44 protein-coding genes (1 of these 44 running past the window's edge) are annotated in these 57,671 nt (G+C 37.8%); 15 read left to right on the top strand and 29 right to left on the bottom strand.

All coding sequences use genetic code 11. The annotated features are described in order from the left end of the window. From OQE68_RS12635 to OQE68_RS12625, 3 genes are all read right to left on the bottom strand, one after another. Positions 1-292: the start of a type 2 periplasmic-binding domain-containing protein gene (locus tag OQE68_RS12635; protein ID WP_180569079.1), read on the bottom strand. The gene continues 467 nt to the left of window position 1, outside the view; 292 of the gene's 759 nt are visible here — the first part of the coding sequence; it begins with the start codon at positions 290-292; its stop codon lies off the left edge, out of view. A gap of 19 nt (positions 293-311) precedes the next feature. After that, positions 312-2,012: a hybrid sensor histidine kinase/response regulator gene (locus tag OQE68_RS12630; protein WP_180569078.1), complete on the bottom strand. Its 1,701-nt coding sequence runs from the start codon at positions 2,010-2,012 to the stop codon at positions 312-314. 186 nt (positions 2,013-2,198) lie between these two features. Next, on the bottom strand, positions 2,199-3,089 hold the full coding sequence (locus OQE68_RS12625) for a LysR substrate-binding domain-containing protein (protein ID WP_180569077.1): 891 nt from the start codon (positions 3,087-3,089) through the stop codon (positions 2,199-2,201). A 142-nt stretch (positions 3,090-3,231) separates the two neighbouring features. On the opposite strand from OQE68_RS12625, the gene OQE68_RS12620 reads away from it, so the two are divergent. Beyond that, on the top strand, positions 3,232-3,465 hold the full coding sequence (locus OQE68_RS12620; protein ID WP_180569076.1) for a hypothetical protein: 234 nt from the start codon (positions 3,232-3,234) through the stop codon (positions 3,463-3,465). A gap of 214 nt (positions 3,466-3,679) precedes the next feature. On the opposite strand, the gene polA is transcribed toward OQE68_RS12620, so the two are convergent. Continuing rightward, positions 3,680-6,412: a DNA polymerase I gene (polA, locus tag OQE68_RS12615; protein WP_180569075.1), complete on the bottom strand. Its 2,733-nt coding sequence runs from the start codon at positions 6,410-6,412 to the stop codon at positions 3,680-3,682. 267 nt (positions 6,413-6,679) lie between these two features. Here polA and OQE68_RS12610 point away from each other — a divergent pair, with 267 nt between their 5' ends. Then, positions 6,680-6,979, top strand: coding sequence for a DUF2782 domain-containing protein (locus OQE68_RS12610; RefSeq protein WP_180569074.1), 300 nt, complete (start codon positions 6,680-6,682; stop codon positions 6,977-6,979). Between the two features lie 16 nt (positions 6,980-6,995). Further along, on the top strand, positions 6,996-7,976 hold the full coding sequence (locus tag OQE68_RS12605) for a homoserine kinase (protein ID WP_180569073.1): 981 nt from the start codon (positions 6,996-6,998) through the stop codon (positions 7,974-7,976). A gap of 350 nt (positions 7,977-8,326) precedes the next feature. Here OQE68_RS12605 and OQE68_RS12600 read toward each other — a convergent pair whose 3' ends face one another. The 6 genes from OQE68_RS12600 to OQE68_RS12575 form a co-directional block, all read right to left on the bottom strand. Next, on the bottom strand, positions 8,327-8,554 hold the full coding sequence (locus OQE68_RS12600; protein WP_180569072.1) for a hypothetical protein: 228 nt from the start codon (positions 8,552-8,554) through the stop codon (positions 8,327-8,329). A 46-nt stretch (positions 8,555-8,600) separates the two neighbouring features. Continuing rightward, the gene (locus OQE68_RS12595) at positions 8,601-9,782 is read right to left on the bottom strand and encodes a TIGR02281 family clan AA aspartic protease (protein ID WP_180569071.1); all 1,182 of its coding nucleotides are present in this window, start codon (positions 9,780-9,782) and stop codon (positions 8,601-8,603) included. 284 nt (positions 9,783-10,066) lie between these two features. After that, a complete protein-coding gene (locus OQE68_RS12590; protein WP_180569070.1) occupies positions 10,067-11,056 on the bottom strand; it encodes an isopenicillin N synthase family dioxygenase in 990 nt (329 codons plus the stop codon). 40 nt (positions 11,057-11,096) lie between these two features. Then, a complete protein-coding gene (locus OQE68_RS12585; RefSeq protein WP_255490898.1) occupies positions 11,097-12,548 on the bottom strand; it encodes an NAD(P)/FAD-dependent oxidoreductase in 1,452 nt (483 codons plus the stop codon). 106 nt (positions 12,549-12,654) lie between these two features. Beyond that, a complete protein-coding gene (locus tag OQE68_RS12580) occupies positions 12,655-14,172 on the bottom strand; it encodes an aldehyde dehydrogenase (protein WP_180569069.1) in 1,518 nt (505 codons plus the stop codon). Continuing rightward, positions 14,165-15,160, bottom strand: coding sequence for a dihydrodipicolinate synthase family protein (locus OQE68_RS12575; RefSeq protein WP_180569068.1), 996 nt, complete (start codon positions 15,158-15,160; stop codon positions 14,165-14,167). Before OQE68_RS12575 ends, OQE68_RS12580 begins: the two co-directional genes overlap by 8 nt. A 350-nt stretch (positions 15,161-15,510) precedes the next feature. On the opposite strand from OQE68_RS12575, the gene OQE68_RS12570 reads away from it, so the two are divergent. Further along, a complete protein-coding gene (locus OQE68_RS12570; protein ID WP_180569067.1) occupies positions 15,511-15,867 on the top strand; it encodes a hypothetical protein in 357 nt (118 codons plus the stop codon). 80 nt (positions 15,868-15,947) lie between these two features. Here OQE68_RS12570 and OQE68_RS12565 read toward each other — a convergent pair whose 3' ends face one another. Next, a complete protein-coding gene (locus OQE68_RS12565) occupies positions 15,948-16,901 on the bottom strand; it encodes a LysR family transcriptional regulator (RefSeq protein WP_180569066.1) in 954 nt (317 codons plus the stop codon). A gap of 150 nt (positions 16,902-17,051) precedes the next feature. Between OQE68_RS12565 and OQE68_RS12560 the strand changes: the two genes are divergently transcribed. Both OQE68_RS12560 and OQE68_RS12555 read left to right on the top strand, forming a co-directional pair. Next, on the top strand, positions 17,052-18,296 hold the full coding sequence (locus tag OQE68_RS12560) for an aromatic ring-hydroxylating oxygenase subunit alpha (protein WP_180569065.1): 1,245 nt from the start codon (positions 17,052-17,054) through the stop codon (positions 18,294-18,296). Positions 18,297-18,381: 85 nt separating this feature from the next. Further along, positions 18,382-18,621: a hypothetical protein gene (locus OQE68_RS12555; RefSeq protein ID WP_180569064.1), complete on the top strand. Its 240-nt coding sequence runs from the start codon at positions 18,382-18,384 to the stop codon at positions 18,619-18,621. A 150-nt stretch (positions 18,622-18,771) separates the two neighbouring features. On the opposite strand, the gene OQE68_RS12550 is transcribed toward OQE68_RS12555, so the two are convergent. From OQE68_RS12550 to OQE68_RS12530, 5 genes are all read right to left on the bottom strand, one after another. Further along, a complete protein-coding gene (locus tag OQE68_RS12550) occupies positions 18,772-19,593 on the bottom strand; it encodes a hypothetical protein (RefSeq protein WP_180569063.1) in 822 nt (273 codons plus the stop codon). Between the two features lie 451 nt (positions 19,594-20,044). Further along, positions 20,045-24,343: an AAA domain-containing protein gene (locus OQE68_RS12545; RefSeq protein ID WP_180569062.1), complete on the bottom strand. Its 4,299-nt coding sequence runs from the start codon at positions 24,341-24,343 to the stop codon at positions 20,045-20,047. Between the two features lie 150 nt (positions 24,344-24,493). Next, entirely contained in the window at positions 24,494-25,159 is a 666-nt protein-coding gene (locus OQE68_RS12540; RefSeq protein WP_180569061.1) for an OmpA/MotB family protein, read from the bottom strand. Beyond that, entirely contained in the window at positions 25,156-26,007 is an 852-nt protein-coding gene (locus OQE68_RS12535; protein WP_180569060.1) for a MotA/TolQ/ExbB proton channel family protein, read from the bottom strand. Before OQE68_RS12535 ends, OQE68_RS12540 begins: the two co-directional genes overlap by 4 nt. A gap of 31 nt (positions 26,008-26,038) precedes the next feature. Beyond that, entirely contained in the window at positions 26,039-27,169 is a 1,131-nt protein-coding gene (locus OQE68_RS12530) for a hypothetical protein (RefSeq protein ID WP_180569059.1), read from the bottom strand. A 272-nt stretch (positions 27,170-27,441) separates the two neighbouring features. Between OQE68_RS12530 and OQE68_RS12525 the strand changes: the two genes are divergently transcribed. Then, a complete protein-coding gene (locus OQE68_RS12525) occupies positions 27,442-28,389 on the top strand; it encodes an OmpA family protein (RefSeq protein WP_180569058.1) in 948 nt (315 codons plus the stop codon). Positions 28,390-28,429: 40 nt separating this feature from the next. On the opposite strand, the gene OQE68_RS12520 is transcribed toward OQE68_RS12525, so the two are convergent. Continuing rightward, positions 28,430-28,576 carry a hypothetical protein gene (locus tag OQE68_RS12520; RefSeq protein ID WP_180569057.1) on the bottom strand — a complete coding sequence of 49 codons (147 nt, stop codon included), beginning with the start codon at positions 28,574-28,576 and terminating at the stop codon, positions 28,430-28,432. A gap of 150 nt (positions 28,577-28,726) precedes the next feature. Here OQE68_RS12520 and OQE68_RS12515 point away from each other — a divergent pair, with 150 nt between their 5' ends. Continuing rightward, positions 28,727-29,209, top strand: a complete 483-nt coding sequence (locus OQE68_RS12515; protein ID WP_180569056.1) for a prolyl-tRNA synthetase associated domain-containing protein — start codon at positions 28,727-28,729, stop codon at positions 29,207-29,209. 5 nt (positions 29,210-29,214) lie between these two features. On the opposite strand, the gene OQE68_RS12510 is transcribed toward OQE68_RS12515, so the two are convergent. After that, a complete protein-coding gene (locus tag OQE68_RS12510) occupies positions 29,215-31,680 on the bottom strand; it encodes a cation:proton antiporter (RefSeq protein WP_180569055.1) in 2,466 nt (821 codons plus the stop codon). 180 nt (positions 31,681-31,860) lie between these two features. Between OQE68_RS12510 and OQE68_RS12505 the strand changes: the two genes are divergently transcribed. Together OQE68_RS12505 and murI are read left to right on the top strand one after the other, a co-directional pair. Further along, positions 31,861-32,832, top strand: coding sequence for a hypothetical protein (locus OQE68_RS12505; RefSeq protein WP_180569054.1), 972 nt, complete (start codon positions 31,861-31,863; stop codon positions 32,830-32,832). 183 nt (positions 32,833-33,015) lie between these two features. Beyond that, positions 33,016-33,870: a glutamate racemase gene (gene murI, locus OQE68_RS12500; RefSeq protein ID WP_180569053.1), complete on the top strand. Its 855-nt coding sequence runs from the start codon at positions 33,016-33,018 to the stop codon at positions 33,868-33,870. Positions 33,871-33,896: 26 nt separating this feature from the next. Here murI and OQE68_RS12495 read toward each other — a convergent pair whose 3' ends face one another. Beyond that, positions 33,897-35,780, bottom strand: coding sequence for a methyl-accepting chemotaxis protein (locus OQE68_RS12495; protein WP_180569052.1), 1,884 nt, complete (start codon positions 35,778-35,780; stop codon positions 33,897-33,899). Positions 35,781-36,181: 401 nt separating this feature from the next. On the opposite strand from OQE68_RS12495, the gene OQE68_RS12490 reads away from it, so the two are divergent. After that, the gene (locus OQE68_RS12490; RefSeq protein ID WP_180569051.1) at positions 36,182-37,681 is read left to right on the top strand and encodes an aldehyde dehydrogenase; all 1,500 of its coding nucleotides are present in this window, start codon (positions 36,182-36,184) and stop codon (positions 37,679-37,681) included. A gap of 59 nt (positions 37,682-37,740) precedes the next feature. On the opposite strand, the gene OQE68_RS12485 is transcribed toward OQE68_RS12490, so the two are convergent. Both OQE68_RS12485 and OQE68_RS12480 read right to left on the bottom strand, forming a co-directional pair. Further along, positions 37,741-40,431, bottom strand: a complete 2,691-nt coding sequence (locus tag OQE68_RS12485) for a methyl-accepting chemotaxis protein (protein WP_266195667.1) — start codon at positions 40,429-40,431, stop codon at positions 37,741-37,743. A 346-nt stretch (positions 40,432-40,777) separates the two neighbouring features. Next, complete coding sequence (locus OQE68_RS12480; protein WP_180569049.1) at positions 40,778-41,371, bottom strand: hypothetical protein; 594 nt, start codon at positions 41,369-41,371, stop codon at positions 40,778-40,780. Positions 41,372-42,095: 724 nt separating this feature from the next. Here OQE68_RS12480 and OQE68_RS12475 point away from each other — a divergent pair. Continuing rightward, the gene (locus OQE68_RS12475; RefSeq protein ID WP_180569048.1) at positions 42,096-43,367 is read left to right on the top strand and encodes a coiled-coil domain-containing protein; all 1,272 of its coding nucleotides are present in this window, start codon (positions 42,096-42,098) and stop codon (positions 43,365-43,367) included. Positions 43,368-43,453: 86 nt separating this feature from the next. On the opposite strand, the gene OQE68_RS12470 is transcribed toward OQE68_RS12475, so the two are convergent. The 4 genes from OQE68_RS12470 to OQE68_RS12455 all read right to left on the bottom strand — a co-directional run bounded on the left by OQE68_RS12470 (position 43,454) and on the right by OQE68_RS12455 (position 48,370). Further along, the gene (locus OQE68_RS12470) at positions 43,454-44,005 is read right to left on the bottom strand and encodes an HNH endonuclease (RefSeq protein WP_180569047.1); all 552 of its coding nucleotides are present in this window, start codon (positions 44,003-44,005) and stop codon (positions 43,454-43,456) included. Positions 44,006-44,472: 467 nt separating this feature from the next. Beyond that, entirely contained in the window at positions 44,473-45,156 is a 684-nt protein-coding gene (locus OQE68_RS12465) for a response regulator transcription factor (RefSeq protein ID WP_180569046.1), read from the bottom strand. Between the two features lie 19 nt (positions 45,157-45,175). After that, positions 45,176-46,837, bottom strand: a complete 1,662-nt coding sequence (locus tag OQE68_RS12460; protein WP_180569045.1) for a sensor histidine kinase — start codon at positions 46,835-46,837, stop codon at positions 45,176-45,178. Between the two features lie 192 nt (positions 46,838-47,029). Next, positions 47,030-48,370 (bottom strand): vWA domain-containing protein, encoded by a 1,341-nt coding sequence (locus OQE68_RS12455; protein WP_180569044.1) that lies wholly within the window; start codon positions 48,368-48,370, stop codon positions 47,030-47,032. A gap of 278 nt (positions 48,371-48,648) precedes the next feature. Here OQE68_RS12455 and OQE68_RS12450 point away from each other — a divergent pair, with 278 nt between their 5' ends. After that, the gene (locus tag OQE68_RS12450; RefSeq protein ID WP_180569043.1) at positions 48,649-49,053 is read left to right on the top strand and encodes a MerC domain-containing protein; all 405 of its coding nucleotides are present in this window, start codon (positions 48,649-48,651) and stop codon (positions 49,051-49,053) included. After that, a complete protein-coding gene (locus OQE68_RS12445; RefSeq protein ID WP_180569042.1) occupies positions 49,038-50,048 on the top strand; it encodes a CobW family GTP-binding protein in 1,011 nt (336 codons plus the stop codon). Before OQE68_RS12450 ends, OQE68_RS12445 begins: the two co-directional genes overlap by 16 nt. A 113-nt stretch (positions 50,049-50,161) precedes the next feature. Here the strand turns inward: OQE68_RS12445 and OQE68_RS12440 are convergent, their stop codons facing one another. The 4 genes from OQE68_RS12440 to OQE68_RS12425 form a co-directional block, all read right to left on the bottom strand. Continuing rightward, positions 50,162-51,037, bottom strand: coding sequence for a queuosine precursor transporter (locus OQE68_RS12440; protein WP_180569041.1), 876 nt, complete (start codon positions 51,035-51,037; stop codon positions 50,162-50,164). 5 nt (positions 51,038-51,042) lie between these two features. Beyond that, positions 51,043-51,693, bottom strand: a complete 651-nt coding sequence (locus OQE68_RS12435) for a helix-turn-helix domain-containing protein (RefSeq protein ID WP_180569040.1) — start codon at positions 51,691-51,693, stop codon at positions 51,043-51,045. A 168-nt stretch (positions 51,694-51,861) separates the two neighbouring features. Next, positions 51,862-52,656, bottom strand: coding sequence for a class I SAM-dependent methyltransferase (locus OQE68_RS12430; protein ID WP_180569039.1), 795 nt, complete (start codon positions 52,654-52,656; stop codon positions 51,862-51,864). 159 nt (positions 52,657-52,815) lie between these two features. Then, positions 52,816-54,423, bottom strand: coding sequence for a methyl-accepting chemotaxis protein (locus tag OQE68_RS12425; RefSeq protein WP_180569038.1), 1,608 nt, complete (start codon positions 54,421-54,423; stop codon positions 52,816-52,818). 440 nt (positions 54,424-54,863) lie between these two features. On the opposite strand from OQE68_RS12425, the gene OQE68_RS12420 reads away from it, so the two are divergent. Then, entirely contained in the window at positions 54,864-57,644 is a 2,781-nt protein-coding gene (locus OQE68_RS12420; protein WP_180569037.1) for a M16 family metallopeptidase, read from the top strand. The last annotated feature ends 27 nt before the right edge of the window (positions 57,645-57,671 follow it).

The following is a 57,671-nucleotide window of genomic DNA, read 5'->3' as shown; positions in this document are numbered from 1 at the left end:
TCTTCTTTTTATCATTAAACCATGCTGGATTAGCCCAAATAACTACCCACGGCCCATTATTTTCAATTTTTTTATTAAGTCTTTTTCTAGGTAAAATTTGCAATTCAAATTGATATCGACCATTCGAATCATTGTTAAGAAATTTTTCAAGCTCAAAACTTAACCCTTTATTTTTTTCATTAATAAACGGCGGGTGGTTGTGATAAGTATATAAATAAATTTTTTCATGGTTAGCTAAAATTACTGATGAGTGAATAATAAATAGTAACCCTGATAGATACTTTATCATCATATACCTCATTTAACATTTATTATGCCAGCAATGAATGAAGCACAGAATAAAGCTTATCTTTATTAATTGGCTTGGTTAAATAGCCCGTACAGCCTGCATCGGTACATTTTTTATCATCACCATCTAATGCATAAGCAGTCATTGCTATTATAGGCGTTTCTATTAAACTCTCATTACTTTCCCATGCTCGTATTCTACGAACAGCTTCATAGCCATTCAGCAAAGGCATTTGCATATCCATAAAGACGATATTCCATTTATCCGCCTTAAACTTTTCTAATGCCTCCTTACCATTTACTGCGGTCTCTACGCTATAAAATTTCTTTGATAAAATTGACTTAGCTATCATTCTACTGGCAGGATCATCTTCAACCAGTAAAACAGATTTCCATTTTTTTTCATTTTTAAAGCATCTTTGCTCAACCACTTTATTAGAATTTAATACCAAACCACTCCGATTAACCAAAAAATCTTTAATATTATCACTGTCAGCATTGACAAGCTCACAAGAGATAGTGAAGTAAAATTGACTACCTTTATTTATTTCACTTTCAAACCATATTTCTCCCGATAACATTTCAACTAATTTTTTAGTAATTGTTAAACCTAAACCAGAGCCTTGATAGTTTCTTGTGGTTGAGTCTTCAACTTGGGTAAAACTATCAAACACCATACTTTGCTTGTTTTTTTCTATACCTATACCAGTATCACTAATATTAAATAGTAATAGTGCTTTGTTTTTTCCTGATTTTTCTGTTGTTACATGCAGATCAACTCTCCCTTCTTTTGTAAACTTAATTGCATTTCCCATAAGGTTAATCAATATTTGGTTTAATTTATTGGAATCACTTTTAATTATATCTGGCACTTGCCGGGCTATAGAGTAGTTTAAACAAATCCCCTTGTCTTTTGCTTGCGATGCTAATAACTTATAAGTAGAGTCAATGAGTTGATGCAAACTAAAAATGCTATTATTAACGTCAAGTTTATTCGCTTCTATTTTTGACAAATCTAAAACATTATTAATTAAGTTAAGCAACCTCTCTCCACCACTTGTAAGAATATCTATCAGTTCTTTTTGTTCCTGATTTATATCGGTTTCTTCTAGTATTTGGACTGTACCTAAAATTGCATTCATAGGTGTTCTAAGTTCATGGCTCATATTGGCAAGAAACTCTGATTTCGCTTTATTGGCACTATCAGCTTGCACTTTGGCACTAATAAGGTCTTTCTCGTATGATCTTCTTATTTTTATTTCATTAACTAGCTGTTTATTTAACGCTTCTAAGTCACGAGTTCTTTCAAGGACGCTATACTCTAGCGAGTCTCTTGCTTGCTTGGCTGCAAGCGCACTGTTCAAGCGGGCTTCTAGAATAAGTCTATTAATAGGCTTACTAATATAGTTCACCACACCTAGCTTATAGCACTTTGCTAGTACTTCATCATTGTCTTCTGCTGTCAATACAATTATAACTATTTTATGAAACTCTTCTTTCTTATTTAGTTGCAGCAGTAAATCAACTCCATTTAACCCTGGCATATTTAAATCTAATATAATCAAATCAAATGTCTCTTCTTTAAGCCTGGGAAATAAGTTATTTGGGTTAATGATAAAGCCGCACCGGTAGCCAAACTCTTTGATGAGATGCTTAAGTTGTTGACATGTTTTTATATCATCATCAACAACAAGAATATTAGGAGCAGTTATATCAAATGCCATTTAATTAGCTACTTGGTTATCCTTGACCACTTTATGTGTATTAAAAAGTGTAGCAAGCATGCTGTTAGTTTACTTTATTTTTTGTAGCAGCTACTAACAACAAAACTAACTTTATTTAGATTTTATTTCTGTTAATACATATCAAGCCATACAGTTTTCATAAAAAATTATTATAGCTTAGGCTTGTCAATCTCTTTCGAATGCCATTACTTGCTTTAACCAGCTTGTAAATTTCTGTACCCGTTTATAACGAGGAGAGCTTTCGTCGTACAATAACCAGACTCCTGCATACTCTACGGTATAATTAAATAGCTGAACAAGTTCTTGTTGCTTGATTAATTGCTTAGCAACTATATTACTCATCAACGCTATACCTTTTCCCGTAAGAACCGTATGTATTGCTATGCCTACGCCTTTGACTCGTATGATTTGCAATTTAGAATAGTCAACTGTAACACCTGCCGTCTCAAACCAGCTTTTCCACCCTTCTGAAAATAATGGAGTACTTTCGATTAATAAATAATTCAATAAGTCTTCTGGCTTATTAATATTTTTTGCAACACTTGGTGAGGCAACTACAATACCTTCGCTGGCCGCTAAAAATTCATTGACCAAACCTGGATAATTACCTTTACCATAACGGATAGCAACATCTGCTTCATCACGCTTTAAATCTAAAAGATCTAAGGTAGGTATCATATGGATTCTGATTTCTGGATAAGCTTCAGTAAATAACCACAACTTTGGCATTAACCAATGTGAAGCAAATGCGGGGCTAAGGGTAACCTTAAGCTCACCAGCCAACTCTTCTTGCTGAACTCGATTAATACCTTCACGGATCAAACCTAACCCTTTCTCAACATATTGAAATAAGCTTTCACCCGCCTCCGTTAGCTGCATTGTCCGGCCAACTCGAATGAACAACCTCACCCCCAATACTTGTTCTAAAGTGCGAACTTGCTGACTCACAGCTGATTGAGTAATAGCCAGCGCATCTGCCGCTTTTGAATAGCTTGATAGCTTTGCCGCCGTTACAAAAACACGCATAGCACTTAAGTGCTGTAAAGGATCTGTCATTTTATGGCTTTGCTCAGTATTTACTATTAGATCAACTAATAGTAAATCAAAATTTATCGTTCGTAGTTAACAATTAAAGTCGCTAAATTGCTGTTGTGTAGAGAGGCATAAGTCTAATTGATAAAATAACAGAGCAGTAGTGATGGCGTATCTATTAATAATACTGATAGTTTATGGTTGTATTTGGTTTATTTACAAGAGATGTTGCACTAAAGCTAAGTCAGCTAACGCACAAACTCTCCCCTCAAACCTCAACCAACAACTTATTTATGACCTAGGGCTAAGTGATGTCCGCCCTGTTGTTGAGAAAACTAACAAACAACAGCAAAAAGACTATGCGGCTGAAAAAAATCAAAGAAATATTAAGGGGCTATAAAAAAATTACCCCAGCTACTTGGGGGGGAGATAACGTAGCCGGGGCAGATTATTATCTCCGCTAACTTGGGGGCTTAACGGAGTAAATGCCAACACTAAAACACATAAGGAGTAGTTAAAGTGACCATCGCGATCACTCGTAATATATGACAACCCCAAATTCAGGAAAGTTCCAGCAGCTTAAAATTTTTTTCAATAAATTTAGAAAAACTAAGTTAGTGGGCTTGGTCCCAGTTATCGCCCACTCCCGCATCCACTATCAATGGCACTGACAAGTCAGCCGCTGCCACCATCCGTAGCTTCAAGCCAGCAACCACTTCATCCACCTGTGCTTCTGCTACCTCTAAGATCAGTTCGTCATGCACTTGCATAATCATGTTTGCATCTAACTGACTTTCAGTTAACCATTGGTCAACACTCATCATCGCTCGCTTAATGATATCGGCAGCTGTTCCCTGCATCGGCGCATTGATTGCGGTCCGCTCTGCAGCTTTTTTCCGCATTTGGTTACGGGAACGTATCTCTGGTAAATGCAAACGTCGGCCAAATAAGGTTTCTACATAACCATTTTCGGCAGCAGAGTGACGAATATCATCCATATAGGTAAGCACCCCTGGATAGCGTTCGAAATATAAGTCGATATATTCTTGGGCAGACTTACGAGACACGCCAAGCTGCTTAGCTAAGCCAAAGGCAGACATACCATAAATCAAACCAAAGTTAATCGCTTTTGCACTCCGCCGCTGACTATCAGTGACTTCATCAATCGGTACTCCAAACACTTCAGCAGCCGTTGCACGATGGACATCTTTACCTTGGGAAAAGGCACTCAATAACCCTTCATCATTGGACAGATGCGCCATAATCCGCAACTCAATTTGAGAATAGTCTGCAGCAATGAGTTTATAGCCTGGTGAAGCAACAAATGCCTGGCGAATACGCCGACCTTCTGCTGTTCGAATTGGAATATTTTGTAAATTGGGATCAGAAGATGACAATCTACCTGTTGCTGTAACCGCTTGATGATATGAAGTATGTACCCGACCTGTTTCTGGGTTGATCATTTCAGGTAGTTTATCGGTATAAGTTGACTTAAGTTTACTTAAGCTGCGGTATTCCAAAATCAGTTTTGGCAGAGGGTAATCTAAAGCCAGCTCTTGTAGTACAGGTTCTGCTGTAGAAGGTTGACCTTTTGGCGTTTTTTTAATTACAGGCAGCTCAAGCTTGTTGAATAATATTTCACCCAGCTGTTTGGCTGAGCCTAAATTAAACTCTTCACCTGCTAAATCGAAGGCTTCTTTTTCCAGTTCATCAATCCGTTTAGCCAGCTCAACACTTTGTTTTTGTAACAAGCCGGGATTAATTAGCGCTCCATTACGTTCCATTTTAGAAAGCACGCTGATTAAGGGTAATTCAATTTCCTTAAACACTTTCACCAGTGTTGGGTGCTCTGCTAGTTTAGGCTCCAACGCTTGGTGTAATCGCAGGGTAATATCTGCATCTTCTGCCGCATATTCCGCCGCTTGCTCAATAGCTACCTGATCAAACGTGATTTGCTTAGCCCCTTTACCAGCAATATCTTCAAAATGAATCGTTTTATGACCCAGGTATTTGAGCGCTAAACTATCCATATCATGTCGGGTTGCTGTGGAATCCAGTACATAAGATTCCAACATGGTATCAAAAGCAATTCCTTTCAATTCAATATCGTAACGCGCCAGCACACTTTGATCATACTTCAGATTCTGTCCAACTTTTTTCTGGTCAACGCTTTCCAATAAAGGCTGCAACTGCGCTAATACCTGATCTCTGTCTAGCTGCTCAGGTGCTCCCACATAGTTATGTGCTAATGGCACATAGGCGGCTTTGCCTGTTTCTATAGCAAAAGACACCCCCACTATTTCTGCCTTCATATAGTCCAGGCTAGTGGTTTCGGTATCAAAGGCAAACAGCGCAGCTTGCGCTAATTGCTTTGTCCAGTTATCAAGTTGCTGCTGGGTTAAAATAGTTTCATAGGTAACATCTAACGCTTGCTCCACATCATCAACGGTTTCACCAGCAGACAGTAACTCTTCAATCCAACCTTTAAACTCTAATTTCTTAAACCAGTCCAACAATGCAGTTTTATCAGGCTCAACCAACTTTATATCCGCAGGGCCCATTTCCAGCGCAACATCCGTTTTAATGGTGGCTAGCTGTTTTGAAAGCAGTGCTTGTGCCTTATGTTCTTCAAGCTTTTTTGGCATGGTCTTAGAACCACGAAATCCAAGAGCAGGTACTTCCTCTAAGCGCTCATAGACAGATTCCAGACTACCTAAACCTTGCAATAAGGCTAAAGCCGTCTTTTCACCCACTCCAGGTACACCAGGTATGTTGTCTACTTTGTCACCCATTAATGCGAGAAAATCGATGATAAGCTCTGGGGGTATACCAAACTTTGTCTTTACCCCTTCTACATCCATAAAAGCATCACCATCTTTCATGGTGTTAACCAGCGTAATATGCTGATTAACTAACTGAGCCATATCTTTATCACCAGTTGAAATAATTGTATCAATCCCGGTTTCTGTTGCCTGTCTAGCTAAGGTGCCAATTACATCATCTGCCTCAACACCTTCAATAACAAACATAGGTAAGCCCATTGCTTTAATAATGGCGTGTATAGGCTCAACCTGCTCCCTTAATTCATCAGGCATTGGTGGTCGATGGGCTTTGTATTCACTGTAAATGGTGTTGCGAAAAGTAGGGCCTTTGGCATCAAAGATGACTCCAATAGGGCTTTCAGGGAAGTCTTTGATTAAGCGCCGCATCATACTTATCACCCCACGAATAGCACCAGTTGGCTGACCATCCGAGGCGCTTAAGGCTGGCATTGCGTGAAAGGCTCTAAACAAGTAAGAAGAACCATCCACAAGAATTAACGGGGGCTGCTTTTGTTGTTTCGTCATAGGCCAGTACATTTACAGTTAAAATAAATATCAACAGGTCCTTATTGTATCAGTTATGGTGCAACCCTGACCTGTCAATTATCAATAGCTAACAAAAAATGACTGAAAACTGCTGTGCTAACAATGAAATTTAAGGTACCGTTTAGCGGCTTTTATTGTCACTATTAATATATACCGAAAGGTTTATATCTTAGCTTGTGACAATTGATAGCAATTGCGGGCAGCATAAAATTTAGGATTGGAGACTAGGCAAACCAGGAGACTTTTATGAAACAGCTCATATGTTCAGCAGCTCTGATCACTGTATTGTTTGGTGGCTGGCAGGCAACACATGCCGAAGATGTCATCACTGAAGACCCTGCAGTGGTAATTAAAGAGAGCAAAAAAGGTAAAGGTGTCACTGTTGAAACATATCGCCTAAAAAATGGTTTTGTATACGCCTACAAGGTAACTCCAAAAGGTGGCAAACCTTATTTTCTGGTAGCAGCAGATAATGAAGGTAACTTCATTCGAACTGACAAACCTCACCAAATGCTGGTTCCATCCTGGAAGATTTTTGAGTGGTAATTTTTGAGTCGTATTTATGTCGGTTTATACCCATTTAACCTTTGATGAGATAGCGCAACTATTAACCAAGTATGATATCGGCACCCTCAAGTACTTTGAGGGTATTGCTGCTGGGGTGGAAAACACCAACTACTTTATTGATGTAGTTGCAACTGATAGCCAAACTACTCGATACGTACTCACTTTGTTTGAGTTTTTACCCGTTGAGATCATTCCCTTCTTCACTACCATTACCGATCACCTGGCAACCCAGCAGTTACCGGTTCCCCTGGCGATCAGAGATTTGCAAGGGGTATCATTACACTGGTTAAAAAACAAACCCTGTTTGATCCAACGTTGCCTGGCAGGTAAACAAGTTGATACACCCAATAGCAGCCATTGTGCTGCAGTGGGTGAAATGCTGGGCAAAATGCATCAAGCAGGCCTACAAACAACCATTAGCCAAACCAATCAACGCGGATTGAGCTGGTTGGTTGAACAAGCCGATAGACTACAAAGTTTAGTGTCTACCGAAAATGCAGCTCTACTAAAACAACAGGCAGATTTTTTTACGGCTTTTTTCCAGCAGCATAGCCACTTGCCACAAGGAATCATTCACGGTGACCTATTCCATGATAATGTGTTATTCACTAACACCAATATCAGTGGTGTCATCGACTTTTATAATGCCTGTACTGACTATTTGTTATACGATTTAGCCGTTACAGCAAACGACTGGTGTCGTTTGCCAGGGCAAACTCTTGATCCCCAAAAAGTAAAGGCATTAGTTGATGGGTATAACCACATAAGACCTTTCAACGAAGATGATAAAAACGCCTGGCCGGTAATGTTGCAGTTTGCAGCCTTTCGTTTCTGGGTTTCTCGCATCATTACTTTTGAACACCCAGAGGAACATTTACCTCAAAACGAAGATGCCGTTGTTAAACCCAAAGACCCAAATGAGTTTAAACAACTAATGTTGCATCATAAAAATAACCCTGGTCTGTATACACTATAACCTCTACTTTCTCCAATCCTATACCCTCGCCTTATTACGGAAGTGGTATAATTCACAACACATCAATGTAAATATTATATGTTTATTAGGGCGTTTTAATGGCCCTAATTTATTTTAAAAATGCATGGGTTATTATCACTTAGAAAAGCTATATAACTTAGAGTCACTACCTAGCCATGGCTTTACTATCTCATGCTTCCCAGTAAAAATTAAAGGGGCTTCTGCTGGATGGACAAGGGCAGTAGCCATATTTGATGAATAACTACTTATTTTTGCTCCCGTAACTGTTTTTGAGCTACTTCCATTATTAGCAATACCTCACAAGGTGAATACTGGCCCAATAGTGAAATTTAACGGTAGTTAGTCCATTCAGCAATAGGATCAAACTGCTGCTTTCTTTTAAAATTGAGTCTTTTTAAACCGACTAAACATTCCCCTTGCATTTTTGCAGCCTTAACTTTTTTAACTGTTAAGGCAGTATCACTATAGCGTTTGGCAATTTTTTGGTAGGAGTAATCACTTGCCAGAGCCTGACTCGATAATATTAAAGTTAATAGTAAAACTGCTTTTTTAACCATACTTCTTCTTAATGGCACCTTTAATAACTGGGTTAAGCAACTAAGCCTATTTTAAATCCAAAAACAACAGGCTATTTTCCTGGTCCATATTAAAGCGAAAATTTCGCAGAAAGTTCATCCCTAACAAACCTTGTGAGACTTCCATTGAAGGTAAGTCCATGACTGCAAACTCAATATCATTGACGGCTCTGCCCGCGATTTCAAACCGTTTAAAACGATACACCGGTACTACTAATTGACCATTAGCCGTACTCATCATGGTATTATGTAAAAATTCAGCTTCACTATTATTTCCTAACTGTTTAAAAAACCGAGTCGATACAACTGACAGGGTAGCGCCCGTATCAATTAGTAATTCCACTTGATGACTGTTATCAATAACACCAGAGACTATATAATGACCATTATTTTGTCTAAGGGCGATACCTTCTTTGGCTCTTATTTTAGTGGCTATTTTATGCTTCAACTGTCGTGCCACATTCCCCCATTTTACATCAGCAAGCAAGTAATCAAGTAGTGCCAAAGAACGAGGAAAGTCATTCAACTGGTAATGTATTTCAGCTTGCTTAAATAAATAGCCATAATTATTTGAATCTAAGAGGGCAAGTTCTTCATAAAACTTGAGTAATAGTGGCCAGTGTTCACCTTCACTACTCTCACTAACTACTTTTTTATGGTAAGCCTGCACTAGGGTATGAATTTTTGCTTTGATATTCTCTATTTGATCAAAGTCGTATACATACTGCTCTAATTGATAGTATGCTTTGATAGCAGCGGGTAAATTACCTAATGCTCGATAGCTTTCGGCCAGAATATAAACTACCTGGTAGTCACCTGCATTGAACTGTAAGTAACTATTAATTAGTTTGATTAGCTGTTGATATTGACCTTGCTCAAACCCTTGTTGTAATTTTTCAATAAAAGCAGCACGGGCAAAGTTTTTATGTTCATCATCCAGTTGGGTAAGTTTTCGGTAGTGGTCTACGATTTTTGTTGTATTCCAGTCAGCCAGCTGTTCTTTAAATGATTGCATTGGTGCAGTTAATTTAGATTCAACTAGCGACTGACTATTAATGGCTGCAACAGGCACAGTTGTTGTTGTCAGTGTCTGTTCCGACATACTGTCATTGAGCAAGACAAGCCTGATGTCAGGCCAATATTGATGGCCGTACCAACCACTTACCAACCCAACAGAAAACACACTCAAGACAAAAATCGCTTTTTTCACAACAGCTTGTTACTCAATCTTACCAATATCACTTCAGGTTAATATAACAAAACTGTCAGGTATTCTGTATCAATAGTTTTGTATGTTTAAAGAAGAATACGAAAGCCTATAGATATACTCACAGCGAAGGATTATTTAGGCAAGGCCACCGAACGCTGAGTCCCAGTAGCACTTATATGTCAATTAAAGTAGCTACCGCAAGTCATACAGCAGCAGACTTGCCCCCAGGAGTTTAGGTATACTAAATGACTGGGGTGAAGTGTGAAGGTAACAAAGCATAAAAATCATTCGCGAAGAGTAGTTTGTAAGTGGGTATAACTATCGACAAACCGCTTATACTTATGCTGCCCACAGGTATAAGACTGATATTGGCTAGGTGTATCGTCTCTACGACAAGTCGGTACTACCTTAACTTTGGCGTCATAATCAAGGTCAATAAAGAAGGGTAAAGAATAGCGCTCTTTACCACTGGTGTTAATTACCCGATGCAGCGTTGAAATATAACGGTCATTAGTAAATGTTTGCACTAAATCGCCAATGTTTACAATCAGGGTGCCATCTACAGGTGGCGCACTGACCCAATCGCCATTTCTATTCTGCACTTGTAGCCCACCATTGGCATCCTGCGACAGAATCGTTAAAAAACCGTAATCCGTATGTGCACCTATGCCAAATTCTTCTTTGGTGATTTCTCCTTGTTGGGGAGGATAATGCAACAACCGTTGGATAGTGATCGGTTTGGTTTGTAATTTGGCAAAATAATCGGCGGGTAAACCTAAACTTAAGCCAATCGCGCGGATTAACTGTCGGGCCAAACCCAACATAGCATGATGATACTGCTCAAAAATAGTTTTAAAGTGCACTGGTTGTTGTGGCATTAGATTAGGGCCAAAAAAAGGGCTTATTTCTGCTGTATCCTGCCCGAAATCAAAACACTCTTTAAAATCTCTAGTATTTTCCGGGTCAACATTTTCAGCATACATAGGAATATAACCCCGTAATGTTTGACCAGAATGGATAATATTCAACTTATTTTTTTCTTCGAACGGAAGTAAAAAAAATGCTTCAGTCAGCTCATAGGCCTCTTTAATTAACTGCTCATCAACACCATGGTTTTTAATATATAAAAATCCAATATGCTCACAGATATAGCCTATTTCCTGCACTACTTTCATTGGGTTACTGTTATCAAGTAATGGGGCAATATCAACTATCGGAATTTCATTAAAAGAAGTTGTTTTACTTTGTAAACTATCTTCAACTGTTACACTCATAAACTTAGCACCTTCATTTTAGGCTATCACAAAGCAGATATTACACTTCACATCCAGCACGCCATTCTTTCCAACGTAAGGCTGCATTTGCCCCTAAAGACATAAAAGGCTCAGGTGGTAAACGGCTAGGCGCATCATAAGCCATAAATTCTTTTAAAATGGGGGAATCCAGATTGGTAGCCAATTCCACAGCCATCATTCCCGATAAAGTTCCTTTCACTGTGCCTAAACCATTTTGACATGCCGCCGCATATACCCGCTCTTCCAACTCACCAAATGCTGGCACAGAATTCAACGACAAGCATAAGCGGCCACCCCAACGATATTCCATTGTTACATCAGCCAACATGGGAAAACGTGCTTTAAACGCCTGGTCATGATTTTTTGCCACATTTATCAGCTCTGCTTCAGAGACTTCCATCGATTGATTTAAAGTAAAATGATTGCGTATCGTCAGCCGCTCACCACTGCCATTCCAATTAGACGTACGCCGCACTGTAGTACCCATCGGATCAGCAGGTAATAGTCCCCAATTGGCAGTCCCCCCAAGCCGCTGAACCTCATTCTGGTTTAATGCTCGGGTCATGGAGGCATAAGTAAAAATATGCATCAATTGTTGCTTAAAATAACCAAACGACTGGATATGTCCATTTACCGCTAGAATCACCCGTTTGGCTTTTACCCTGCCTTTAGGGGTTTTTAGGGTGTGTTCAAGCCCCAACTGCATTTCAATGACTGGGCTATTTTCATAAATACTAACGTCCTTTCTCAACCCTTGCGCAATTAAACGAATAAATGCCGCCGGTTGAATCATTGCAGTGCCAGGAGTAAACAAGCCTTTAGTGTAATAATCAGATCCGGTTAACGCCTTCATTTCTGCTTGATCTAACAGCCGATATTGTTCATCCAACGCCTTAATATGTTTCAAATAACAATCAATATGTTTTTCTCCTCGGGCAGAAGCAGCGCCTGTCACTTTGCCAGATAAGTCAAACACCTCTTGTGGTATTGCAAAGTCGTGAGCCATTTGCCTAGCAAAATCAATAGCAACCCGGTTTAAGCGAATTTGTTTTTTATCTTGCTCGCGCCCTCCTGCATAACTTTTTGAATTCAGCTCGTGAGGCAGATCAATCATAAAACCACTGTTACGTCCCGCTGGGCCTTCAGCAAGATGGCCGGCCTCTAACATGACAACTTTGTCGTTAGGAACCAATTGACTCAAACGACGTGCTGCAGCCATTCCGGTAAATCCACCACCCACAATTACCCAGTCTGCTAAAACAGTACCTGTCAGTGTCGGATAGGATTGCACGGGGCTAAGAATGCGATTCCAAGCAGCAGGCCCAGTGTCTTTTGGTATCCGGTTAACATGAACGACTTTTTTCATAATCCAGGCCCAACCATCAATCCATACTCTTCGCGAATGATTTTTATGGTTTGTTGTCGTCGCTGACCACCATGGATGGTGGGAATGCAGTTTAAGCAGGAGCATTTAACTGCCTTCACCCTAATCATTTATAAAACATAAACTCATAGGGCTTCATCGCTCGACGGCCGCCCCTAAAAACCATTCGCTTTGACTATATTATTTCCCAGGTTTAATCCACACAGGCCTCATCAACAGGATCACTGATATCTAACCAAATAGTTTTTAGCTCGGTATATTGGTCATGGGCATGAATAGAATTATCTCGTCCACCAAAACCAGACTGTTTATAACCACCAAACGGTGTGGTGATATCACCTTCACCAAAGCAATTAACCGTTACAGTACCAGCCCGAACAGCTTGTGCTGCACGTAAGGCACGTTTAGCATTAGCTGTAAAAACAGAGGCCGCTAAACCATAATCGGTGTTATTGGCCACTTGAATCGCTTCGTCATAACTGCCTACGGTTATAACCGATAAAACCGGGCCAAATATTTCCTCCTGAGCTAAGCGATCTTGTGAATCCACCCCATCAAAAATAGTGGGCTGAACATAAATACCATCCGTAGTTTCACCGCCCAGAATCACTTGTTTGCCAGAGTCTTTTCCGTAATGTAAATAGCTGGCCACTTTTTTAAAATGGTTTTGGTCTACTAATGCACCCAAGTGATTAGCGGGGTCTAATGGATCGCCGGTACGCCATTCACGGGCATGAGCTTTAACTCTTTCCAGTAATTCCTCTTTAATTTTTTTATGCACTATCAGTCGTGAACCTGCGGAGCAGTTCTCTCCCATATTCCAAAATGCTGCATTCACTACCTGAGCTGCGACTCGATCTAAATCTTCAGCATCTTCCAGAACAATACAGGGGTTTTTCCCGCCACATTCCAATACGACTTTTTTCAGGTTAGAGTCAGCAGCATAACGTAAGAAGCATCGGCCAGTTGCCGTAGAGCCGGTAAAACTCACCATATCCACATCCCGATGCATACCTATTGGTTCACCAACGTCTTTGCCAGTGCCAGTCACTATATTTAACACACCTCGGGGTAATCCTGCTTCCATGGCTAATTCGGCAATGCGTAAAGCCGTGAGTGATGTCTGCTCCGCTGGCTTGATTACCATTGAGCAACCTGCCGCTAATGCCGGCCCCATTTTCCAAGCCAGCATTAATAAGGGAAAGTTCCATGGTAATACTGCACCAACTACACCAATGGGCTCCCGAACAATTATTGAAATCGCATCATTTCCAACAGGTGCCGTTTGATCGTAAATTTTATCAATGGCTTCTGCATGCCATTTAATCGTGTGAATTAACTCTGGAATATCAATGGTTTCGCAATCTTTAATTGGCTTGCCAGAGTCAAGCGCTTCCAACACGGCCAACTCACGTCGATTACGGGCAATTAATTTACATAAACGAATTAATACATCTTTACGTTCACTGGGATGAAGACAGCGCCAGCGACCATCATCAAACGATTCACGGGCTTTTTCAACAGCAAAATCAACATCTTCCTTGTCACAGGCAGCAATGTCTGCCAGTTTTTTTCCAGTGGCAGGATTAATAGTGGCTAAGGTGTTACCCGATTTTGCCGGACGAAATCGACCGTCAATAAAACTCATAGAAGGTGGGTTTAAATCAGCTGCAATAGCAAGATATTCATCATGAGTGAGTAAATCAGACATAGCTTATATTTTCCTTTTCCGTGGTATTCGTTGTTCTTGGAGCTTGCTTATTGGAGGTAACTTCAACCACCGAGCCTGGCTGCTGAGGCGCTTCTATAATGCAGGCAATAGTCGTTTTAACTGTGCGAATCACTTGCTCTAATGCACGTTTTTCATCTTTGTTCAGACCATAAAGTGGTTTTCTGGTAATACCCGCTTTAAGCCCTTCAAGGGTTACTCCATATTTAACACTCTGAATAAACTTGCCACCCTGCTCTAATATTCGCATTAATGGCATCATTGCTGACATAATGCGACGGCCTTTCTTGAAGTCACCTTCTACGACACAAGCCTGATATAACGCGGAATGCTCACCAGGTAAAAAATTAGAGCCAGCACAAACCCAGCTACTAGCCCCCCAGGCAAAAAATTCCAAGGCCTGGTCATCCATACCACAGGAAAGCTGAATATGTGGGTAATCACGAGCTAATAAATGCAATCGATTTGGGTCACCAGAGCTTTCTTTAATGGCACAAAAATTTGACGAACGACCCACTCGATCTAAAAATTCCTCCCCCATCATCACCCCCATTCGACCAGGGTAGTTGTACAGCATAATGGGTAGATTAGCGGCCCGATCAACAGCCAACGCATGTCTGGCCAATTCACGTTCAGTGGGCAAAGAATACGGCGGTGTTGCTACTAATAAAGCATCAGCCCCCTGTTTAACTGCAGCCTCTGCCAATAAAATGGAATCGTCTGGGTTAAGTGAGCCGGTACCAAATACGACGGGTATTCGTCCTCCAACACATTCCATTGCTATTTCCAACAAGCGCACCCGTTCTGCATTACTTTCAACGTAATACTCACCGGTAGTGCCACCTACAATAATGCCATTAACATTAGTATTGACTAAGTGTTCAACCATCGCCGAAAAGGCGTCATAATCGATTGAATAGTCATCACTAAATGGTGTGATAACTGGCGTATAAATCCCTTCGAATTGCATTTAACCCCCTTACACTTAATATAATTCTTCTCCAGGACATCATTGTAGCTGACAACCTTTATAACTGAATGACAGACTAGCGAAGAAGCAGAAAAAACCACAGCAACATTTATTTCGGAAAAAACATAACGTTGGGTTATCAAAAGTGGTTGCTATCAATTAGGGAAAGCTAATGAATATAGGGCGGGGAAGCAGTAATAAATAGTCTATCGCTAGGTTATAAAAATTGGTTTTAATCTGGGAATTAGTGTCGTATTTATGCTTTATATAGTCGCACCCAAGTATTACTCATTAAAATTATTAGCTAAAGATAGCGACTCCAGGGATACTTTTTATAGGACAAAAAGTAAATGAAAATATTAGCTAAAGCAGCTGTTTTCGCTGCAATAGTAACCAGCACAAGCGCCTTTTCTTCTACCTATGTTCAGTTAGGCAAGGAAGCAAGTGATGCAATTTACCATTTATCAAAATACTGTGCCGTAGAATTAGGGGAGCTAAAGCAAGCGTACCCTAGTGCTTGGATTGGTTCAGCTGGCAAATGGTATAACCAGAATAGTAATTATGGATATAATTTTGAGGTGCTTTATGCCCCTAATTATTTTTCAACTGAGCAGTTGGCAACTCTCTCTCTAAGTGCCAGATATATACCAAACCCACCAGCTGACGCATCAAACTATGAATACAGCTGCACAGTAAATTACAATTAAGAACAAGTGTTTCTAATCAACAGGGGCAGACTGTCCTGCCCCTACTTAACTTAGCAAATATTTGGTGCAGCTCTAAAAATTCAACTTAATGAAGACAGCAACCAATCTCTAAACTGGCTAAATTCATCATTATCTTCTTTGTCTTCCGTATAAGTTAAATAATGGAGTTTTTCCTTAAATATCACTTCTTGCTCAATTGGCCTGACTAATAGCCCCTGATCAACTAACGGCCCAACTAAATGATGCCACCCCAATGACACACCTTGGTGGCTTAATACCATTTGAATTAGCATATTATAGTCGTTGGCATTAAATAAATGCTTACCTGAGCGAGGGCGTTTATTTAACTGCACGTCATGAAATGCAAACCACACGGACCAATCCACATGCTCAGCGATCTGGGCTCGACCATAAGGGCTCAGATTTAACAATACTGTATCACGTAGTCCAGTTAATGTATTAATATCTGGATTTTCCGCTAAAAATTGCGGGGTGCATACCGGGTAAATGATATCGTGAAATAGTGGAATCGATCGATAACCTTCACGGGGATCAGTTACTTTATTAATAAAAACATCAGGATAAACTCCAGGTTCCATTTTTAAAAAATTTTCTGTGGTTACCACATTAATATCAATTTCTGGGTTAGCGGCAAAAAAATCAGGCAATCGACGGGATAGCCATAAGGCAGAAAATGCAGGAGAACAACAAATAGTAAGCACTTTTTTACTTGAGTGTGCAGACTTAATTCTGTCTGCTGCCTGGGCAATATTTACAAACGACAAATACGCCGCATCATAAAAAATTGTACCCGCTTCAGTGAGTTCCACTGCACGGCCTGCTCGTTTAAATAAGTCGACTCCTAGGGCTGCCTCTAACTCACGAATCTGGCGGCTAATTGCTGCCTGGGTAACACATAATGCTTCTGCTGCACGGGTAAAGTTTTGGTACTTAGCGGCTGCAACAAAAGATTTGACTGCTCTCAGCGAGGGCATTTTCAGCAGTATTTTGTCGGGTTCTACATGTTTAACCATAACTTCTTGTTGTTAATATCTTTAATAAAAAGTCGTTTTGCTTCAACTACTAGCATCTCTAGACTGCAAGGATAGCTAGATACCAGCATAAATAGCTAGCCAAGGGCCTTAAACGCATACAACACACGCTGCATTAGGAGTATCAAGCACATGACTAGTAAATCAACAACACTGTCTCTGATCAACCAAAGAGAGCCCCGCCATGGGCTAAGCCGTGAGTTGTATCTTAGTTCTACGGTATATCAAGATGACTTAGAGCAAATTTGGCATCAAGAGTGGATTTTTGCTGGTCATACCTTTGAAATTGAAAAACCTGGCGAATACATCACCTTACAGGTAGGCAATTATCCAATTGTTGTTGTCAGGGACAGCAGCGGTGATATTCATGCCTTTCATAATGCTTGTCGACACCGAGGATCAAGGGTTTGCTCAAAGACTAAAGGAAAAGTGGCTAAGCTCGTCTGCCCCTACCACAGCTGGACCTTTGATCTGGATGGAAAATTATTGTTTGCAGGTAATATGGGGGAGCAATTTAATAAAAACAACTATGGTTTACTGCCTGCCCACTGCGAAATAATTAATACTTATATTTATGTATGTGTTGCTGAGCACGCCCCAGATTTCAGCCAGTTTCGAGAGGCGGTTTCATCCTTTTTGTCACCTCATCAGTTGGATAACTGCAAAATAGCCTATGAGTCTAACTTGGTTGAAAAAGGCAATTGGAAGTTGGTTTTTGAAAATAACCGCGAGTGCTACCACTGTGACGCCAACCACCCTGAATTATTAAACTCATTTGTTGAAAACCTCAGTGTTGCAGGTGTTGGAGGTGAAGAAGACCCAGAGCTGAAAGCCCATTGGGAGCGCTGTGAAGCGGCTGGATTCCCTAGCCATATGGTAATGGATCAACAGGGCCAATACCGAATAACCCGCATCCCGCTTTTTAATAACGCCACCAGCTATACCATGAATGGTAAAGCTGCTGTTAACAAACGCTTGGATAATTCTACTGAGCCTAATATTGGCGCACTGCTGTATTTTAACTACCCATCCACCTGGAACCATGTTCTTGGTGACCATGCTCTAAGCTTTCGGGTTTTACCCTTAAGTCCAGGTGAAACTCTGGTAACCACCAAATGGTTAGTCCATAAAGATGCACAAGAAGGGATAGATTATGACCTGGATAATTTAACCAAAGTTTGGCTTGCTACCAATGATCAAGACCGCCAGTTAGTAGAAGAAACTTATCGTGGAGTAAACTCACCGGCTTATATTCCAGGGCCTTTTTCTGATATTGCTGAAAATGGAGTTTGCCAGTTTGTTGATTGGTACTGTGATACCATGAAAAACAAATTAACAAACTATAAGGTGAAGCCATCAAGTGACGAGTTCCAGTAGCACTTTTTATATCCATTAAAGTCGCTACCGCAAGTCTTACAGTAGTAGACTTGCCCCCATGAGTCTATATTAATAGGTGATTGGGGTGATTAGGAACGATGATAACAAACCTAAAATCATTCGCGAAGGGTATATTCAAGGTCATTTAACAGGTGAAACTGAATATGAAGTTATAGCACAAGAGGTACAAGTAGAATTTCCAGACTTAGTTAAGCAAGATAATCAAGGCTATTTACAGATTGATTATCTTGGTTTGATTCCAGTTCTACTTGAGTCTATTAAAGGGTTAAAATCCCGAATTGAAGTTTTAGAGTCAAACCAATAAAAACGCTTGCTCAGTAAATCCATCGATATCCTCTTGGTAATTATGTGGCTAATATATTTTTATCTATATGTTTACCGAGAGATTAGGTTTTCATATAATTTAAAATAATGTTAACTTATATTTAAAGCCAAAGGCATGAGTTCTAGATGTTTATAAAAATTCACATGCTTTGATATATTCAGCCTCTTCCTTGCTAAGTAGCTCTTTTTTAAATTTCGTATTTTCATCAAAGTCATATTGCTCTTTTATAAAAAACCAAGCAGGGCTTTTTATAAGTTCTGGTAGGACTTTAATGAAAAACTGGTGTACATTTTTTAGATTTGGAGTAATCAACAATCGGCGAGTGTACGATTGCAATGGTTTTGGTGAAATATATAATTTTTCTTCAAGCCCTAAGCTCCTGATGTAGTATTGAATTGTTGACCTTGGCAAGGTAATAAAATCAACCCTATTATTCAATAAAACATTTAAAATTATTTTTTCATTACGAAAATCTTTTCTAAACATTAAGTTATCTTCAACAAGATCATCGATAACCGTGTAACGATGTCCAATAATAGCCCCTACTAACAATCCAATGAGTGCCTGTTTGTTTGAATAAGTAACTTTGTTTGTTGTTAATGAAATAATATCCTGCTGATCATCAATGATTGTTTGACTCCAGAGATAACGATCCATATTGTTATCATTAAAAAATAATGGACTAACCCAGGGGACCACACCCGCCTTTCCTTTAGAAAGATAGTAATCTATTCTTCTTCTGGGTATAAAATGCACAGTAAACTCTATTTTATTTTTATACTTAATATTAATATAACAAAAAAATTTGTAAGTCAGCCCATGATTGTTTTCTGAGTTAACGACAAACGGAGGGTTTCTGTAATACGTCCAAACATCAACAGACTGCGTGCTGTATACACTCATTGATAAAGAGAAAAGAGCAATAAAGCCAATTCTTTTTAGATAGATCACTCAAACCTCATGTTTGTATTCTTTTAAAAAAATAGTATATTTTCAATATATAAAAATTTTTAAACAAACAATCAATATGCACTCAAAATAAAACGTTAAACTCATCAGGTAAATTTAGACAACAAGCAACTACCTGAATCAATATACTCCTTAGGTCAATATAAAGTCACAGCATGTTTATAACCTTCATTGCAAGTAGTATAGACAAATTCCTAAGATAGTTTAGTCTTTTCTATCTAATTAATGAGTCAAAAATAATCTAAGCAATCAAATAATAAAGTTCATCCTATGAATATAAAAATCAGGATAAAACTTAAAGCGAAATTTTTTATTACAAAAAATAATATAGAAATTTAAAAAAAGTGAAAGATGTGTAGGTTTTGTGAAAAGCATCATCATGATTCCCTACACTTCACAAAGTAAGTATAGGGTAAACAAAAGGCACAAATATTTAAGATCGTCTCCGAACAGGCACCTCTGCCAGTATTTTCTTTTCAATTTGCTGATAAGCGCCGGATCGTTCATCCGCTATTTCATGAATAAAAGTAAATACTGGATCTACACGTGGAACCGCTCTCTGTAGCTGAAAGTAGTAATCAACCACATCATCTACTGAGTTGTCACTCATCTTAAAAGAACTTAAATCAACTACAGCAATAGATTTATCAGTTAAACTAGATTTTGTATCATTTTTTGGAACCAGCATAAGATCAACTTTTTGTTTTGGATTACCAATAACAATATTAAAATATGGTTCATAAGTATCTACTGCAGGTATAGATCGACAACTCCATAAATGTGAAAGAATAGCAATGATCGCGTGCCCACTCGTGCTATCTGCCCAAATATAGTCGTTATTAGAGCGAACTTTAGTACTCCTTTTATTTTGAGAGCGATAGGTGTTCCACAGATAATTGGTTATTGTTGTCGAACCATGATTTAGTGTTTCAAAGTTCCTATGTAAATAATGATAAGCTCTGACCTTGGGTCTACTCATCAATACATTGAGTTCTCCTTTCCGTTTGTCCGGATCATCCCCTTGCCGGAAAGAAGCTAGATTGGAACTGCTAATATCCCAATAATAAAATATATAGTCCCTTTCTTTACCCTGCAGCGCAGCACCTGCCCCATCTAATACATCACGTCCTCTGTCTAGTTTTGCAAGTAACTTGGATTTATTATCTTTAATATATGGTTCATTTTTCAATAGAAAATAGCAAATTGCCACATCAGTTTCTACATTTATTATTCGTTTAGTTTCCTTTTCTATTTTCTTTATTGTTTTTACAATATAGCTAAAGAATCGATCAACCATTTCGACTTCGATTCCTTTATATTTCCAGTTAGTCGTTTTTTTATTGCTGGTAGCTATTTTCTCACCATAGTCCACAACAACTGATGGCGCTGAGCTGGGAAGTTGCCACTGCATTATTTTTAAATCATTATTGTAAACATACTCATTGGAATAAGCGATTATTGAGGGAGGGCATCGATAATGCTCATCTAATAGCACACCGCCTTGCTTGATCGATTTAACTAATTCAAAAAGGTTTGATCCTCCACCTTTGACTCCTCTAGCTTGAATACTGCGTAAGTGCTCTTCCAGCTCTGCTTCGCGAAATAAATAGTCATCTATAATTGAGTTTTTATTAAATACCGTTTGCTTGTCATCGCCAACTACCATTAGCTTTTTAGCGCGATATAACAAAGGTAAAGCATCATCAACTCGACACTGCCCTGCTTCATCGACTACCACTAAATCAATCATGTTTTCTTTAGATGGAAATAGAAATGGAACCGCTTGCTTTCGACAAATCCAAATCGGGAAACAATCCCAAAGTTCTTCCTGAAGTTCTTTGAGAATGGAAGCGCCACTACCTGTATCGATCGTATTACAGGATTTCAATGACTCTACAAGGTTATTAATTTTAGTAGCTCTGTTAGTGCCATTTTGTCGATTAGCAATAGCTTTTTTGGATATGCTTGTCAGTTTAAGAAGGCACATCTCCTTTATTAGCGTATCTCTTTTTTGCTGAATTTTTGTCAACTGCTCCAGCTGATAGTTTATTGATACCTCTCTATAACCACTCAAAAAATACAGACAGATATCAAATGCTAAACAATGTTCAACATCTACATTATTTGGATCAAGAAAATGATGTATTTGATTGAATTGTCGTAATATCTGATCAGGGTTTTCACAGTTTTTAACTATACTGATGAAGTCTTGATGAAATAATAATTGTTTTAAAAGGTTTTTCCAAACACTGATACAAGGGTGTTTCAAAGTTGCCTGTATTTTTAAGGTAATTGAGCCATTTGATATGGAATCAAAACACTTTGTCCAGTAGTCAACCAAAAATGAGTTAATATATGATTCTACTTCAGTTTGAAATAAATTAAAAAACTCGTCTTCAGTTTTTGGTCTTTCTTTAATAAGTAGTTGCAAGATATTAATATGGCCTGAAACTATAGCTTCTAGCTCATCAATACTTTCCATCCTGAACTCAAAGTCCGGGTAGCATGATGCGTAGTTACTATTTAACATATCCCGCCGTAACTCAACAAACTTACTCGTTAATGCTAAATGCTTTCGATAACCTACTGATTTGTTGGCTTTGGACAGCTCTCCAGAACCAATAAATGTTAAAAATGCTGTTAAGTCGGAGATATCATCATGATTACTCGGGTGAAGATTTTTTGGTATAATTTGGCTTTTACGATTAACCAACTCAAAACTTTTATTCAATACCCTCCCTATATTCTCCTTTACCTCCTGATATTCTAAGTCTAACTGCCGGATATCTTCTAATATTTTAGGGTTATCATGGGGCCAATCCTGTTCACGAGACAGATCCATTGCTAACATTTTTGAGAGCTTGTTTATCCATAATCCTAGATCATCAGTGCTTGAAGGCACTTCATCAATCACTTTAATTGCACTTTTCCATAAGTTCATCGTTTTTGCTGCTGTCACAGACGCAACATCTTTACCAACTAAATATTCTTGTATTTTTTCATTAAGCGCATGGATTGCTGCTTGCTGATCACTTACAATTAATAGTTTTTTATCAGAGTTTAAGCAGTGTATCAATAGATTTCTAATAGTAAATGTTTTACCCGTTCCAGGAGGTCCTTCAAGTAAAACAAAGTCATGGTCATTCAAATTTTGAGTCAATGCCTTCGAAGATTTAGTCAGGGTTCCAGGGCTTAGGGGAGTAGAACAAAACTGCTCTACATTGATACTATTAGTTTTTAGTTCTGGATTAAGAAACTTACCCAATAGGGATGTATAAAATCTATCTGGGTATTCATGAGCAGTACGTTGAATTTTCTTTAAATCCAAGTCTAGAGCCCTTGTTAAAGGTGAAGGATTTCGTTCAGCTCTATATAAAACTACTGAGCCTAAATCACACTCGATGCCAATAATATTGAGGTTTTCAATAATGCCCCCCTTACCATTTTCACCTCTTTTACCTATTAATATCTCACGAGTTTGTCGAAATACATCTTCACTATAGGGCAGTTGGCGACGAATTGATATATTATGAAGTTTTTTATCAATCTCTATTTTCTGAGAGAGTAGTGTATTAAAAAATGAGTCTAGCGGCTCACTCTTTTTAGAATCTGAAAAGTTTTCTATAAATACTGACAAACTAAGATGATTAAGATATACATCACCATTTTCAGGTGGATAGACATGCAAAAATCGACCAGACTCTTCAACCTTCACATTCATATAATAAAGAGGAAAGCTAAAACTTTTTAGCTTTCCATTTTTCTTAAAAATGGCAGTGAATATTTCAAATCCTAGTAGATGTTCTGCATCTCGATCAGCAAGTACACCTTTTCTCAGGGCTGATGCATCTTCTGATGTTAGCTCACACTTATAAACTTTCGCTGTATGCGATTTAATATCACCAGCCAACAATGGTAATGGGCAACTTGTCTTGGTTATCTTAATAGAAGGTAGCTTTGCCTTATTGTTTACTGGACGCTTAGCCTTCTTGGCAGATGATGCTCCGAACAGCGTATCATAATCTACAGTGTGATTTTGCTCTGTATTACGTTCACCCAGCTTTCTTTTAAATTCTAAATTTTTAGTATCCGCAGCTTTTTTAACTCCACCACTTTTTTGAGTTAAACCATTGTCAAACGAAGTAGGGGCTGTTGTAACAGAAATCACATGATTTTGTGCATCCTTTTCAAGAGGAATATAATCCCCCATTTCAATCAGTGTATTACGCCGAACGGATAAACCACTGGTTATACTTTCACTGCCCTCATTAAAAGTGAACTGAAATAGCTTGTGATAATCAATAATCCTATCAAAGACGCCATTTGGGTGATCCAATCCAGCATCGTATAACAGATCAACGACAGTATTAACAGCTTCCCTATAAATATTAAACCGACCTGCACTATTCAGATCAACAATAATTAAATGCTCTAATGTATTGGCTGTATATTCAAAACGATAGTATTCAGCATCCTTAAAGTATAACTTTTCATCTATTTCGATGTCTTGAGCAGCTGCTTTCTCCATTTTTTTATGTAGCTTTACTAAAAGTGCTCTAAACCTATCCATAAGGTAATGCGGAATGGCCAAACGATCATTATTACTGCTATTGGTAAGCAAATAAACAAAAGAGCCAGCTTTTGTCTTATAGCGCTTTACAACATATCTATTTTTTCGATCATATTTTGCAGAAACACCCTGCTCTATATTTTTATTTGTTAAAAACCGCATTGATTAAACCCATCACAAATTATTTCTAGGTGCAATAGCAATAATACCCTCTACTTTAGGCAAGGCCATCGAGTGATGAAGTCCCACCATACTTGGTGGTCAACGAAGATAACAAAGCATAAAATTCTTTTGCGAAGGGTATAACACACATTATTTAACAAGTAGTGATACTCGACGATTATTCGCTCTAGCAGCTTCTAGGGCTGTTCCTTTTTTACCATCAAAACGATTAATTGGGCGGGTACTAGCATAGCCTACTAATCTTAAACGCTTTTCAGTAAAGCCAAATTGAAGCAAGAAGTGAATAACACTGCTTGCTCTACGACCACTCAAAGACCAATTTGTCTCAAGCAAGTACTCATTATTCATTCTATAGTAACGATGCAATGGCGCATCATCAGTATGACCTTCTACATCAATCGTATATTTTGTGGCTAATATACTTAATAGAATTGGCTCCAAAGAATCCAGTGCCTGTGGCTTTAAATTTGCACTTCCAGTTTCAAATAAAGCTTTTGTATCCAATACTAAACGAATACCATCTTTAGCCATTCTTACAGATACACCTGATACGTCGGGATCATCCTCAACGATTTTAGCTAAGTTATTGCTCAGCTCCACTAAAGTTCCTGACGTATTTCCAGTGACACCTGTTTTAACTTTTTCAAATGACCCAACATCCACTTGGCTTATAGAAAGCAACATCACGAAAAATACACCCAGCATAACCATCAAATCACTGAAGCTGATATAGAAAGCAGTTTTGCTTTCGCTATCATCCTGTGAGTCATTAAGGTCTAATTCGGACATTCTCATTTATTGTCACTCTCTTCAGAGTAAACTTCATCTTTCGTTTCAAACTCTGATTGATACTCTAGGTCTTCATTTGGCCCAGTATTTGATAAAAATTGAGAGTCAATGCTATTTTCTTCACGCTTGATTAAAATACCAATTTTATTTAAAAGTTGTTCATGCGCGGCTAAATAAATACTATTATGATGTTCTAATCGTCCAGATAAAGGAGTAAATACAATAGAGCCTAAACCTGCTCCATAAGCAGTCGTCATTAATGCTAACGACATTGATGGGCCTATTTCACTTGGGTCATTAAGCGATTTTAACACACCAATCAAACCAATAACGGTTCCAAAAAGCCCTAATGCGGGTGCAATAATGGCTGCCCTGCGAAGAATATCAACAGAAACTTTACGCTTTAAAATCTGGTCTCGAATTCTAGACGTTACAAACTCATCAATTTCTTCAAAAAAGAGCCCTTGTTTATGCATATATATAATGTCATTTAACAACTCACCATTGATTTTTTCACCTTCACGCAACTCAGTCAATTTACCATTTGCAATAATTGTTCGATCAAGTTCAATGAGTGTATTAGTTATTTTTCTTCCTGGCGTACCCAAAAATGAGCTAAGCACTAGTTTTAGACTAGATGCACAGGATCTGAAATCAAATTGAAATAAAATACTAGCAAACGTACCACAAATTACAATCAACAGGGATCTTAAGTCTAAAAAAGTATTGATATCTTCTTTCAGACCCAGAGCATAGCCCACAGCAGCAAATCCACCCAAACCAATAATTAAAGCAAAAGGGTCAAATTTTTTACTTGTGGTATGTAAATACTTTTTTAAGTTAAGTCCTTCCATCTAGGCTTCACCGTCTATTAACTATCACTACTCATTTACGTTCATCATCCACTTGACTGCTTTGCTCATTCACTGGCTTTACCTTTTCCAGAGTTGCTATTTGAAACTTTTGTATGGTTTCCTGAACACTATCAGCATGTGACTTAATTTCAGGGCGCAATAGAGATTCAAACCTTAGTGGCTTACCCTTCAATAGGTAGATCAACAGGTGGTCGTTATTTTTAAGCGTTCTAAAAAAGTTATACTCAACTGAGTTTTTTGCTTTAATTAGCCATGTATTTCTATTTTCATCGCGAATCTTACATATATTGTCTTTCACAAGGATTACTTTAGCCAGCTGTGGTTGTAAATGCTTTCTTTCCTTATTAAAAAAGAAACAGCCTAGTGTATTCCCTTGCTCTACATGAACCAAGCAATGATCGCCGGGCTCAGGTAAAATATCACACATAAATAATGGTATATTTATTGTGGTTTTTCCTGACTTGACAATAACCATCCGGTCTTCAATGTTCATTTCACGCACTGTTGCCCGAAGCACATTTGAAGGAAGATAGTTTTGATTTTCTAACGTCTCATTGGCTTTTTCCACAGACTTTACAGCACTTTCTAGCTGACTGTGCATCAAACTTAGCTGCATCTTTAGCGATCTATTTTCAGCCTCAAGTTCCTGAATTCTTTTTTTACTTTCTTCTTCTCTTTTTCCAAAAGAATCTTTACTTGTCTGACTACCTTTTAAGTCTGCAATGATTGACTCATAAGACTCAATTTCTTCATAAAACTTACTAAGAGTAGGTCCTACTGATGTTTTCTGAGGTAGCCTAAATTGAATGCAGTGAATGAAACTTAATGGCTCATCAGGGTCAGCAAAGTCATCGTCCAGCTGTACTGAAGTACCAATTTTAAAATCGTCCATGCATGCAAGTATATTTTCCAGGTTTAAAGAAAATCCATTGGCACGCAATACTTTTTCTATTACTTCTACAGGGTGTTGATATAGAACTTTATCGATAGTGATATAAAACAACTGCGTTTCATCATCTATAGACGCTGACGATAAGCTTGTGGAGTAAATAGCTCTTGATAGATCTACTTCATGGTTTTGTGAAACGAGAAGATTAGATTTTTTTGAAGAGATTTCTGTCAATGGATCATTTACCGTCATACCGCTTATTTGGTGGTGTATAATGCTATACTGCAATACTATTTGCTGTGAAATAGAACACAGAAGAGGTCTCTTAATATTAAGACTACCAGTTACGTATTTAGCAATAAAAGTTAAATGATATAAAAACGACAGATTGAGTAACAAGAAGAAAAAATAAAACAGTATATACTAAAAATTAAGAATATTCTTTGGCCCAACCATCGAACAATTTAACTTCATTAACCTATTGTTATAAATAGATGAATAACTATTAAGTATAGGGAAATCAGATGCCATATTTTAAATCACCTTGTACGTACTCTAACTTACTATGTTGGCTCATAATAAGTACTAGCGTTTTTGGCAATGATATTCCTAACAGCGAAGATCACCCGCTAGTTTCTCGGTATCAAGGCTCAATAATTAATGCTTATAAGCAAATTACCTACGATAACTATATTCTGCCTCTTAGTACATTAACGAAGCAGAAAGATAAAATTCAAGAAAGTATTTCATTAGAAGGTAAAATTACTAGGATTACCTATACGTTACCTCATAATCGATCAAGTTTAGAGGTGTTTAAAAACTACCAAAACGAGTTACTGTCAAATAACTTTAAAGTTATTTTTGAATGTAATGGCGCAACATGTGGCTCAAGTTATGACTGGTCAAATCAGGTTTTAAGCAGAGGTTCACGCCTAGCAGGTAAAAATGCTACTCAACGTTTTTTAGCTGCAAAGCTATCACAAGCGGATGGGGATATTTATTTAGCATTATATATCGTAAGACGTTCAACTAAACAGCTGGTAGCCCAAGTGGATGTACTAGAACAAGCTCCTTTACAAACCGGCATGGTAGAAGTAAATCTTGATTACCTAAAAGAAGAGTTAGAGCGCAACGGTAAAGTGACTTTATATAGTTTATATTTCGACTTTAACAAAGCAACATTAAAGCCAGAATCAACTCCAACTCTGCAAAATATTGCTTTATTTTTAAAGCAAAAACCCGATCAAAAATTTTATGTAGTTGGTCATACGGATACAACTGGCTCACTTGATTACAATATCTCGCTTTCCCAACGACGCGCTGAAACTGTTGTAAGCACTTTAGTTAAGCAGTTTTCAAGCAGCACTCATCAACTACAAGCTCACGGTGTTGGGCCATTAGCTCCTTTGGCTAGTAATCTTCAGGAAAAAAGCCGAAAAATAAATCGTCGAGTAGAGTTAGTATTGCAGTAATAAATCTACATTTTGAACATCCTCTACTATAAAGCTCACTCTACTGGTTATTATTTTTCTGGTTCTTCAAATTGACCAAGTCCACTTCCATTGGTTGAAATTCTGGGCGTTTTTTTACTGGCACAGAAGGAGTAGTACCAGCTTGCGGCACTTTTTCCACTTCCTTTTGGTTCTGTACAATAATCATCCACCGACAATAACCATTCGTCGATAAGTTGTTTTCATTATGAATAGTTTATCGTAAACACATTAATAAGATGATAGCCAAAGGTGTCACTAGCTTGTTAAAGTTATAAGCTCAATAAACAATCAGAGTCTTTATATTTTAGAAACGTTAATGAAACTTTTCGACTTTTTATCAACCCACAACATTAGCTTTGAGCAGTATGAACATCCACCATTATATACATGCGAAGATGCTAATCAGTTAGCATCACATATCCCTGGCGCAAAAACTAAAAACTTGTTTTTACGTGATCGTAAAGGTAAACGGCATTTTCTTGTTGTAGTAAATGATCACAAAGTAATTGATTTAAGTAATCTATCTGTCTTACTTGAAACCAGCAAACTTAGCTTTGCATCTGCTGATCGCTTAAAGCAATATTTAGGAATTGAACCCGGCGCTGTTTCATTACTTAGCTTGATAAATGATCAAAACCAATCTGTAGAACTGCTAATAGATAAAGACGTTTGGGCTTGCCCAACCATGCAGTGCCACCCACTGGTTAATACTTCAACTTTGGTGATACCTATGCATGCCGTAGAGAAATTTATCCGAGCAACTGGGCATGAGCTCCAATTAATATTAATACCTGAATAACACCATCAGTTTAATAGTTTACTTACTGCCTCTGCTAACTCTTCATCATGAGCCATCAATGGTTTTAATCGTTCTGCTCGTAACCATAAAATATCGACTAAAGTCATTGCTCTATAATTACCAGGGCTCACACCTGTTAACAGCGACAATGCAGTAACATGCTCTCCTGGGCCTAATACTTTTTTATATTTCTTACCTTTACGCTCTTCTTGTACTTGTACTGAACCACGGGCAATAATGCCTAACGCAGCAAAGGGCTTACCTTGTTTTAAAATCCATTCCCCGCTGCTATATAAACCATGCTCCATTGCATTATTTAGACTATTTCGAGTGTCTTCTGACAAATGTTTACACCAAGATAACTGTCCTAGTAATTGGTCTGGTGTAAATGGAGCAGAAAAGCTTGACATTTTTTGCAGGGTTTTCATCCTTGTTTCCACATGCTTTATCATCCGCTTTGCTTCTGGAGAATCTAAAACTGCCTTTTTAAGCTGTTCACGAATAACTGCACGTTCACGATTTAATAATAAACGAATGGCAGAGTGGGTTTCCAAAGTATGAACAATTTCTGGAAAAGTTTCTCTTAGCTGCTGAATATATTCAAGTGTTTTCTTTTTATTTTCTTGTACAAGCGCATTAACTTTTGCAGCTTCTACTTCGTCGGGAGCCAAGCTACTAATATGAGTCTCCAGAGTATCTTGAGCTTGAATAAATCCTCTGGCAATTTCATAACCTAATGCTAGCCGTGAAAAACTAACTCTAAGTGCCAGTTTCTTTAACCCCTTAACATTACGCAACATATGCAATAGCGGAGGAGTATCCCATACTTTGTATAGCGACTCCCTAGGAGCAATAACCGGCTCACCATCTAAGGCGTGTTCTACTGCTTCTACTAATTTATTGGTTGACTGCTTACCTAATGTACCCTGCTCAAACTGATGCCAATAATGGCGACGTTCCGTTTCAAGTAACCGTCTTCTGAAGGCTACGGATAAGTCTGCATCACTGATACTTTCAGAGTCTTTTTCTGGTTCTTTTATTTCAGTTGGCTTTAATAAACCTGTAGTATGTTTCACTTCATCCCAGTCAGCCCCTTTTAGAAACTCATTTTCCACTAATACAGGTAACATCGTAGTCAGTTCTTCATTAATTTTAGCCTGAGCTTTGTCTACAGTCGCTTGTTTGGCAGGCGGCAACTGGTCTAGTTTCAATTTTTTTAATACCCAGCTCATGCTGGCACCATTAATTAAAATAGTGAACACTACTATTCCTGCACAAAGAAATAGTATTTGGTCTCTTATATCTCTTGGTATTACATCATCTTGAGCAATAATTAACGCTAATGCCAGTGATACAGCCCCTCTTAACCCTCCCCACACTAATACAATAGCTTTTTCTCGGGTAATTCCTATGCCTATTCGTTTCAGCAAGGGCATAAATAAAGTAACTGCTAATGCTCGGATCAGCTGAATTCCCACATATAAAATAACCAGTGCTATCCAAGCATTAATATCATCTAAATGCACCCGTGCCGCAATTAATACCCCAACTAATAAAAAAATTAAGGTATTGGCAATATGTGCCATCATTTCCCAAAAATTATGGAGAAATTCTGCTACTTCAGGTGAAATCCTGGTACGACCAATGCCCGCAAACATAAGTGCCAGGGTAACAACCGCTACAATTCCAGAAACATGCATTTTTTCTGCAGCAAAATAAACTAAATAAGCCGTAGCAATTGACAAGGTGATCTCTATCATTGGATCATTAAATACTCGCCCAATCCAAGCCATAACTAAAAAGCCGGCTAAAACTCCTAAAATTAATCCGATACTAACCACCCAGGTAAAGTCACCAGCTACACCAAATATATTACCTCCTTCTTGCCCCCCTGCAGATATCACCCAACCATAAAATAATGAGAAAAAAACAATGGCTGTACCATCATTCAACAATGATTCACCTTCAATTAGTGTTTCCAGGCGCTTACGCGAGCTGACTTCTTTTAACATGGCCACCACTGCCACAGGGTCAGTAGCACTGATCATAGCGCCAAACATCAAGCACAGAGCCCAGCTCCACTCCCAAGGAAAAGTCCATTTGGCTAAAGCTGCTGTTAGAGTTGTAGCTACAATTAAGCCTGGTACGGCTAATAAAGCAATTTGAGCAAAAATTCTTCTAAATAGATGAACTTCAAGAGAAAAGGCACTTTCAAAAATCAGGGTCGGCAGAAATAAAAACAAAATTAAATGGGGGTCAACCTCAGCTACTAGTTTTAATGTGCCATCCAGCAATTCACTATGCTCTGTAAAAAAACCACTCCGCTGAATTAAGCCAAGTCCCAAGCCTATAACAAGCAAACAAACAGAGTAAGGCATCTGAGTGCCTTTAATAATATTCCGCAGGGCTGCTCCTATTAGCAAAGCAATAATAATAAAAACTAATACGGAAATACCTGTGTCATACTGCATGGGCACATCTTAAAAGTAGTAAGCACTAGAGTTCAGTACTATTGTTATATCTATAGCTATATTAGCTAAGGTATCTTCTTAATTTAGCTATGATTAGGCTTAGGCAATTAACTACTTGCTAGATTAAAAAGTAATTAGCATATTAAGTGAAATATCTTAAATATTTTATTAAGTCAACTTATGATGAATTATTCAGCACCCCCAGATAAATTTACTACTGAAGATAAATACCAATTAATTAGTACGATTAATGATATTTGTTTACTTTTTTTAAACAGTAAACTGACCAAAGCTGATTTTCACATAGCCATTGAAGGTTCCTGGCCAGCCAATGAAGGAACAGACCTGCCTTACCTTTATTTTGAAAATACACATAACCCTAACGTTAAAACAACAAGATATATAATTGAAGCAAAAGCTGTTTTTAACTTTTTTCACCGATATCCAGAAATAGCAGATGAAGTATTTAACTATGAGTTAAGGGCGCTAGCCCGTAGTTTTTGTGTTCCAGGCTCTGTTTGGCATTGTCTTGGTTTTAGCTACTTTTCATTTGATTTTTTATTTTCATCTCGAGTTAATGAGTATTCTCGACAAGTTAGTTTCCCCCCAGATTATCAACTACTTACTGATAAGCAATTTCCTTATTATGCTTGTTTACAATTGGTAGACGAGCAACATACTGGTGTAGTGCTAGGTAATCAGCATAATCAACTAGTATTCAAGCTCTTTGAAGATTACAAAGGCGCTACTCCTGAATGGCTACCAGCTACAGGGTCTGAACTGTATGTTGATGACACCGACCAGCATACTATCGTACTTTTCAAACATGACCTACTGCTGGCACCAGAACATGCTGTCACAACCCCCGACAACATTAATGAGCTGGTTGCAGATATCTCTGAAGAAACGATTAATGCGCACTTCTCTCATCTGCTTTTAAGCTGTACACCACATAAACTCGGTATCACTGCAAATGCCAACAATGTGGTTCCATTATCATCAGCCAAAGTGATGGAATCTCAAGCAGTTAAAAGTGAAGTAGAGATCACTACCGAAAAAGACGAACCAACAACAGAAGGCCTGTTAACAGTTTTTATTCTTGCTATCTGTCTGGCAGTATCAGCCTTCCTTTTTGAAACTTACGCTCTGTAATTTAATAACAAAGCTCAGTAAAATAGCCCCCTTTCATTTGAACATAGCGTTAACGATAGCCAATGCGAATGGCTTTTAGGGGCAGCTGTCAAGCGATGAATCCCTATGAGTTTATGTAACTAATAAATGATTAGGGTGAAGAATGAAGACAACAATGCCTAAAAGTTATTCGGGAAGGATATAATGGCAACAGCATTAATTTTTGATTCTGGGGTGGGTGGTTTAAGCATCTTGCAAGCAGTATCACGGCGGTTACCACAGCTTTCTGTGGTCTATGCCAGTGATAACGCAGCTTTTCCCTATGGCACTAAGGATGCTGACTGGTTGCAACAACGGGTGGTTGAGTGTGTAAGTGCCATTAGCCAGCGCTGCACACTTGATATTATTGTTATTGCCTGTAACACTGCCAGCACTATTGTGCTACCTAGTTTACGTGACTGCTTTGAGATACCGATTGTTGGTGTGGTACCAGCCATAAAAACAGCAGCCCAGGAAACAAAAACCGGCTGTATAGGACTACTTGCCACCCCTGGCACTGTTACTCGCCATTATACAAACCAGCTAATCCAAGATTTTGCCAGCCATTGTCAGATAATCAAAATAGGTTCCACTGAGCTGGTTGAGCTGGCCGAACAAAAATTACGTGGTGAACAGATTTGTCTCACCAAGCTAAAAGCCGTCATCCAACCACTAATACTGCAAGCTGAAACTCAGCAAACGCAAAGTCTTTCACCGCAACAACCTGACCAGGTAGTACTTGGCTGCACTCACTTTCCTTTACTAAGACAGGAGTTAAAACAGGTTGCACCAGATATAAACTGGGTGGATTCAGGTATCGCTATTGCCAACCGTGTTGCTTCGTTATTACTAACAGACAATGGTGCTGTAAATTATTCTATTAACTCTGAAAATCAACAGTACCAAGCTACTAGCCACACAGCTTTGTTTACAGAAGCTAATCAGCAAATAAGTCGGTTAATCCCTGCATTAAAGCAGTTTGGGATTGAGCAAATTGACTATTTAAACCTGCCTGTTTAATCAGTTCTCAACAACAACCTAAGCCACTAAATTTTAAAACTACCTACTAGTTGCTGCAGCTCCGTTGATTGTCTACCCACCTCTTTACAAGCCTGCAATGTTTGCTGCAAACACTCTACCGACTCCTGATTGAGGTGGTTAATATGGGTAATTTCCTGGTCTAAGGTGCCTACAACCGAGGTTTGCTCCTCTGTTGCAGTGGCGACTGATTGATTCATACCATCTATTTCACCAATTACAGAGCTGACTTCATACAACATATTGCCTGCTTCATTCACCACATCTACACTTTGCTTACTAAAATCCTGACTTTTATTCATGGTTTCTACAGCAGTATGGGCTCCACTTTGTAGCTCTTCTATCATGCTATGAATTTCTTGAGCAGATTCCTGGGTGCGGTGTGCTAACCCTCTTACTTCATCTGCAACGACAGCAAAACCACGCCCAGCCTCACCCGCCCTGGCAGCCTCAATTGCAGCATTTAAAGCAAGTAAATTAGTTTGCTCACTAATACCTTTTATTACCTCTAATATCTTGCCAATGTTTTCAGTATTAGTACTTAGATTTTGAATGTGATCACTTGAGCTGGTTATATTACTCGACAACTGATTAATAATTTCAATAGATTGGCCCATTACGGTTTTACCCTCTATTGTTGTATTCTTGGCCTCAGAGGCTCGATCAGAAGCCGAAGCTGCATTCTGAGCAATTTCATGTGCAGCAGCTCCCAGCTGATTAATTGCGGTTGCAATACTAGTGGTTCGGTGTGCCTGTTCATCAGACTTATTCATGCTGGTTTCAGTCCATGATAATACTTTCTGAAACAACTCACCCAGCGCTCCACTGGCTTGAGCAACATTTTTTATTGACTGGTGAATTCTACCAACAAATAAATTAAAGTTATCAGCAAGTTGACCTAGCTCGTCTTTTGAACTTACTTTCAGCCGTTTGGTTAAATCCCCTTCTCCGGCTGCAACATCACTCATCGCAATAGAAATATCGCTTAGTGGTTTTAATACTACTTTCATCATAAAGTTCAGCAACAACACAATTAATACGATCCCAAAAAGTGTAAAAAAAACGGCCGACCGCATAAACTGATTAATGGATTCAAATGCTTTGTCTCGATCAATGACTAAACCAATATGCCAGTCTACTGTTTTAATACCTGAGATAGGGACAAACATGGCTAAAGCATCCATATTTTCAACTTTTGCTTGCTGTAACTCAGGATTTTTAAGATCAATATTTTTACTTCCATATAAATCCGTAATATTTTTCTCTACCCACTGCCCCTGAGGATGAATAATAATTTTACCTGCCCCGGTTGCTAAAAACGCATAGCCTAAGCCACCAAAGTTTTCTTTATTAACCATTTCTGAAATACTTTTTAAAGAGATATCTCCTCCTGCAACACCAACAAAACTACCTTGCTGTACTATATTGCTTACTGCGGTAATTAATAATTCTTTTGAATCAGCATCCACATAAGGCTCAGTAAATGTATTGGCATTTTTTTCTTTAGCTAGTTGATACCATGGCCGCTTACGTGGGTCGTAATCTGCACTACTGGGCTTATCGTTATTATCAATAAATTTTCCATCCTGCTCCATCCCCACATAAACTGAATCAAATTGGCTTGACCATCCAGCTTGGTCTACTATGGCTCTTACGGCCTTATCATCAACAGGCTTGTTTAGGCTTTTAGCCACACCCTCTACTATTTGCAGCTTGTTATTCATCCAATCTGAAATGCTGTGAGCAGTTAAACCTGATAGTTGGCCTAAGTCTTTTACTAAATCTGACTCGGTTTGATTTTTTATCAATACATATTGAGAGCCGCTAAATCCAGCAAATGCAACGACCATTACGGCTGAAGCAGCAACAAGTATTTTGTGGGTAAATTTCATAGGTGGCCTGTTTACTCACTATTCAAACATCACCAAACTAGAACCTGTAATACTTTTTAAGCGATTTTAGTTATAACTCAAGCAGTACCAGCAGGCTTTCTATACAACTTGTGCAGAAATCTTTCTTAAGAATAGCTTAATAAAACAGAAATGTTATGAGGAAACTATAGTCAAAGCGAATGGTTTTTCGGGGCGAGCGATGAAGCTCTATAAGTTTATGTTTTTATAAATGACTAGGGTGAAGATAGTTTATTGCTCCTGCATAAACTGCATTCACACCACCCTTGGTGCTTAGCGACAACAACAAACCCTAAAATCACTCTCGAAGAGTATACATGAAATAACTAACTACCTTTTTGTTATAATGCGACTTCTTAGGAAATGGTATAGAGCAGATTGCTATGAAAAAAATAACCCAACAGGACTGGGAAGCCCGTGCTAAACAACTCACTTTTCCTTCCCAAGCTTTTATTAACGGACAATGGCAAACAGCACAAGAGGGAGGGCATTTTAACTGCACAAGCCCAATTGATGGCCAAATTCTTACTGAGATAACCAATTGCACACAGCCCGATGTAGATATAGCTGTTACAGCAGCAAGGGATGCTTTTAAACAACAAGTTTGGTCTGGATTAACCCCTGCCAAGCGCAAAAAAATACTATTCAAATTGGCTAAGTTAATTGTTCAGCACCAGGAAGAGCTAGCTTTATTAGAAACCCTAGATATGGGAAAGCCTATTAATGACAGCCTAACAATTGACATACCTGCAGCTGCTCAATGTTTTCAATGGCATGCAGAAGCTATTGATAAAGTATATGGAGAAGTTGCACCTACACCTGCAGATACAATAGGGTTAATCACTCGAGAGCCTGTTGGCGTGGTAGGCGCAATTGTACCTTGGAATTTTCCTCTGTTAATGGCTTGCTGGAAAGTCGCGCCTGCATTGGCAACCGGCAATAGCGTTATTTTAAAACCATCGGAAAAATCACCACTCACTGCATTAAAACTTGCAGAATTAGCCCACCAAGCTGGTGTTCCTGCTGGTGTATTTAATGTACTACCAGGGCTGGGTGAAGACACAGGAAAACCTATAGCTCTTCACCCTGATATTGACACCTTAGCGTTTACTGGCTCTAGCCACACAGGTAAACAACTGCTGGTGTACGCCGGCCAGTCCAATATGAAACGAGTATGGATCGAAGCGGGTGGTAAAAGCCCCAATATTGTCTTTGCCGATGCTCCTGATTTATCTGTTGCAGCCAAAGCAGCAGCTGAGGCCATTTGCTTTAATCAGGGCGAAGTTTGCACAGCAGGCTCACGGTTATTAGTAGAAAGTAGTATTCAAGCCGAATTTCTTGAGTTAGTGCAGCAAGAGTTATCAAACTGGCAGCCAGGCCACCCCTTAAACCCAGAAACTCAAATAGGAGCTATTGTTGACCAATCCCAACTGCAAACCATTTTAAACTATATACAGCTAGGTAAAGAAGAAGGAGCCCATCTAATGGTGGGTGGTAGCCAGTGTTTACAAGACAGTGGCGGTTTATTTGTAGAGCCCACCATTTTTGGCAACGTCTCTAACAGTATGCATATAGCTCAAGAAGAAATTTTCGGTCCAGTATTATCTTGTATTGGATTTGACTCTACTGAAGAAGCAATCAATATTGCTAATGACACCCAATATGGACTAGCAGCCGCCGTATGGAGCAAAGATATTAGTAAAGCCCATCGGGTAGCTAAAGCATTACGTGCTGGATCAGTTTGGATTAACCAATACGATGGTGGAGATATGACAGCACCTTTTGGAGGTTACAAACAGTCAGGTAATGGTCGTGATAAATCCCTCCATGCTTTTGACAAATATACTGAAATTAAAGCTACCTGGATCAATATACAAAAATAATTAGCTTAAGTGCACCTATAATAACAAGCTCCTAGTAAAAGGGGCTTGTTATCTTATATTTAAAATTCATCCCATTCACCATCATCACTTTGATAGCTTGTGTGATGCATTTTAGGTGAAGCATGTCGCTTAACAGCAGCTTTATACTTATTTACTTTCATATTTTCTATGCCTGTGGAGTGGGTATGGCCTATATAACTATGCTCCACCATAGACACATTCAGATCTAAATTGAAGAACTCCATTAACTTATTCATTTTTTCCGCATGATCTTTCATGCTCATACTCGCCGCAGAAGATTGTTCTACCAGAGCAGCATTTTGCTGAGTCATGTCATCCATTTGTGCTATAGCAGAGTTAACTTCATTAATGCCTGACTCTTGCTCCTGAGCACTGCAAGTAATTTGATCAACCATTTTACTGACTTTATCAATCGCCTCAATTATCTCAGTTAAAGTATCACCAGACTTCTTCACCAACTCTGTACCATCGTTAACCTTAAGCACACTATCACGAATAAGGTTTTTGATTTCCTGTGCAGATGTAGCAGAACGCTGAGCCAGGTTACGTACTTCTCCAGCTACCACTGCAAAGCCTCTGCCGTATTCACCTGCTCTAGCTGCTTCAACTGCACTATTAAGTGCCAACAGATTAGTTTGAAAAGCAATTTCATCAATTACCCCAACAATATCTTCAATTTTTTTGCTAGCGGTATTAATATCTTCCATCGCAAGCACAGCTTGGTTAACCACATCACCACCACTTTGAGCTTTATTTTTAGCTACTATAGACATTTGGTTGGCTTCACAAGCATTTTCAGTATTACTTTTTACAGTGCTGATCATTTCCTCCATACTAGCGGCAGTTTCCCCTAAAGAAGAAGCCTGCTCTTCTGTACGTGTACTTAAATCCTCGCTACCTTGTGCTATTTGTTGGGCACCTGAAGCGACTGCTTCACTAGCAACCATAATCTCACCAATTATTTCAGTAAGACGTTCAACAGTAGAATTAGCATCGCTTTTTAATTTGGCAAATGCTCCTTGGTATTCATGATCAATTTTCTCAGTTAAATTACCATTAGCCAAGGCATCTAATACTCTAGCGGTGTCATTAACCACTTGTTCTGCAATACTAACTAGTTTATTGAGCCCCACACTCAAAGCTTTAAAAAAACCTTGTTTATCTGTTTCATCAATACGCTTAGTCAAGTCCCCATTAACAGCAGCCATAACAACACTATCTATTTCTTGCTCAATGGCTACCTCCTGAGTGCGATCTCTCATCTCCGCTATAGTTCCTAACCGCTCACCAGCTTCATTAAATATAGGGTTAGCATAGATGCGAATGGTACGCCCACTCACGACAAATTCATTTTCAAAAGTAGTTTTTAACTCTTTCATTAATTTACGTTGATGAGCCGGATTTTTATGAAATGTATCGATACAAGTACCTAATATTTTATTAGCATCAAAACCATTTATATCTTTTTTAAGGTCTACCTCTAAATTTTTCATCAACATTTCTAGTGAATTATTTAGATAAACTATTTCAAAATCATTATCTGCAATCATCACACTAGAGTTGACACAATCTAAAGCCTGTTTTACTCGAGCTGTTTCATTCATTTGCTGATATAAATTATCAATATTTTCTTTCAACTGTTTCTGTAAATCAACTAATCTTGTAATAACAATACCCACCTCATCTTTAGACTGTAAGGACTCTGTATCTCTCTCACCATAATTACCTTCCCTAATATCATCAAAAATAGTCAGCACCAGGTTAAGCCCTTGATTAATAACTCTATTCAACCACCATGCAAACACTAATGCTACAGTCATTAATGCAAAAACAATAAATAGTTTTTCTACTCTTTCTGCTTTAAGTCCTTCTAGCCTTAACGAGAGTAATCTAGAAATATTTGAGTTTATCTCTTCAAGTAGTTGCTTCGCTACTGCAATTACTGATGAGCCTTTAGCAAAAATTTCATCACCAGTCACAACTCTCCGAGCCTTAATGGTTTCTGAATTTAATATATCTTCATCAATTTTTTGCAAAAAATCATTTACTGAAAAAACAAATTCTTTTTCAGGGTTATTTAAATTTTTCTTAAGAAGATCATCGTTAGTATTTTTGTATACCATTGCAAACATCGCTATACTTTTATTAATTCTAAATTTAATGCTAGCAATAAGTACTTTCAATCTAATCTTTTGATCTAGAGCCAATTCATTAGTGGTAATTATACCTGTTGCCATTCCCCTAAGCTGACCCAGCTCATCAATTAACACAGGCAAACTGTTCACGGCAATATTAAGCAAGTAATTATTATCAATTGAAGGGTCTAGTAATAGCTTTGATTGAGTGCTTACATAGAGCATTAGGCTTTGGATTTGCTTTATCAACCGGCTATGTTCACTAAATGCCAAAGCTGCTTCCAGATTGAAAGCAGTGAGTTTTAAACTTTCCCATTCACCTTTTAAGGTCGATAACTTCTGACTAATTGATATTATCGAACTATGCTTAGCATCAAGTTGAATCAAAGTATCAAAAGCGTTAGCTATATCACTTCGTGTAGCTTGTATTTGTGGCCTTAAATTTGTACTACCACTAAAATATGCATTTGTTAAACCACGATGTTTAGCCAAATGCATTTTTAGAGGATAAATATTAATTAAGTACTCTTTACCAATGAGCTCTTTTTCAGTAAAATCAATTCTGTCATTCTCAGCCTCTATAAAAAAATTCAATAATATTACAGTAGGAATAAACAAAATTATTGAATATATGACTAATTTATAAGCTATTTTCAGATTTCTCACCCACTGGAATATTTTTACCTTACCTAGCATAGTAGCTAATCCTCCTTGAGTATTAACAAGGTTAGCTAATCATTGCCAGGTGGTCCATGCGTAAAATAAGGTATAAATTAAATAGGAAGGGGAGTAGTATAAATTTGCGCCTAATTATGACATACTAATCTAATTATTTTTTAAGAATTAATAACTAATTCGATAAAAATAGACCATAAAAAAATATTTCTAGTAGAGATAATACCACTAGAAATCAATAATTAAAAATTTAAATACTACAATTTTATACAGCTTCTTGAACTGCACTGTCTTCTTCTTTAGTATTGTCACTAAACTCAATACCAATTTTTGATTCAAATATTTTAAACTGATCCAAACAATACAACCCTGATTCACTTCTTATTAGCATTCCTTTAATATGTTTAGCTATTTTTTTAATTTCAAAATCCTGTGCATCTGATTTAATTAGATTTACTATTTCACTACTTAACAAAATTCTTGAATTGAATTTTTGTTTTGCAATTAGTTTTACACTACTTTCAATCGCAGCCCCTGACATTGAGTTGTTAGCAATCCTAAACTCTCCATAAGCAGTACTACTATGTAACATATCACCAAAACTAAATAGAAGTCCTTGTATATGCTCTAAAGCAAGTAACTCATGTAATATTAGTAACCTAATATCATCTTCATTATATTCATGATGCAGTGGCCTAACTCTAACAATAGCACTTTTTAAATTATAGCAATAAATATTTAGTTCTTTGGAAACATTATGATGAAACACTTTTTTTACAGCTTTCAAAACGGCAGCATTCTGATATTTTTTTATAATAGAGGTAAGGTCTATATACGTTACTACCGCATCATTCATCATAAATAAACTCCATTTAAAATTATTGTTATGCTAATTATATTAACTTCCGTTAACCTACTTACTTAACCCAACTTTATTTATATCCGATTAAGTATATATTAATTTTTTTATTGACCTTCCTTAGTATTACAGCATTAATTGTTTCCATACAATTTTAGACTAAAAAACCATATAAGGATATTTTGATATATTTAAAGTACTTAATTCGACTACTCCCATAAAAATCTACCAAACTACTTCTAGTATAGTACAACATTCATAGATATGGCTTAACATTAAGTTTCTTCAAGATCAATGTCAATTATTCTACTTAAGCAAGGTAAGATCAACTTTTACTTTATTATTTATAAATTACAATACAGCATATAATAACACACGTACTTTCAATTAATTTGACTTTTAAAGCAGACAAGAATTATTGCAACATACTCACTTTCCTGTAATATATATAAAAGCAGTTCTATACTTATAGTATTACTATGTAGCGCTTCAGTAGTAGAATATATATTTCATTTTTAATTAACAATACAGACAACAGTTTACTAATTTAGCTGAACATATCTATAGTTATATACCCAATACGAATAGCTTTTAGGCACAAACATCGAGTGACGAAGGCACATGAGCTTATAAATAATAGGTGACTGGAGTGAATACAACAAAACCTAGGAATCATTCGTAAAGGATATATCTACAGCTTGGTTTAATATTGGTGCCATATTACATGCAAGATAAACTTTTATTTATTTTACTAGCCAATTACTCTCTTGTTATAACTATATTTATAGCACTTGCATTAAAACAACTTAATAAAATAAACAAAAAAAATAAAGACTTCTTATCACACAAATATCATACCATTGAAAAACATCTAAAGCAGATTTTAGATGAAACACAAGATGAAATTAGTCTTAATGGTGAGTTAAACACCACAGATTTCTTAAGTCAAAAAATATCTAAACGACATATTTTGTTTCTTAGAAGGTCTCTCATTCATGCTGAATTAGAACTCGTTCAACATTCTATAAACAATGAAAAAATTTACTCTATACATACTGAGTATCATTCTTTGATTCAAAGACTACATAGAGAAGTCAATAACTTAATTGAAAGCAAACAAGTTGATTATATTACTTATTTGAATAACCAATTGCAATTATTAAATGAGCAGCAGACCTACCATGGCAAAGCGAGCTTAACCGACTGCTCTATTACAGACCTTACATTACAAAATTTCTTAGCTTTTAGAAAAGAACTAATCAAAATAGAGAGTGCGGCATTAAAAAGAAAACTAGAGAAAAATAATTTCCATCATTTTTTATATGAACGATATAAAACACTGATTGACAAACTGTCATCAGTAAATAGTAACTTCGACTTAAAAAAAATTAATGAGAGCTATGTTGTCAAAATTGAGACAAAATACAGCAAAGACATCAAGTCTTATCAAGATAGAATAAAACACCTTGAAGACCTAAAGAATTCCTATGAAGCAATCATCAATGAACTAAACAATAAAGATAGCATTAAAATTGATGATAGCGATATAAATAACGATATTTTACAAAATTTCTCCACAATAATAAAAGCCTCAAACGAAAAAATATTAACATTAGAAGAAGAAATCAAGAAATACGAAATATCTATCTCAGAAATAAATGCAAAAAATGACCGACTCAAGAAAAAAGAAAGTGAAGGAATTGATATTGAAGATATCGAAGAAAAGAAAATGTTGCATGAATTCTTTGAAGATATCACAAAGCTAACTAAGAAGATTAATTCCTTAGAAACTGAAAAAGTAACTCTTCAACAACAATTAAAAGAAAAAAGCAAGATAATCCACTCTCTTAAATCATCAGACTATAAACAAGCTTATGAGTCAGCTATTAGTAAGCTTAAAATGTTAAATCACTCTTATGAAGAGCTAGAAGAAATGTATATTAAACTGCTTAAGCAACATCAAAATCAAAGCTCTGATATTAAGAAAGTTAGCTAGTGAGTTATAATAATACAATTTATTAAAACTCACTCACTAACAAATAATCTAGATAAGTTACAAGATATAATAAAGGCCTCTCTAAGTCATGCAGCAGCCCAGCTTCGTTGGCCAGTAAATCTAGCACTTAAATAGCCCATTTGATCACCCAAGATATTCCGGTTTGCCAAATACATAAACTCAAATATATTTGGTTCAAATGGAATTGCCAATAATTGCATACCTGCTTGCTCTGGTGTGCGACCTCCTTTATATCCATTGCAACGTTGGCAAGCAGCTACCACATTTGTCCATACATCAGCCCCACCTTGCACTCGAGGTTTAATATGATCACGAGTTAACTCACGATCTGAAAATATTTCTCCACAGTACATACAATGAAATTCATCACGCCTAAATAAAAGTGAATTGCTTAACGCCGGTGTAAAGCTTTTCTTTTTATAATTACCATCACATGCAATTATTGTTGCCAAGGTTAACTCTGAACGAAGTCCATTTTCGTTAACTCCCCCTTTCAGGTTGAAACTTTTTTCACCTAATGACCACAACACCTGCTGCTTTACATATAAAGTTGCAGCTTCATTTTTTGATAACCAGGAGATTGGCAACCCTGATTTATTTAAGCGTAATATCTTCATTATCACTACTCACAAGTACTTCAACTATTTTCACCAATAAAACTGAATAGATTTATAGAGAGTTATTAACTTCATTTTTTACAATTAATTTATTATGAGCACAGAAACACCTACCCTTTCTTGAAAGTGCATTGATTACTTTCTAGCAGGCATAAAAAAACCCGGAGCTTGTTAGCCTTCCGGGTTTTATTCTAAAAGTGTTCTAAAGCTGATTTGTTACTTTTAGTTAAGACCTTAGAAGGCTTGGGCGCCTCCTAAAGTTAGAGACGCACTTACTGGTTTAGTTCCAGCACTAGCCCATAGCAACCCTCGCTATCACCTATCGTTAGGCAGCGCGTGCTGGGTAAATATGATTTGTTTAAGTGCGTCTGTTGCATCTCGTTTCCAAAAAGTTTAATCGAAAATTTTAGATATCTTAAAGCTGTCAATAATAATGTCAAGCATTTCTACTCGCCGCGATACTCATTTTATTCAATTCGATATCCAACTCCATGTACTGTTTTCACTACTAGAGGGTTTTTAGGGTCCACTTCTATTGCCTTGCGCAGCTTTGATATATGCTGGTCAAGAGTACGACTTGAAGCAATATACCCACGCCCCCAGCAATGATTAAACAGAGCATCTCTACCCACTACTTTCCCTTTTTCTGAGTACAATAAACATAAAATTTTGATATCTCGTAAACTTAAGTCAATAACTTGCTCTCCTCTTTGCGCTCTCAACTCATCTGGGTAAACCACTAAATCAGCAATTGTAAATGACTTTTCCTGCTGTACTTTTGCCTGAGATCGCAAATAGCGCCTAGTAACTGCTCGAATTCTTGCCACGACTTCCCGAGTGCCAAAAGGCTTCATAATATAATCATCAGCCCCTAACTCTAGGCCCAACACCTGATCAATTTCTTCCGATTTGGCAGTAATAAAAATAACAGGGATATCTTGGTTAACCTGTCTAATCTCTCGGCACAAGCTATAACCATCTTTTTCTGGCATCATGATATCCAGTAGTACTAAGTCAGGCTGCTCTGATTGAAAGTATTGCCAGGCTTGTTGACCATTTTCTGCGAGAATACAACTGTAGCCTTCATTACTAAGCAAATCATTTAGTCCTTCACGAATGAAGGTATCATCTTCTGCTATTAATACTTTCATTTATTTGCTCCACTTCATTTCAGGCAGGGGATATATCAATATTTAAAACAAAGCAAGCGCCAACTTCTGAAGTCACAAGTGTTAACTCTCCACCATGTAACTTGGCTAGTTGTTTAGCAATACTCAACCCTATACCTGTACCACTAATACCATCAGTTAATTTAGAGCTTACCCTATAAAATGGTTCAAAAATTTTATTACGAGCAGAAGCAGGAATTCCTGTGCCATAGTCTTGTACAGTAATCTTACACTGATTATTTTCTAAATGGGTTATTACAGTGATTATTTTTCCATCATGAGCATATTTTTCTGCATTACTAAATAGATTATTTAGTATTTGCTCTACTATTCCCTTATCAAAGTAGACTGTTTGATCTGCTCCATACTTCACTTCAAATAGCATTCCTTTATTATGCAAAGAAGCTTCAAATGCAACGATGGTATTCTTAACACACTCATCAATAATTCCTGGCGCTTTATTTATTTTAATTGCATTACGTTGAGCCCGTGAAAAATTTAGTACATTTTCAATTAAACGAGAAAGCCGTAAACTTTCCCCTGTAATTACTTTTAAATATTTATTGTGTTGTTGATCTTCATCAAAAAGCTGATCTGTTAGTAATTCTGCATACATCCGTATATTAGTCAGGGGTGTTTTTAATTCATGAGAGACCTGATTAACAAAGCTCACTCGCTGTTGGGCTTGAACCATTTCTCGCTGCTGCTCACGATAAAAGTATGTACCTAGCCCTATCAAAGCAATTGTAAAAGCCAATAAACCAGCTAAGTTACCAACCCAACTTAATTTAGCTATTGTGGACTTGTCAGTAAAATAAGCTATTTTCCAATTAGCCAGTGGCGGCGATAAATAACGGGTTCTTAGTGCTTGCTCACCTTCTTCAATACTGTAATTGCCCCACTGATACAAAGTATTTGACTTATCATTTAATAGCCTAATAGCAGATTCATGTAGACCATTATCCTCGTAAGTAGCATCTGGTAATCGGTTGATCAAGTCAGATAACATACGCATACGGTTCAGGTCAAAACCAATCACACGGCTAGTTGAGTCTTTTACCCAATATAATAAACGACTATGGCTGCCAGAATACCAACTAACCCAACCACTGGATACTACATCAGGTGCAAAACTGGCTACTGCTTTCTTCTGACTGGCAGGGCTGACAAATGCTTCTAACTTCGCATCACTTTCGCTGGCAGCTTGTATTTTTTTCATTTCATCCTGACTTACTAAGTTTTGAAATAGTTCAGGGTTACTCCAGATTGGTTTTGTCTGATTAATAAAGCTTTGTTCTTTACGAGAGGCCAGGCTATCAGGAGGAAAAGTTATATTATCTGAATCTACTAATATAAAAATATTTTGAACTAAAGGCGAGTCGTATAAATAGTTTCTTACTTGATGAGTGAGCTTAGGCTGCTGAATATTAGTTAGTGTTTGATAGTCTGATCTTAGTTGAATTTCCAACTGTTCAAAGTATGCTGTCAACTCCCTTTCAACAGCTTTAAGTTTTGAGTCTATTAGGTTTTGTATTTGGTGAGCCTGGACAACCCGTTCATTTTTTTGTAACTGAAAACTTAGCCAAGCAAGAATACAAATAGGAAGGAATATAAGTAGTACCAATACAAATTTTATTTTCTGTTGTACGCTCAGTTTTTTCATTTATTTGAATTGCTTATTTATTTTGATCACAACTGCAGACTTCACTTTACTAGAACAGAGCTAGCTGAATGATAGAGAACATGCAGCAAGTCCATCCCTAGATGCTCTAATCCGCATCCATGCTTCATAAGTTTCTATATCATTCAGCTAGCTCTTATAGGTTAAGGTGCAAACTATTTTTATAAGGTTGAATTAATAGCTTTGCTGTTTAGCCCGCTTATATTGCTTCTCTTTCAACAGTTTACGGTTTTTATTCCAGTCAGCTTCAGACTCTAGTGCAGCGGCATCCTCTAACACTTCTTCCTGTTGTTTCTTCAGCTTTTCTGACTTAACTACTTTTGACTCTTCTGCAAGATAATCTGCACTTTGCTTAAGTGCTGCTTTTGCAGCAGGGATATTACCCTCATCACGCAACCTAATAGCTTGCTGAGTGGCTTCATTTGCTACTTGCTCAACAGAATCTTCATAGACATCTTTGTTAATTGATTTTGTGACCTCTTGTTTAGATTTTGAAAAGCTCGCGACAGCCAGCCCTGATAATGCCTCCTGCTTTTTATTCAGCATATTGTTATAGCTGACTTGGACTGAAGCAATATCTTTTTGTTGACCAGACTTGCCAGGTGGCACCTCTACTTCTAAGATCAGATATTTTTCCTGAGTACTATACAACTGGTTAAGCCGAGTTCTTACTTTATTGCCAATTACCTCACCTTCTCGACCAAGGATACGAATAGGACGAACACCATTTGTACAATGAATTTCAATATTTACCCCTTGAGCAATCACTGACAACACATCTCCAAATTCACTTTGAAAGATTTTTGCCAAATCTTGTGCATTTTCTACAAATGCATGGTTACCATCACTGAAGCCAGCAAGCTGTGTCATTAAGTCTTCATTGTAACCCAAGCCTAATCCTATCGTTGTAACACTGATACCTTCTTTAGCTAAGGATGCCCCCAGCTGGCCTAACTCAGATGGAGATTGAGGCCCAACATTTGCTAGCCCATCAGATAATAAAATAACTCTGTTTACTCTATTTGCACTGATAAACTTACGTATTTCATCAGCTCCTTTACTTACCCCTGCAAATAAAGCGGTTGAGCCATTTGCCTGAACCTGTCGTATCATATTAGCGATATTGGCTTTATTAGTTACTTTTGTCGCAGGAACCACAACACTCACCGTAGTGTCATAAGTCACGACAGAAACGATATCATCTCGCCCTAACTGATTGATTGCCATAATTGCAGCCTCTCTGGCATGGCGAATTTTATTGCCTTGCATCGAGCCTGATTTATCCAAAACAATTGCAATATTAGTTGGTGTTCTTTTTGCAATATCTTTATTTTGTTTAATACCTGTTAATGAAATTTTAACAAACGCTTTTTGGGCTTTATCAGCCTCTAATACAGGTGTAGCTAAGTCAACAGAAAGGTTTACAGGGTTTACTTTTGCACTCGCTACGCTCACTACCAACATAAAGCTACTAACCACCCCAATGGCTAGCTGTTTAAAATGGCTTACTTTCATGGCTACTCTCCTGATTGCTTGGTTGTTACTTTCCACTGTAATTGCTAAAGCCCATGCTGTGGTCAGACAAAAGTAAGTGATATGTAAAAAGTTTGTAAATGCAGTTGTAAGTGTTTACCGACGCTTTTTTAGAAGAGTAGCAGAACCAGCTCCCAGAGCTGAGTAGTTAGTCAGGCCGTCACTTTACATCAAAAACGTTATATTATAACATAACACTAGTAATCGTTACTCCTGTCGCGAATACAAACTTAACAAACTTCAGCTGGCTGAGAATTAACATGGAGAAAGTGATAAACGTACAATCCATCATTGATAAAACAGCGGTGAGCCTTTCAATAGCCTGTATAGCGCATTGCCTGTTACTTCCCATAGCCATGGTGGCTTTACCAGTCTTGACTACTGTTTCACTGGAAGACGAATTATTTCACCAGCTGTTACTTATAGGTGTTTTACCAATCAGCATTATTGCGCTAACTATGGGGTGCCGAAAACACAAAAGCTGGCGCGTTGTTTTTTTAGGAGCCATCGGTTTGGTTATACTTTCTTTAACAGCATTTTTTGGCCATGATGTGTTAGGCGAAAGTGGAGAAAAGCTGGCAACATTAGTAGGAGCTTCAATCATCGCAGTTGGTCATATTCGTAATCATAGGCTGTGCAATAAAACTGTATGTCATCAAAATTAAAAAACATTCCAACAAACATAATCACTGGTTTTCTTGGTGTAGGCAAAACCACTGCCATACTACACTTGTTACAACAAAAACCTGCCGATGAACGTTGGGCCATTTTAGTTAACGAATTTGGTGAAATAGGCATTGATGGCAGCCTTTTTCAAGGCACTAATACTGAGCAACAGGGTATATTTATTCGTGAAGTGCCTGGTGGTTGCATGTGTTGTGCTGCTGGTTTACCAATGCAAATTGCCTTGAATATGCTATTGGCACATGCCAAGCCTCACCGTTTATTGATAGAGCCTACAGGCCTTGGACACCCCAAAGAAGTAATAGAAGTGCTTAGCTCTGAACATTACCGTGAAATTTTAGATCTTCAAAACACCATCACCATAGTAGATGCCCGGAAAGTATCTGACAGCCGATACACAGAACACACTACATTTAACCAGCAGCTAAATATAGCTGATATCATAGTTGCCAATAAATCTGATCAGTATCAAACCAATGACTTTGCAGAATTAACAAGTTATTTAGAAAATCAACATTGGATTAATAATAAAACCATCTACCAAGTAAGTATGGGCAAAGTTCAGCTTAAATGGCTACAAGGTAAAGCCCGAGAGTTTACTGGCAAGACTCATCATCACCAGCACACTAAACCAGCCCAGCAACTACCCATGCCTGATGATAAGCAATTTCCCCCATGTGGTTATTTGACCATGAAAAATCAAGGGGAAGGTTTTCATAGTCAAGGCTGGCTATTCAAGCCAGAGTTTATTTTTAATCAGGATAAGCTTTATTCACTCTTACTAGGTATAAAAGTTGAGCGCTTAAAAGGAGTATTTATCACTCACACAGGCATTATTGGTTACAATAAAGTAGATGGTGTCTTAACTGAGGTGATGCTGGATGAAGCGATGGATAGTCGTATTGAAATTATCACCAGTGATACCTATGCCCTGCAAAATATTGAACAAGATCTTTTAAGTGTAATTTGTGGCTAAGTGGCACCTCTCCCAAATGGAGAGGGTTTTATAATCATTTTATAGGCTCATGGAATTTCGTCACTTGATGGCCGCACCTAAAAACCTTTCGCTTTGGGCATACCACAGAGAACCTACACAGCTCTCAACTCCTGTGCTTTTCGGCTTTGCCTACGAATCACCCAAAGCAATAGATAGGTAAACGGTATCATCATAGCCGCGTAACCTAGTTTAAAAGTAAAGTTTTCTGCCATATAAGCCCAGGTTTCTATATTGGCCAGTTTTTCAATATAAAATAATGATATCCAAACGATGGTATAAACTATTTGACCTAACCCTGTCGAAACGATTGATCTAAACCATAGCTGCTTGCCACGCATTAAACCTTTAAGGCGAGAAAAGCATACAGCATTGGTAAAGTCTGCTGCCACCAAGCAGATTGCATTAATTACAAACAAGTATGGCAACTTATTAAATACTGCCGAGTAATGAGTTACTATTTCTTGAGATACCAAATTAGATAGCTGTAGTGAAATATACAAACCTAATGAGGCTATAAGTAACGTTATCGCTGCTGACCAGATAACTTTTCTTACCGTACGATAACCAAAAAGCTCTGATATAAGATCAATTACCATAAACGTTAGTGGAAATATTAAAATACCGCCAGGTTGAGTAAAGCCAATAATTTCTATTTTTTTGGGTGAAATTGGGATCGCGATAAGCAAGAAGCCAATAAATAAAGCAACTAATAAAGGCAACCAATTCCAGTAGCTGTATAAAGTAACTACTACTTGATTATTTGTATCATTAATAAATATTCGATCATCATCTTTTTTTGCCAACTGAGCTATATGTTTTGCATCTATATCAGAAAAATGCTCTATTATATTTTTCTCTACAAGGTTAATGGCTGACTCTGTATAGCAAGTTCCACTTTTGCTTTGAAAAACAACCATTCCCTTGTCATTAATTTCTCTTAAGGTAAAAAAACAACCTTGTAGTTGCATTAAGCCTACTCCTGCTTATAAATAATAGATAAAACAACTGCTGTAAAAGGATTACGACTTGCACTAATCTCTGTATGTGGATGAAAAAAAATAGGTATTAGCTTACTTCTTCCTTGAATAACTGATGCTTTGCTTAAAGTGACCCCATGGACTCCTTTATTAACCACTAGAGCATCTTCAGGATATTCGTTGTTATATGAATAACGGAGTATTAATAATGTTCCTTTTGGAAGAAAATTAACAATTCCTTTGGTAACTCTTACTACTAAATAATCATCAGCATCAATGTGATGATCCTGAACTAAATAATGTATAGAGTCTTTCTTTATCTGGTTGTGATCTGTCGTCTTACTTGCTTCAATTACCTCATCCCAATCATATATTGGCAGTTGAATGGTGAAACCATCATGATGTGGTAAGTGATTTTGGATTGTTTTTTGATCTGCCTGTCCTAGGCCAGTAATTAACCAAGAGTCACTAACGTCTAATACCTTTGCAATTTTTTTTACCTGACCAATATATTTTTGAAAGCCTCTACGGGACAACTGAAGCAATTTAAGTATGTTAATACCCGCCTCTTTGGCAAGCTCAGAATATGTCATCCCTCTGGCACGCATGACTTCCCGTAGCCTATCAGAAAATTCGTTTGACCCCATGCCAGTTATTACTATTAACCAATATGATAAAATATTAGCATTCTAATACCAAAGCTCTATATGTCAAACATCCGTTTACCCGTTATCTCAGTTACATGGATTAAATTGATTATGGCTATTTATCAAACACTAGTTGTTCACTACTATTATATTTCGGTACTTCTTCGGTTAGTAGTTACATTGTAACTTAAAAAAAGCTCTCTTGTACTCTGCCGCTGTTTCATTCAAGTTTTCAGCTATTGTACAAAAAACATCCTTAAATATTATTGGTAAATTTGCAGATATCGTGCGTGAAAAGTTTTCAGGGTTAAAATAGGCTTGCGCAGGTCCAGACTCAAATAAATCCCACAACTTTAATGGTGAAGTTAGCTCAGTTATTAAACTATCTTCGTCAGCATAATTAACTCTATAGCCTAAGTTTTGAAAAAACTGAGTGTATTCGCTTACAGAGGCTAAATGAAACCAAGGGCTTTTATAATGTTTGTAAGTTTCTTTTAGAGACTCAGCTTCTATAGTTTGACTAATCACTTCTTGCAGTAAAGGACACCAACCTTTAAGTGGTGTTTGAATAGCCAAACAACTGTTTTTAGCCATTAACTGTTGTATTCGTTTTAGAGTTGCTACTGGCTGCTTAAACCAGTGGATTACTGAGTTAATGAAGACAATATCAAATGTACTTAATAAGTTCAGTGACAGCCTTTCAATATCCCCCTCAATAAAGAAGCCATTTAGCAAGTTTTTCCTGGCAGTATTAATCATACCAGGGGATATATCGATCCCTACAACATCGCCAGTTGTTAAGCTGGCCATGACTGATGTTAATCGAGCATCACCACAACCTATATCGAGTATTTTTTCATCACCACCGAAATTAAGCTGGTTAATTAACTTTACACCTGCCGATTGTTGATTAATACCTAGTCTATGATATTCCTTAGCTACTCCTGAAAAATCAACTACCATGACCCTTTCATTCCCTCATTAGTGCTTATTTATACATAGAAACGTCAATGATATCAGCTTAACTATGTTAGCAGCCTTAATCTTTTGAATACAATAAGTCAGTTGATTTATTTTAGCTTTACATGAAATGTTAATTTGTAGAATGTAAATTTATGTTATTTACACTCGAAACTGTTTTACTAAGCTATTCAGCTCCTGCCCCATGGCATGAAGGCGATTTGAGTTGTCACTACTGGCTTCCATACCATGTGACATTTCACTTACTGCATCTGCAATTCTAGTAATATTTTTATTAATTTCTTCAATAACTGAGGTTTGTTCCTCTGAAGCCGTTGCTATTTGATGATTCATTTCAGTAATAACACCAATCGAGTCTTTTATTGCTGTTAGTGACTCACCCGCTTCTTCTGCTTGTCGTGAAGTGCTATCACTTAACTCACGGCTTACTTTCATCACTTTCACAGCAGTAGAGGACTGGTGTTGTAGCCGGGTAATCATTTCGTGTATTTCTTGTGTGCTGCTTTGAGTTCTACTTGCTAGTGTTCTTACTTCATCTGCAACCACTGCAAATCCTCTACCTTGCTCACCTGCACGCGCCGCTTCAATCGCTGCATTTAAAGCTAATAGGTTAGTTTGCTCTGCAATACTACCAATGACGCCCAATACAGAGCCTATATTTTCTGTTTCATTTCCAAGTGCGTCCATTACTTTTTCTGCTTCTTGGAGTTGATCTGCGAGCGAAGTAATAGAGTTGATTGCATTTAACACTATCTCATTGCCTTTTAATGCGCTTGTTTGCGCATTTGTAGCTTCATCAGCTGCTTGTGTTGCACTCGCCGCTATCTCTTGTGCCGTTAACGACATTTCATTTATTGCTGTTGCAACCTGTTCAGTTTCAGAAGCTTGGGCATTCATTTGTTTGCTGTTTGCTTGTACCACAGTATTTATTTCTGAGCTTGCTTCATTTATATGTGATGATGCATCTGCCACTTTTTTGATAATATCCTGCAACTTGGCAACAAACGTATTAAAGGCTTCAGCTAATTTACCCATTTCCGATTGGCCATTATCTTCAAGCCGCTTCGTGAGATCACCCTCACCCTCCGAAATATCACACATTAACTCTACAGTGTCTTTAATAGGACGCGTAATTGAGTTAGTTACTAAAATTGAGCAAAAGCCTAAAATAATAACCGCAACACTGCCTACTCCTAAAATAGTCATCAGTGTCTGTTGTTTTGCTGCTTCTGCATTGACTCTTAGCTCACTGATTGTTTTATCTATGCCATCTATATAAAACCCCGTCCCTATAAAGATTTGCCACTTCTCTAGTGGAATTGCATAACTGAGTTTTGGCTCTGGTGTTTTAGAGCCAGGTTTATCCCATTGATACTCTACATACCCCCCCCCTTTTTGAGCAGCCTCACTTAATAACTTAATTAATGGAACACCATTTGGGTCCTTTAAATTAATTAGATTTTTTCCTTCTAACTCTGGTTTTGCTCCATGCGCAACGGTCAAACCATCGTATTGAAATGCAAATATATAACCATTCTCGCCATATCGTATTTGTCTGATTATTTTAAGTGCTGACTCTTTTGCAGAAGCATCATTGCTATTATACACATGGCTAATTGCTGTTTTTGCCATGTCTATATACCCTTTTAGTTCGGTCTGTTTTTCTTCAAGGAGTGTTTTTCTGAAGCTACCAAGCTCTGACTGTATCAGCCTATCAGTTGTTATATAGCTGATAGCACTAATAAGCATGGTTATTACTATAACGGGAACTATGGCTAATAATAATATTTTATGTTTTAAATGCAGCATTTTGTACAGCCTTACACAACACTTCTAGCTTAAAGCAATGCTTAAAGAATAGCTTATCGTTTATCCTTCGCGAGCGAATTTTATGGTTTGCAAGCACTAACAACCAAAAGCATACTTCTCAAACTTTGAGCTTTGAGTGCAAAAATTTAATCAACAAAATTGGATAAAATACCTGCTCCTACTGTCAATAACTTCACAGTTATCAACCAATAGCACAACTGCTTAAAAAACAAGCATTTTTACTAAATTTGAAACATTGCAACTTGTTCATTTGACAATAGCGGGCTAAGCAACGTAGTTTTTTGCCAGCTTGTAGATATAACGAAACAATGCAGCTAAAAAAGTATAGCCCATGAACTAGGAAGAAACAGAGGTTAAATATGGTACAACTACGCCGCTCGTTGTTGGCTTTATCAGTGTGTGCACTACTTAGTGGTGGCTATGCCATAACAACAACGGCAAATACTTCTGCCAAAAGTTATAGCCAAACCATTAGCTTACCTACAATCCAATATGAAAAGTTTAGCTTACCTAATGGTCTAACCGTTATTGTTCATGAAGACCGCAAAGCTCCAGTTGTCGCAGTCAATGTGTGGTACAAAGTAGGCTCTAAAGATGAAGTACCAGGTAAAACAGGCTTCGCCCATTTATTTGAACACTTGATGTTTCAAGGCTCGGAAAACTATAAAGGCGAGTTCTTTGAGCCGTTTGAAAAGGCTGGAGCCACCGACCAAAACGGCACCACTAATAGCGACAGAACTAATTACTTTGAAACAGTGCCCACCAATGCACTCGATATGGCCTTATGGATGGAGTCTGACCGTATGGGACACTTCCTTGGTAGTATCACTAAAGACAAGTTAGACGAGCAACGTGGTGTAGTACAAAATGAAAAGCGCCAAGGTGAGAATCAGCCTTATGGTAAAGTGTGGGAATTAATTACTAAAGCCAGTTTTCCTGCAGGGCATCCTTACTCATGGGAAACCATTGGCTCAATGGAAGATTTGAATGCAGCAAGCCTTGAAGATGTAAAGGCTTGGTTTAAGCAATACTATGGTCCCAATAATGCTATTTTAGTGCTTTCTGGTGATATAGATGTCGCCACTGCTAAGTCTAAAGCATTAAAGTATTTTGGTGATATTCCTCCTGGCCCGTCTATCACTAAAGCCCATAGCTGGATAGCTCCTTTAACAGAAAACAAACGGTTCAGTATGACTGACCGAGTACCACAGTCACGTTTAATAATGGTCTGGAATACACCTGCAACAGGGACCAAACAGGCAGAACAAATGTCTTTAGTTGCTGACCTACTCGCTTCTGGAAAACAGTCACGACTTTATAAACGATTAGTGCACGACGATAAAATAGCATCGTCTGTTAGTGTATTTAACCATAGCAGACAGCTAGCTGGTCAACTATTTATCATGGCTGATGCCAAGCCTGGTGTTTCACTAGCCAAGCTAGAACGTGCTATTAAAGAAGAGTTGTCGCGTTTACAAAATGATGGGCCTACCTTAGACGAGCTAGCTTTGGTCAAAACTCAGCAAGCTGCTAGTTTCATCCGACAGCTAGAACGAGTAGGTGGCTTTGGTGGCAAGTCTGATATTTTAGCGGCTGGAGAGTTTTACGCCAACGAACCTGGTTTTTATTTGAAGTCCTATGAATATCAAAAAAATACATCTTCTAAAGATATCCGTAGGGTAATGAAACAGTGGCTTACTAAAGGCAATGTCATTGTTGAAGTAGAACCAGCCTCTAAATTAAGCAAAACCAAGTCAACTGTTAACCGCAGTAAGATACCTGGTGCAGGAGAAGTCAAACCATTCAAACTACCAGAAGTCAATCAAGTTACATTAAGCAATGGCTTAAAAGTGCTCTTGGCAAGCCGACCAGGCACTTCCACAGTAGAAATGGAGTGGATATTTGATGCAGGTTATGCAGCTGATGCACAACACTCACCAGGCACTGCCAACTTTACATTGGCAATGATGAAAGAAGGCACCAAAAGTAAAGATAGTATTGCTCTCGACAAAGCCTTAAGTAAATTAGGTGCAGGCATTAGTGTTGGCTCATCGGTTGACAGCTCTTCGATTGCTTTAAGTGCACTTAAAGATAACATAAACAAGAGTATTGCCTTAGCTGCAGATGTTATCCAAAACCCTGCTTTTCGAGCTACTGACTTTGATCGACTGCGTTCAAACTGGCTGGATAGTATTGCTCAAGAAAAGGCTAGACCTTTCAGCACTGCTTTACGGGTACTACCACAACTGTTGTATGGGGTAGATCATGCCTACAGCACACCATGGACTGGTTCTGGTACTGAAGAATCTATTACTCAACTAAATACTGGTGATTTAGCCAAATTCCATAAACAGTGGATTCGCCCAGATAATGCCCAACTTGTCGTTGTTGGCGATATTGATATGGAAGAACTGAAGCCATTATTAGAGAAACAAATAGGTAAATGGCAAGCACCTAAAACTCCTATCCCAGCTAAAAATCTAGCCAAAGCGGTTAGCGGTCAAGATACCCAAATTTACCTAGTCGATAAGCCAGATGCCATCCAATCAACCATTATTGCCGGGCAACTATTACCATCTTCTCAAGATGAGCGTTCATTAGCCCTAAATGTTGCTAATACCATTTTAGGTGGTCAATTTAGTGCCCGACTTAATATGAACTTGCGTGAAGATAAGCATTGGTCTTATGGTGCTTATAGCAAACTAAACAGCGCTGTTGGACAACGGCCTTTTATCATGTATGCCTCAGTGCAAACCGATAAAACCTCTCCTGCATTGCAAGAGCTACAAAAGGAAGTACAACAGTATATTTCTAAAAAACCCGCTTCAGCTGAAGAACTAAAAAAAGTCAAAGATAACTGGCTACGAAGCAAAGCAGGCGCATACGAAACCAATGGTGCTTTATTATCAGCAATTACTGGTTTATTAGCAGTAAATCGCCCACTTGAGCAACTGTATAATTTTGATCAGTTAGTAAGTAAAATTTCATTAAAAGATGTACAGCAAGTTTCTCAAGAACTGCTTAAACCAAATAAATTAACTTGGGTGGTTATTGGTGACCTGAAGAAAATAGAGCCAACCATTAACAAGCTTAAGTTAGGTAAAGTAACCAAGCTGGATAAAAATGGTAAGCCTATATAAAAGTTAGTAAATAGCAGCCATGAATAC

The organism is Spartinivicinus marinus (assembly GCF_026309355.1).
GTDB classification, from domain to species: domain Bacteria; phylum Pseudomonadota; class Gammaproteobacteria; order Pseudomonadales; family Zooshikellaceae; genus Spartinivicinus; species Spartinivicinus marinus.
Note: the sequence above shows the minus strand (reverse complement) of the source record. Positions and strands in the feature narration are given on the sequence as shown.

Bases quoted from the DNA above. Each gene is read 5' to 3' on its own strand.
- OQE68_RS12630 (WP_180569078.1), bottom strand. From the start codon at position 2,012: ATGGCATTTGATATAACTGCTCCTAATATTCTTGTTGTTGATGATGAT.
- OQE68_RS12625 (WP_180569077.1), bottom strand. From the start codon at position 3,089: ATGACAGATCCTTTACAGCACTTAAGTGCTATGCGTGTTTTTGTAACG.
- OQE68_RS12620 (WP_180569076.1), top strand. From the start codon at position 3,232: ATGGCGTATCTATTAATAATACTGATAGTTTATGGTTGTATTTGGTTT.
- polA (WP_180569075.1), bottom strand. From the start codon at position 6,412: ATGACGAAACAACAAAAGCAGCCCCCGTTAATTCTTGTGGATGGTTCT.
- OQE68_RS12610 (WP_180569074.1), top strand. From the start codon at position 6,680: ATGAAACAGCTCATATGTTCAGCAGCTCTGATCACTGTATTGTTTGGT.
- OQE68_RS12605 (WP_180569073.1), top strand. From the start codon at position 6,996: ATGTCGGTTTATACCCATTTAACCTTTGATGAGATAGCGCAACTATTA.
- OQE68_RS12600 (WP_180569072.1), bottom strand. From the start codon at position 8,554: ATGGTTAAAAAAGCAGTTTTACTATTAACTTTAATATTATCGAGTCAG.
- OQE68_RS12590 (WP_180569070.1), bottom strand. From the start codon at position 11,056: ATGAGTGTAACAGTTGAAGATAGTTTACAAAGTAAAACAACTTCTTTT.
- OQE68_RS12585 (WP_255490898.1), bottom strand. From the start codon at position 12,548: ATGCTCCTGCTTAAACTGCATTCCCACCATCCATGGTGGTCAGCGACG.
- OQE68_RS12580 (WP_180569069.1), bottom strand. From the start codon at position 14,172: ATGTCTGATTTACTCACTCATGATGAATATCTTGCTATTGCAGCTGAT.
- OQE68_RS12575 (WP_180569068.1), bottom strand. From the start codon at position 15,160: ATGCAATTCGAAGGGATTTATACGCCAGTTATCACACCATTTAGTGAT.
- OQE68_RS12570 (WP_180569067.1), top strand. From the start codon at position 15,511: ATGAAAATATTAGCTAAAGCAGCTGTTTTCGCTGCAATAGTAACCAGC.
- OQE68_RS12565 (WP_180569066.1), bottom strand. From the start codon at position 16,901: ATGGTTAAACATGTAGAACCCGACAAAATACTGCTGAAAATGCCCTCG.
- OQE68_RS12560 (WP_180569065.1), top strand. From the start codon at position 17,052: ATGACTAGTAAATCAACAACACTGTCTCTGATCAACCAAAGAGAGCCC.
- OQE68_RS12545 (WP_180569062.1), bottom strand. From the start codon at position 24,343: ATGCGGTTTTTAACAAATAAAAATATAGAGCAGGGTGTTTCTGCAAAA.
- OQE68_RS12540 (WP_180569061.1), bottom strand. From the start codon at position 25,159: ATGAGAATGTCCGAATTAGACCTTAATGACTCACAGGATGATAGCGAA.
- OQE68_RS12535 (WP_180569060.1), bottom strand. From the start codon at position 26,007: ATGGAAGGACTTAACTTAAAAAAGTATTTACATACCACAAGTAAAAAA.
- OQE68_RS12530 (WP_180569059.1), bottom strand. From the start codon at position 27,169: ATGACGGTAAATGATCCATTGACAGAAATCTCTTCAAAAAAATCTAAT.
- OQE68_RS12525 (WP_180569058.1), top strand. From the start codon at position 27,442: ATGCCATATTTTAAATCACCTTGTACGTACTCTAACTTACTATGTTGG.
- OQE68_RS12520 (WP_180569057.1), bottom strand. From the start codon at position 28,576: ATGATTATTGTACAGAACCAAAAGGAAGTGGAAAAAGTGCCGCAAGCT.
- OQE68_RS12515 (WP_180569056.1), top strand. From the start codon at position 28,727: ATGAAACTTTTCGACTTTTTATCAACCCACAACATTAGCTTTGAGCAG.
- OQE68_RS12510 (WP_180569055.1), bottom strand. From the start codon at position 31,680: ATGCAGTATGACACAGGTATTTCCGTATTAGTTTTTATTATTATTGCT.
- OQE68_RS12505 (WP_180569054.1), top strand. From the start codon at position 31,861: ATGATGAATTATTCAGCACCCCCAGATAAATTTACTACTGAAGATAAA.
- murI (WP_180569053.1), top strand. From the start codon at position 33,016: ATGGCAACAGCATTAATTTTTGATTCTGGGGTGGGTGGTTTAAGCATC.
- OQE68_RS12495 (WP_180569052.1), bottom strand. From the start codon at position 35,780: ATGAAATTTACCCACAAAATACTTGTTGCTGCTTCAGCCGTAATGGTC.
- OQE68_RS12490 (WP_180569051.1), top strand. From the start codon at position 36,182: ATGAAAAAAATAACCCAACAGGACTGGGAAGCCCGTGCTAAACAACTC.
- OQE68_RS12480 (WP_180569049.1), bottom strand. From the start codon at position 41,371: ATGATGAATGATGCGGTAGTAACGTATATAGACCTTACCTCTATTATA.
- OQE68_RS12475 (WP_180569048.1), top strand. From the start codon at position 42,096: ATGCAAGATAAACTTTTATTTATTTTACTAGCCAATTACTCTCTTGTT.
- OQE68_RS12470 (WP_180569047.1), bottom strand. From the start codon at position 44,005: ATGAAGATATTACGCTTAAATAAATCAGGGTTGCCAATCTCCTGGTTA.
- OQE68_RS12465 (WP_180569046.1), bottom strand. From the start codon at position 45,156: ATGAAAGTATTAATAGCAGAAGATGATACCTTCATTCGTGAAGGACTA.
- OQE68_RS12460 (WP_180569045.1), bottom strand. From the start codon at position 46,837: ATGAAAAAACTGAGCGTACAACAGAAAATAAAATTTGTATTGGTACTA.
- OQE68_RS12455 (WP_180569044.1), bottom strand. From the start codon at position 48,370: ATGAAAGTAAGCCATTTTAAACAGCTAGCCATTGGGGTGGTTAGTAGC.
- OQE68_RS12450 (WP_180569043.1), top strand. From the start codon at position 48,649: ATGGAGAAAGTGATAAACGTACAATCCATCATTGATAAAACAGCGGTG.
- OQE68_RS12445 (WP_180569042.1), top strand. From the start codon at position 49,038: ATGTCATCAAAATTAAAAAACATTCCAACAAACATAATCACTGGTTTT.
- OQE68_RS12440 (WP_180569041.1), bottom strand. From the start codon at position 51,037: ATGCAACTACAAGGTTGTTTTTTTACCTTAAGAGAAATTAATGACAAG.
- OQE68_RS12435 (WP_180569040.1), bottom strand. From the start codon at position 51,693: ATGGGGTCAAACGAATTTTCTGATAGGCTACGGGAAGTCATGCGTGCC.
- OQE68_RS12430 (WP_180569039.1), bottom strand. From the start codon at position 52,656: ATGGTAGTTGATTTTTCAGGAGTAGCTAAGGAATATCATAGACTAGGT.
- OQE68_RS12425 (WP_180569038.1), bottom strand. From the start codon at position 54,423: ATGCTTATTAGTGCTATCAGCTATATAACAACTGATAGGCTGATACAG.
- OQE68_RS12420 (WP_180569037.1), top strand. From the start codon at position 54,864: ATGGTACAACTACGCCGCTCGTTGTTGGCTTTATCAGTGTGTGCACTA.